Source organism: Chitinophaga chungangae, from assembly GCF_017742215.1.
In the GTDB taxonomy this organism is placed as follows: domain Bacteria; phylum Bacteroidota; class Bacteroidia; order Chitinophagales; family Chitinophagaceae; genus Chitinophaga; species Chitinophaga chungangae.
On record NZ_JAGHKP010000002.1, the window covers coordinates 458,064 to 515,734 of the forward strand.

General features: G+C 52.7%; 50 protein-coding genes, 1 tRNA gene and 1 riboswitch (2 of these 52 cut by a window edge). Of the genes, 33 read left to right on the top strand and 18 right to left on the bottom strand.

Translation table 11 applies throughout. The features are described 5' to 3' along the window. Positions 1 to 899, top strand: the 3' portion of a protein-coding gene (locus J7I43_RS09925; protein ID WP_209145516.1) for an asparaginase. Its footprint begins 136 nt before the window's first position; the window shows 899 of its 1,035 coding nt (coding positions 137-1,035); its start codon lies off the left edge, out of view; the stop codon is at positions 897 to 899. Here the strand turns inward: J7I43_RS09925 and J7I43_RS09930 are convergent, their stop codons facing one another. Then, a complete protein-coding gene (locus J7I43_RS09930; protein WP_209145517.1) occupies positions 900 to 1,832 on the bottom strand; it encodes a sugar phosphate isomerase/epimerase family protein in 933 nt (310 codons plus the stop codon). It abuts the gene before it with no gap. A 37-nt stretch (positions 1,833 to 1,869) separates the two neighbouring features. On the opposite strand from J7I43_RS09930, the gene J7I43_RS09935 reads away from it, so the two are divergent. From J7I43_RS09935 to ppsA, 6 genes are all read left to right on the top strand, one after another. Further along, positions 1,870 to 2,115, top strand: coding sequence for a YdeI/OmpD-associated family protein (locus J7I43_RS09935; protein ID WP_209145518.1), 246 nt, complete (start codon positions 1,870 to 1,872; stop codon positions 2,113 to 2,115). Between the two features lie 72 nt (positions 2,116 to 2,187). Continuing rightward, positions 2,188 to 2,274, top strand: a tRNA-Ser gene (locus tag J7I43_RS09940). Between the two features lie 384 nt (positions 2,275 to 2,658). Beyond that, entirely contained in the window at positions 2,659 to 2,991 is a 333-nt protein-coding gene (locus tag J7I43_RS09945; protein ID WP_209145519.1) for a hypothetical protein, read from the top strand. A gap of 48 nt (positions 2,992 to 3,039) precedes the next feature. After that, on the top strand, positions 3,040 to 3,918 hold the full coding sequence (locus tag J7I43_RS09950; RefSeq protein WP_209145520.1) for a helix-turn-helix domain-containing protein: 879 nt from the start codon (positions 3,040 to 3,042) through the stop codon (positions 3,916 to 3,918). A gap of 85 nt (positions 3,919 to 4,003) precedes the next feature. Then, positions 4,004 to 4,864: an NAD-dependent epimerase/dehydratase family protein gene (locus J7I43_RS09955; protein ID WP_209145521.1), complete on the top strand. Its 861-nt coding sequence runs from the start codon at positions 4,004 to 4,006 to the stop codon at positions 4,862 to 4,864. A 229-nt stretch (positions 4,865 to 5,093) separates the two neighbouring features. Further along, positions 5,094 to 7,691, top strand: coding sequence for a phosphoenolpyruvate synthase (gene ppsA / locus J7I43_RS09960; RefSeq protein ID WP_209145522.1), 2,598 nt, complete (start codon positions 5,094 to 5,096; stop codon positions 7,689 to 7,691). 45 nt (positions 7,692 to 7,736) lie between these two features. Here the strand turns inward: ppsA and J7I43_RS09965 are convergent, their stop codons facing one another. Then, complete coding sequence (locus J7I43_RS09965; protein ID WP_209145523.1) at positions 7,737 to 8,108, bottom strand: hypothetical protein; 372 nt, start codon at positions 8,106 to 8,108, stop codon at positions 7,737 to 7,739. A 108-nt stretch (positions 8,109 to 8,216) separates the two neighbouring features. Here J7I43_RS09965 and J7I43_RS09970 point away from each other — a divergent pair, with 108 nt between their 5' ends. Beyond that, positions 8,217 to 8,855, top strand: a complete 639-nt coding sequence (locus J7I43_RS09970; protein WP_209145524.1) for an RNA polymerase sigma factor — start codon at positions 8,217 to 8,219, stop codon at positions 8,853 to 8,855. Here the strand turns inward: J7I43_RS09970 and J7I43_RS09975 are convergent, their stop codons facing one another. Continuing rightward, positions 8,856 to 10,364 (bottom strand): glycosyltransferase family 39 protein, encoded by a 1,509-nt coding sequence (locus J7I43_RS09975; RefSeq protein WP_209145525.1) that lies wholly within the window; start codon positions 10,362 to 10,364, stop codon positions 8,856 to 8,858. It lies immediately after the preceding gene. Positions 10,365 to 10,521: 157 nt separating this feature from the next. Between J7I43_RS09975 and J7I43_RS09980 the strand changes: the two genes are divergently transcribed. After that, the gene (locus J7I43_RS09980) at positions 10,522 to 11,991 is read left to right on the top strand and encodes an ArnT family glycosyltransferase (RefSeq protein WP_209145526.1); all 1,470 of its coding nucleotides are present in this window, start codon (positions 10,522 to 10,524) and stop codon (positions 11,989 to 11,991) included. Between the two features lie 13 nt (positions 11,992 to 12,004). Here J7I43_RS09980 and J7I43_RS09985 read toward each other — a convergent pair whose 3' ends face one another. Continuing rightward, positions 12,005 to 12,778 carry a DUF4350 domain-containing protein gene (locus J7I43_RS09985; RefSeq protein ID WP_209145527.1) on the bottom strand — a complete coding sequence of 258 codons (774 nt, stop codon included), beginning with the start codon at positions 12,776 to 12,778 and terminating at the stop codon, positions 12,005 to 12,007. Positions 12,779 to 13,041: 263 nt separating this feature from the next. Here J7I43_RS09985 and J7I43_RS09990 point away from each other — a divergent pair, with 263 nt between their 5' ends. The 5 genes from J7I43_RS09990 to J7I43_RS10010 all read left to right on the top strand — a co-directional run bounded on the left by J7I43_RS09990 (position 13,042) and on the right by J7I43_RS10010 (position 17,439). Further along, a complete protein-coding gene (locus J7I43_RS09990; RefSeq protein ID WP_209145528.1) occupies positions 13,042 to 14,631 on the top strand; it encodes a sensor histidine kinase in 1,590 nt (529 codons plus the stop codon). Beyond that, entirely contained in the window at positions 14,618 to 15,277 is a 660-nt protein-coding gene (locus J7I43_RS09995) for a response regulator (protein WP_209145529.1), read from the top strand. Before J7I43_RS09990 ends, J7I43_RS09995 begins: the two co-directional genes overlap by 14 nt. A gap of 84 nt (positions 15,278 to 15,361) precedes the next feature. Further along, positions 15,362 to 15,970, top strand: a complete 609-nt coding sequence (locus J7I43_RS10000; RefSeq protein WP_209145530.1) for a hypothetical protein — start codon at positions 15,362 to 15,364, stop codon at positions 15,968 to 15,970. A 118-nt stretch (positions 15,971 to 16,088) separates the two neighbouring features. Beyond that, complete coding sequence (aqpZ, locus tag J7I43_RS10005; RefSeq protein ID WP_209145531.1) at positions 16,089 to 16,796, top strand: aquaporin Z; 708 nt, start codon at positions 16,089 to 16,091, stop codon at positions 16,794 to 16,796. 70 nt (positions 16,797 to 16,866) lie between these two features. Beyond that, positions 16,867 to 17,439: a cupin domain-containing protein gene (locus J7I43_RS10010; protein ID WP_209145532.1), complete on the top strand. Its 573-nt coding sequence runs from the start codon at positions 16,867 to 16,869 to the stop codon at positions 17,437 to 17,439. A 143-nt stretch (positions 17,440 to 17,582) separates the two neighbouring features. Here J7I43_RS10010 and metE read toward each other — a convergent pair whose 3' ends face one another. Beyond that, positions 17,583 to 19,889, bottom strand: coding sequence for a 5-methyltetrahydropteroyltriglutamate--homocysteine S-methyltransferase (metE, locus tag J7I43_RS10015; protein ID WP_236023351.1), 2,307 nt, complete (start codon positions 19,887 to 19,889; stop codon positions 17,583 to 17,585). Positions 19,890 to 20,040: 151 nt separating this feature from the next. After that, positions 20,041 to 20,238, bottom strand: a riboswitch (cobalamin riboswitch). Between the two features lie 307 nt (positions 20,239 to 20,545). On the opposite strand from metE, the gene J7I43_RS10020 reads away from it, so the two are divergent. The 5 genes from J7I43_RS10020 (at position 20,546) to J7I43_RS10040 (ending at position 23,862) form a co-directional block, all read left to right on the top strand. Continuing rightward, positions 20,546 to 20,914, top strand: coding sequence for a response regulator transcription factor (locus J7I43_RS10020; RefSeq protein WP_209145534.1), 369 nt, complete (start codon positions 20,546 to 20,548; stop codon positions 20,912 to 20,914). 73 nt (positions 20,915 to 20,987) lie between these two features. Next, positions 20,988 to 21,203 (top strand): hypothetical protein, encoded by a 216-nt coding sequence (locus tag J7I43_RS10025; RefSeq protein ID WP_209145535.1) that lies wholly within the window; start codon positions 20,988 to 20,990, stop codon positions 21,201 to 21,203. Between the two features lie 43 nt (positions 21,204 to 21,246). After that, complete coding sequence (locus J7I43_RS10030) at positions 21,247 to 22,506, top strand: Y-family DNA polymerase (protein ID WP_209145536.1); 1,260 nt, start codon at positions 21,247 to 21,249, stop codon at positions 22,504 to 22,506. 118 nt (positions 22,507 to 22,624) lie between these two features. Next, positions 22,625 to 23,107, top strand: a complete 483-nt coding sequence (locus J7I43_RS10035) for a hypothetical protein (RefSeq protein ID WP_209145537.1) — start codon at positions 22,625 to 22,627, stop codon at positions 23,105 to 23,107. Positions 23,108 to 23,112: 5 nt separating this feature from the next. Continuing rightward, entirely contained in the window at positions 23,113 to 23,862 is a 750-nt protein-coding gene (locus tag J7I43_RS10040; protein ID WP_209145538.1) for an SOS response-associated peptidase, read from the top strand. A 19-nt stretch (positions 23,863 to 23,881) separates the two neighbouring features. On the opposite strand, the gene J7I43_RS10045 is transcribed toward J7I43_RS10040, so the two are convergent. Then, positions 23,882 to 25,939, bottom strand: coding sequence for an ATP-binding protein (locus tag J7I43_RS10045; protein WP_209145539.1), 2,058 nt, complete (start codon positions 25,937 to 25,939; stop codon positions 23,882 to 23,884). 534 nt (positions 25,940 to 26,473) lie between these two features. Here J7I43_RS10045 and J7I43_RS10050 point away from each other — a divergent pair. The 4 genes from J7I43_RS10050 (at position 26,474) to J7I43_RS10065 (ending at position 30,820) form a co-directional block, all read left to right on the top strand. Beyond that, entirely contained in the window at positions 26,474 to 27,871 is a 1,398-nt protein-coding gene (locus J7I43_RS10050; protein ID WP_209145540.1) for a cytochrome ubiquinol oxidase subunit I, read from the top strand. A 15-nt stretch (positions 27,872 to 27,886) separates the two neighbouring features. Then, on the top strand, positions 27,887 to 28,921 hold the full coding sequence (gene cydB, locus J7I43_RS10055; RefSeq protein WP_209145541.1) for a cytochrome d ubiquinol oxidase subunit II: 1,035 nt from the start codon (positions 27,887 to 27,889) through the stop codon (positions 28,919 to 28,921). 281 nt (positions 28,922 to 29,202) lie between these two features. Continuing rightward, positions 29,203 to 30,162, top strand: a complete 960-nt coding sequence (locus J7I43_RS10060; RefSeq protein ID WP_209145542.1) for a helix-turn-helix transcriptional regulator — start codon at positions 29,203 to 29,205, stop codon at positions 30,160 to 30,162. A gap of 49 nt (positions 30,163 to 30,211) precedes the next feature. Then, positions 30,212 to 30,820, top strand: coding sequence for a GyrI-like domain-containing protein (locus J7I43_RS10065; RefSeq protein WP_209145543.1), 609 nt, complete (start codon positions 30,212 to 30,214; stop codon positions 30,818 to 30,820). Positions 30,821 to 30,852: 32 nt separating this feature from the next. Here the strand turns inward: J7I43_RS10065 and rnc are convergent, their stop codons facing one another. From rnc to J7I43_RS10080, 3 genes are read right to left on the bottom strand one after another with little or no spacing between them, the layout of a single operon-like run. Next, positions 30,853 to 31,581: a ribonuclease III gene (gene rnc / locus J7I43_RS10070; protein WP_209145544.1), complete on the bottom strand. Its 729-nt coding sequence runs from the start codon at positions 31,579 to 31,581 to the stop codon at positions 30,853 to 30,855. Positions 31,582 to 31,585: 4 nt separating this feature from the next. Continuing rightward, on the bottom strand, positions 31,586 to 32,839 hold the full coding sequence (fabF, locus tag J7I43_RS10075) for a beta-ketoacyl-ACP synthase II (RefSeq protein ID WP_209145545.1): 1,254 nt from the start codon (positions 32,837 to 32,839) through the stop codon (positions 31,586 to 31,588). A 22-nt stretch (positions 32,840 to 32,861) separates the two neighbouring features. Further along, positions 32,862 to 33,098 (bottom strand): acyl carrier protein, encoded by a 237-nt coding sequence (locus J7I43_RS10080; protein WP_012788038.1) that lies wholly within the window; start codon positions 33,096 to 33,098, stop codon positions 32,862 to 32,864. A gap of 528 nt (positions 33,099 to 33,626) precedes the next feature. Here J7I43_RS10080 and J7I43_RS10085 point away from each other — a divergent pair. The 3 genes from J7I43_RS10085 to J7I43_RS10095 are packed head-to-tail and all read left to right on the top strand — an operon-like array spanning position 33,627 to position 39,292. Further along, positions 33,627 to 34,733 (top strand): efflux RND transporter periplasmic adaptor subunit, encoded by a 1,107-nt coding sequence (locus J7I43_RS10085; RefSeq protein WP_209145546.1) that lies wholly within the window; start codon positions 33,627 to 33,629, stop codon positions 34,731 to 34,733. A gap of 52 nt (positions 34,734 to 34,785) precedes the next feature. After that, entirely contained in the window at positions 34,786 to 37,923 is a 3,138-nt protein-coding gene (locus tag J7I43_RS10090) for an efflux RND transporter permease subunit (protein ID WP_209145547.1), read from the top strand. A 43-nt stretch (positions 37,924 to 37,966) separates the two neighbouring features. Further along, positions 37,967 to 39,292, top strand: a complete 1,326-nt coding sequence (locus J7I43_RS10095) for a TolC family protein (protein WP_209145548.1) — start codon at positions 37,967 to 37,969, stop codon at positions 39,290 to 39,292. Between the two features lie 49 nt (positions 39,293 to 39,341). Here the strand turns inward: J7I43_RS10095 and J7I43_RS10100 are convergent, their stop codons facing one another. After that, a complete protein-coding gene (locus J7I43_RS10100) occupies positions 39,342 to 40,091 on the bottom strand; it encodes a carboxypeptidase-like regulatory domain-containing protein (protein WP_209145549.1) in 750 nt (249 codons plus the stop codon). 119 nt (positions 40,092 to 40,210) lie between these two features. On the opposite strand from J7I43_RS10100, the gene prs reads away from it, so the two are divergent. Both prs and J7I43_RS10110 read left to right on the top strand, forming a co-directional pair. Then, positions 40,211 to 41,146: a ribose-phosphate diphosphokinase gene (gene prs / locus J7I43_RS10105; protein WP_209145550.1), complete on the top strand. Its 936-nt coding sequence runs from the start codon at positions 40,211 to 40,213 to the stop codon at positions 41,144 to 41,146. A 21-nt stretch (positions 41,147 to 41,167) separates the two neighbouring features. After that, positions 41,168 to 41,599, top strand: a complete 432-nt coding sequence (locus J7I43_RS10110) for a GNAT family N-acetyltransferase (RefSeq protein ID WP_209145551.1) — start codon at positions 41,168 to 41,170, stop codon at positions 41,597 to 41,599. On the opposite strand, the gene J7I43_RS10115 is transcribed toward J7I43_RS10110, so the two are convergent. From J7I43_RS10115 to J7I43_RS10125, 3 genes are all read right to left on the bottom strand, one after another. Beyond that, on the bottom strand, positions 41,575 to 42,075 hold the full coding sequence (locus tag J7I43_RS10115) for a YcxB family protein (RefSeq protein ID WP_209145552.1): 501 nt from the start codon (positions 42,073 to 42,075) through the stop codon (positions 41,575 to 41,577). The two genes, J7I43_RS10110 and J7I43_RS10115, sit on opposite strands and share 25 nt — an antisense overlap. A gap of 17 nt (positions 42,076 to 42,092) precedes the next feature. Continuing rightward, entirely contained in the window at positions 42,093 to 42,578 is a 486-nt protein-coding gene (locus J7I43_RS10120) for a hypothetical protein (protein WP_209145553.1), read from the bottom strand. A 167-nt stretch (positions 42,579 to 42,745) separates the two neighbouring features. Further along, positions 42,746 to 44,089: an alkaline phosphatase D family protein gene (locus J7I43_RS10125; protein WP_209145554.1), complete on the bottom strand. Its 1,344-nt coding sequence runs from the start codon at positions 44,087 to 44,089 to the stop codon at positions 42,746 to 42,748. 72 nt (positions 44,090 to 44,161) lie between these two features. On the opposite strand from J7I43_RS10125, the gene J7I43_RS10130 reads away from it, so the two are divergent. Continuing rightward, positions 44,162 to 44,899 (top strand): adenine nucleotide alpha hydrolase, encoded by a 738-nt coding sequence (locus J7I43_RS10130; protein ID WP_209145555.1) that lies wholly within the window; start codon positions 44,162 to 44,164, stop codon positions 44,897 to 44,899. Positions 44,900 to 45,944: 1,045 nt separating this feature from the next. Here the strand turns inward: J7I43_RS10130 and J7I43_RS10135 are convergent. After that, positions 45,945 to 49,268 carry a vitamin B12-dependent ribonucleotide reductase gene (locus J7I43_RS10135; RefSeq protein WP_209145556.1) on the bottom strand — a complete coding sequence of 1,108 codons (3,324 nt, stop codon included), beginning with the start codon at positions 49,266 to 49,268 and terminating at the stop codon, positions 45,945 to 45,947. A gap of 275 nt (positions 49,269 to 49,543) precedes the next feature. Between J7I43_RS10135 and J7I43_RS10140 the strand changes: the two genes are divergently transcribed. Beyond that, a complete protein-coding gene (locus J7I43_RS10140; RefSeq protein WP_209145557.1) occupies positions 49,544 to 50,302 on the top strand; it encodes a geranylgeranylglyceryl/heptaprenylglyceryl phosphate synthase in 759 nt (252 codons plus the stop codon). A gap of 460 nt (positions 50,303 to 50,762) precedes the next feature. On the opposite strand, the gene J7I43_RS10145 is transcribed toward J7I43_RS10140, so the two are convergent. Together J7I43_RS10145 and J7I43_RS10150 are read right to left on the bottom strand one after the other, a co-directional pair. Continuing rightward, a complete protein-coding gene (locus J7I43_RS10145) occupies positions 50,763 to 51,491 on the bottom strand; it encodes a LytR/AlgR family response regulator transcription factor (RefSeq protein ID WP_209145558.1) in 729 nt (242 codons plus the stop codon). 78 nt (positions 51,492 to 51,569) lie between these two features. After that, complete coding sequence (locus J7I43_RS10150) at positions 51,570 to 52,601, bottom strand: sensor histidine kinase (RefSeq protein ID WP_209145559.1); 1,032 nt, start codon at positions 52,599 to 52,601, stop codon at positions 51,570 to 51,572. Positions 52,602 to 52,770: 169 nt separating this feature from the next. Here J7I43_RS10150 and dxs point away from each other — a divergent pair, with 169 nt between their 5' ends. From dxs to J7I43_RS10165, 3 genes are all read left to right on the top strand, one after another. Further along, a complete protein-coding gene (gene dxs, locus J7I43_RS10155; protein ID WP_209145560.1) occupies positions 52,771 to 54,702 on the top strand; it encodes a 1-deoxy-D-xylulose-5-phosphate synthase in 1,932 nt (643 codons plus the stop codon). A 43-nt stretch (positions 54,703 to 54,745) separates the two neighbouring features. Further along, entirely contained in the window at positions 54,746 to 55,801 is a 1,056-nt protein-coding gene (locus J7I43_RS10160; protein ID WP_209145561.1) for a ferredoxin--NADP reductase, read from the top strand. 104 nt (positions 55,802 to 55,905) lie between these two features. Continuing rightward, on the top strand, positions 55,906 to 57,111 hold the full coding sequence (locus J7I43_RS10165) for a PAS domain-containing sensor histidine kinase (RefSeq protein ID WP_209145562.1): 1,206 nt from the start codon (positions 55,906 to 55,908) through the stop codon (positions 57,109 to 57,111). A gap of 14 nt (positions 57,112 to 57,125) precedes the next feature. On the opposite strand, the gene J7I43_RS10170 is transcribed toward J7I43_RS10165, so the two are convergent. Together J7I43_RS10170 and J7I43_RS10175 are read right to left on the bottom strand one after the other, a co-directional pair. Continuing rightward, entirely contained in the window at positions 57,126 to 57,503 is a 378-nt protein-coding gene (locus J7I43_RS10170; RefSeq protein WP_209145563.1) for a hypothetical protein, read from the bottom strand. Between the two features lie 155 nt (positions 57,504 to 57,658). Beyond that, positions 57,659 to 57,671: the 3' portion of a pirin family protein gene (locus J7I43_RS10175; RefSeq protein WP_209145564.1), read on the bottom strand. Its footprint extends 701 nt past the window's final position; only the last 13 of its 714 coding nucleotides appear in the window; its start codon lies beyond the right edge, outside the window; it ends in the stop codon at positions 57,659 to 57,661.

The window sequence follows — 57,671 nt, forward strand, 5'->3', positions numbered from 1 at the left end:
TTTACGTTTATGCCTTTAATCCTCCCATGGATTCCTCCGACATGCATCCCGAGATCTGGTCTGAGCTCGCGGGCATTATTGAAGACCGTTACGACCGTTATGACGGGTTTGTGATCCTTCACGGGTCGGACACCATGGCTTTCACCGCTTCGGCGCTCAGTTTCATGCTGGAAAATTTATCCAAGCCCGTGATCCTTACCGGCAGCCAGCTTCCCATCGGCAAGATCAGGACGGACGCGAAGGAAAACATCATCACGGCCATGGAGATCGCTTCCACCAAAAGCAACGGTCATTGTATGGTGCCGGAGGTCTGCATTTATTTCGACTTCATGCTTTTCCGCGGCAATCGCGCCAAGAAGTACAATGCGGAGAAGTTCGAAGCGTTTTATTCCATGAACTACCCCGCCCTTGCCGAAGCCGGCATCGACATCAAATACAAAAGCAATTACATGCTGCCCGCGCCTGAAAAAGGCCTGGTAGTGCATAAAAACATGGACGCCAACATCGGCGTGCTGAAGATATTCCCCGGCATCACCCGCAAAGCCGTGGAAGCGATCGTGAACACGCCCGGCATGCGCGGCCTGCTGCTCGAAACTTTCGGCAGCGGCAACGCCACCACGCAGGCCTGGTTCACCGAATGCCTGCAGAAAGCGGCGGACAAAGGGATCATCATGGTAGACATCACACAGTGCGACGGCGGTTCCGTGGAGCTTGGCAAGTATGAAACCAGCCAGCAATTGCAAAAGATCGGCGTGGTAAGCGGTCATGATATGACCTTTGAAGCCGCCACTACCAAGCTGATGTTCCTGCTCGGGCAAGACCTTCCGCCGGCGGAGATTAAGCGGCTGATAGAGGAGCCGATGCGGGGCGAGCTTACGCCCACTGCGCCGGAGCTTTGATCACATGGCGGCGAGCCAGCCTTTCAGCGTATCTACATCTTTTTTCAGTTTCGCCTGTACGATCTGCTGTTTTTGAGGATCGGGCAGCAGTGTTTCCTGCTGGTTCAGCAGCGGGTATTCCAGATGGAGCGAGATAGGCGCTTTGAGGCCCAGTTCTTTTATCTTTTTGAAATAAGCTTTAAAATCCACCATTCCTTCGCCGAGCGGCACGTTTTCCAGTACGTATTTCCCCTTTTCCAGCTTCCAGCGCACGTCTTTGATCACGATGGTATTAATGTGCGGGCTGATGAGCTGCAGGCCCAGCGGCCAGCTGGCGGCGCCTTCCACGGTTGCGTGGCGGATGTCGTACTGCACGCCCGTCCAGGCGGGGTCTGCGTCTTTGATCATTTCATAAAGGTCCCACACGGCCGCGCCCATTCTCAGGCCGGAATGGTTCTGGTAAGCCGCTTTTATGTTGAGTTTTTTATTGAGTTCTCCCAGCGCCTTCAGCTGGCCGGCGCGTTTGCGGATGCTTTCCTGCAAAGGTTTTCCTTTTTCATAATCATACCATCCCATGCGGTAATATTGGATGCCTTCTTTGGCCGCTGCCCGTAGAACCGCTTCCGTGGCGGGGTCGGAGGCATCCTGGATGGCGGTGGTCATCAGTTTAGCGGAAATGCCCGCATTTTTCGCGGCGGCTACTGCTTTGGGAAGGTCTTCCGCCACCCGCTCCGGCGTAACGTGCCCTTCGGGCCTGACGGTATAGTCTACCCCCTGAAGCCCCGCCGCGGCGAAGGTTTGGCACAGCATGCCGAAATCCATCCATTTGAACTGGAAAGGTTTGGAGAAACCGTGGATCTCCCAATCGTTGGCCGCGAAGGCAAAAGACCGGAGGGGGATGGCGGCGCCAGCCATGGCAAGGGTTTGCAGGAATGTACGGCGGTTGTATGGCATGATCTTGGGTTTCCAGTAAAATATTAATTTTAATCGTATGAAAAAAGAATTCAGTAATCTGAAACGGCCGAAATATCCGATGCCGGACTTCATCGCGGAAGCCCTTACCCGGCATGGGCTGTTCGAAAAATATGAAAGACGGCCGGCATATCAGCAAAACGATTATATCTTTTGGATCAGCAATGCCAAGCGTGAGGAAACGCGGCGGAAACGGCTGGACCAGATGCTGGACGAACTGAAAAAAGGCGGGAAATACATGAATATGGCCTGGAACGGCAAATAAAAAACTGAAATTCTTGGATTTTTTACCCAAAACCTTATCTTTGCAGCCCTGAATTGGACAATTCAACCGTACGGAGGAGTGCAGGAGTGGTTGAACTGGCACGCCTGGAAAGTGTGTATAGGAGAAATCCTATCAAGGGTTCGAATCCCTTCTCCTCCGCAGAAAAATTTAGAAAAGCCTTCAAGTCGAAAGACCTGAAGGCTTTTTTAATTCGAAACTCCACCGGCTTCTCGCACTGCTTTTCAACAGGGAGTTAAATTCGTTAACTTCAGTACCAGGTCTTTCCATTCATTCCCCTTTCACCACAAATTCCTCCCGGTATGCAACGAAGAAAATTTGTTAAGGATTCCGGTGTTCTGGCAATAGGGTTCGGCATATTTGGAAAATATTCGATGGAATGGTAACGGGTTTATTGGTGATACGCCAACCACCATTGATTACTTGGCCCGTTTTACCGGCCCGGAGCTCCGCTGAAAGTTAATATCAATCCTCCCGGTTTTCCGGGAGAGATCCTTCACCTGTCAGGCACCGTTTTCAAAGAGGATGGTAAAAACTCCGTTTAAAAATTGCCTGATCGAAGTCTGGCAATGTGATCATACCCTGGAATATGACACTGCCTCCGACAACTCTGTCATTGAATTTTATCCGGATGGCGACCTGTTATTTATGAAATGGAACGGGCAGATCAGGGAAGCGTTATGGTATAAAGGAAATAATGAATTTGCGGGCGGCGTCGACAACCGGACCGCAAAATTTAATCTTCAACCCGGCGGAAAAGTAAAGGTGACCTTTCAATTTTTTACAGCGATGAAAAAAGAATACAAAGAATATAAAGAGTATCATCTTGAAGGGATAAAAACGTTTAAATACAAATAATAAGAAATCCCGCGCGAAAGAAAGGTTTGATTTCATTAATTTTACACCATGTCTGTCAACACCGTACCCGGCATTCCGGGATTAAATATTGAAGACCTGAAGCTGAGCGGTTTTAAAGTGCACAAACTGCCCTCATCCATAGGCGCCCCGGGTTCGCGCGGCAGGCGGGATTTTTATAAAATGGGACTGGTAACGGGCGATATGACCGTTTATTATGGCGATCAGATTGCGAAAATAAACGATACCTTTCTCTTCTTCATCAATCCCAATGTACCGCATTCTGTTGCTCACCGGGGAAAGATAAAGGGATATGCCTGCATTTTTACCGAAACTTTTATTTCAGGCAGGGAACGTACCGGGATATTAAAACACTCCCCGTTATTTCATACCGGCGACACGCCCGTAATTCCTCTCAACAACGAACAGGCCGCATTTATCACCGGCATTTTTCAAAAGATGCTGGCCGTACACAGCGAAGATTATCATTATAAAGGCGAACTGATCAGAAGCTGCATAGAACTGATCATTCACGAGGCATTGAGGATACAGCCCGCGCAAAACATACTGCAATTCAAAAACGCAGCGGCCAGGATCGCCCATTTGTTCGCCGACCTGCTGGAAAGGCAATTCCCCGTTGAGCGCGCCAGCGAGCCTCTCAGGCTAAGAACCGCGCAGGACTTTGCCACGGCGCTCTCCGTGCATGTAAACTATCTTAACCGCTCCGTAAAAGAAATTACCGGCAAAACCACGTCCGTGCATATCGCGGAGCGCATAACCGCCGAAGCAAAAGCCCTTTTGCAGCACACCGACTGGAGCGTGGCGGATATTGCTTATGCCCTCGGATTTGAATATCCTACCTATTTTAACAACTACTTCAAACGGATAACCGGCATCACCCCTAAAATCCTCAGGAAAGAAAAGGTTTGAAAATCATACTTATTGGTTTGATTATCGTTAGCGGCATACATCGTTCCAACCGGAACTTTGTATCATAATTTAAAACGATAACAGTATGAAAATTTTAGTCACAGGCGCCACGGGAAAGGTAGGCAGCAGGTTCGTTCCCCGCTTGTTAGCAAAGGGACATCACGTTCGCATTCTTGTGCGCGATGCGGCGAAAGCATCTGCATTGGCCCAGCTCGGCGCCGAGGTTGTTACAGGCGATTTGAGTAATGCGGAAACACTGCCGCCCGCGGTAAAAGATATGGACGCGGTTATACACATCGCCGCGTTCTTCCGTAGTTTCACCGATAATGAAGGGATTATAAAAACAAACCATGCAGGGACCGTTGCCCTGGCCAATGCAGCCATCGCAGCAGGGGTAAGGCGGTTCATCTTTACCAGCACCAGCAATGTGTATGGTTCGGGATACCGGCATCCCGCCAGGGAAGATGACCCGGTTGACATCCATGATCCCCGTGCATATTCTTCCAGCAAAATTGCGGCCGAGCAGGAACTGATCTCTCTGCATAAAAACAAAGGCCTGGATGTACGTGTGCTGCGGTTAGGTTTTGTGTATGGAGATAAAGATCCGCATATCCAAGAGATCATACCGCTGCTGAAAAAAATGAAACGTCATTCAGGATCGAGAATGCACATGATACATCACCTGGATGTGGCGCAGGCGTTAATTTTGCTGCTTCAGACCGACGGGCTGAACGGGGAGATATTCAACCTGGCGGATGATGCGCCGGTTACCATGTATGAACTCGCCGATTCCTTTGGACAGGCCGCCGATGCTTTTGATCCGGCTGAAGGGCCGTTAACCGACCCGTTCGAAGGTGTTCTGGATATTTCAAAACTCAGGAATGCCGCCGGCTTCAGGCCGCTTGTACCGAGTTATTATGTGGCGCGCGACCTGGATATTCTGTAACCGCGCCATCGGTCATTCTTTGCACAGCATTCAAAAGCCGCTACTGTAGCGGCTTTTGTTATTCTGATGCGTTTCTTTTTGTTTGGGATTGTTTGTAAGGTAAACGTCACGGTCACAGCGATTATTGCATGAAAAAAATATAGGCCGGAAACAACGTTTTGCTTCGCCAGACCTTCTATTTTTGATCTTCCATATCCCGATTTTCACACCGATAAAAGGAGGAAACAACATGAACAAGTATGTACTTTTTTTCCGGGAAACCGACAGGTCAAAGTTGATGATAACAGGCGGCAAAGGCGCGAATCTCGGCGAACTGTCCGGGATAGCAGGGATACAGGTGCCGGAAGGTTTTTGTGTGACTACCGAAGCCTATAAAAAAATAACCGCAAACAACCCGGAGCTTGCCCGCCTGCTGGATGAATTAACGCACGTGGAGGTAGAAGAACGGGAAAAGATCAGCCAGCTCACAGCGAAGATTCGCACGGTCATCGAAAACATATCCATTCCCAAAGACATATCGGAAGAGATCGCAGGCGCGCTTGCAAAGTCTGGCGAAAAAGAAGCTTTCGCCGTACGTTCCAGCGCCACGGCGGAAGACCTGCCGACGGCATCTTTTGCCGGCCAGCAGGATACCTATCTGAACATCATCGGGCTTCCATCCATTCTCGAACATATCAGCAAATGCTGGGCTTCGCTGTTTACCGAACGCGCAGTGACCTACCGCATTCAAAACGGTTTCGATCACCGGAAAATTCAGTTGTCCGTGATAATTCAGAAAATGATCTTCCCGCAGGTGGCGGGAATTTTATTCACCGCCGACCCCGTTTCCTCCAACAGGAAAGTATTGTCCATCGATGCGAGTTTTGGGCTGGGCGAAGCGCTGGTGGCCGGTTTGGTGAATGCCGACAATTACAAGGTACGCGACGGGAAAATCACCGGTATAAAAATACCCGCTAAAAAACTGGCAATCCATGCCATGAAAGACGGCGGCACGAAAGAAGTGCAGATCGCACCGGAACAACAGGAAACGCAGGCGCTGACACACGATCAGATCCTGGAGCTCGCGCGCACCGGCAGAAAGATCGAAGCGCATTTCGGCTGTCCGCAAGACATTGAATGGTGTTTGGCGGATGATACATTTTATATCGTTCAAAGCCGGCCCATCACTACTTTATTCCCCATTCCCGAAATAAACGACGGGGAAAATCACATTTATTTATCCGTCGGGCACCAACAAATGATGACAGACGCCATGAAACCCCTGGGACTGTCGCTGTGGCGGCTAACCGCCGCGCGCCCGATGTACCCCGCCGGCGGAAGATTATTTGTCGACATCGCGAAAGAACTGGCTTCCCCCGCAAGAGAAGTCATTATCGACGTGGCGGGCAAAAACGACCCGCTGATAAAAGACGCGTTGCTGACCGTCGTAGAACGGGGCGATTTTTCAAGCCCCGCACCGGGTGAAAACCAAACGCCCGGCGGCAAAAAACTCCCTGATTTCAAGGTGCAGATCGAATACGACCCCACGATCGTTGCCGAACTGATCGGCAACGCCCGGGCGGCGCTGGAGGAGCTAAAACAATCCATTCAAACAAAATCGGGCGTGGAGCTGATCGATTTTATCCTCGAAGACATCCGGCAATTAACCAACCGGAATATTTCCGAACCAAGAAGTTTCGGCGTGTTCATGACGGCCATGAACGCTTCCTACTGGATCAACGAAAAGATGGAAGAATGGCTGGGCGAGAAAAACGCGGCGGACAAGCTGTCCCAATCCGTTCCCAACAACGTGACTTCTGAAATGGGCCTCGAACTGCTGGATGTGGCGGATGCCATCCGCCCTTACCCGGCCGTGACCGATTATTTACAGCATACCAAAGACGACGGCTTCCTGGACAAACTCCCTCAATTCGAAGGCGGGCAAAAGATCCGCGATGTTATCCTCGCTTATCTCGACAAATACGGCATGCGTTGCCCGGGCGAGATCGACATTACAAGAACCCGCTGGAGCGAAAAACCGCTTACGCTCCTACCCTTGATACTCAGCAATATCAAAAACCATGAGCCTGGCGCCAGCAAACGAAAATTCGAACAGGGGCTGCAGGAAGCATGGCAAAAAGAACAGGATCTGCTGACCCGCCTGCAACAATTACCGGGCGGAGAAGAAAAAGCAGCTGAAACAAAACGGATGATCGGGCTTGTCCGGAATTACATCGGGTTCCGCGAATACCCGAAATACGCCATCATCGGCCGCTATTTCGTTCATAAACAAGCCTTGCTGAAAGAAGCCGAAAAACTTGTACAGGCCCGCGTGATCCGCGAAAAAGAAGATATTTATTATCTCTATTTCGAAGAGCTCCGCGAAGTGATACGCACCCGTCAGCTGGATGAACGGATCATCCGAAAACGGAAAGAAGAACAAAAATCATTTGAAAAACTGCACCCGCCGCGCGTGATCACGTCCGACGGTGAAATTATTGCAGGCGCCTACAAACGGAAAGATCTCCCTGCCGGCGCCATCGTTGGGCTGGCCGTTTCTTCCGGCTTGGTTGAAGGACGTGCACGCGTTATCCTGAACATGGAAAACGCCCGCCTGGAAGACGGCGATATATTGGTCACCGCCTTCACCGACCCCAGCTGGACGCCGCTGTTCGTATCCGTTAAAGGACTGGTTACCGAAGTGGGCGGACTGATGAGCCACGGTACCGTTGTGGCACGGGAATATGGCCTGCCGGCGGTTGCTGGCGTGGAAAACGCAACCAGGCTGATCAAAGACGGCCAGCGCATCCGGGTGAATGGTACGGACGGATATGTGGAAATATTGTAACGGCGATCGAAAAAGAGCACCCGCTGCGGGCGCTCTTTTTTTTATTTATAACTTTTCTCCCTTCAATTTCGTAAGCTGCGCCAGGGTATACGCGCCAACGGCCATCACCAGGTCGCGCACCGCCACATCGAAATAATTCCCGCCGATCAGCAGTTGTAAAGCGATACAAATAAGCCAGATCATCACGATATATGCCCCGATGAGCGGGCGGGCCAATACGATAATGCCCGCAATGATCTCGATCACGCCGACTATTTTCATAAAAATCAGCGCGTCAAACGGGATCAGATCGGCATTTTTGCCAAGATAGTCGGCCCAATTGGTCAGCAGATTGGTAAATTTGTCTAAACCCGCCACAATCGGCACGACACCGAACGTGAATTTGAGAGTTTGCTGAAGTTGACTGATCGTTGCCATGATTTTATAGTTTTTGATACACTAAATAGAGAAACGACCTTTGAAAAGGTTACAAAATTTCCCCGGGAAGATCTGTAACCTTTTCCCGGTAACTGCATCTAAACTGATATGAGCATCCCAACCGATACGATCCCGAACATCTCCGACCAGGACCTCATCGCCAGGATACTGGCGGGAGAACGACGGTTATTCGAACTGCTGATCCGGAAATACAATCAGCGGCTGTACCGGATCGGCATGTCCGTTCTAAAAAACGAAGCGGAGGCGGAAGACGCCATGCAAACGGCTTATATCAACGCTTACGAGCATCTTCCCCGTTTCGAGCGCCGCTCCTCCTTTGGTACCTGGATCACAAGAATTATGCTGAATCAATGTTTTGAGCAGAAACGGAAAAACAGCTATATCCTTTTTAATTCCGAACAACCAGACAATCTCATGCATATGAAAACGCCGGCAAATGAATTGGCCAATAAAGAACTGAGCAGCCTGCTGGAAAATGCTATTGCAAAGCTCCCGGAAAAGTACCGTCTCGTGTTTGTAATGCGGGAAATAGAAGACATGTCTGTACGGGAAACATCCGCCGCGCTAAGCATCGGCGAGCCAAATGTGAAGGTGCGGCTGAACCGGGCCAAGACCATGTTGCGCGAAAACCTCGGCAGTTATATGAAAGATCATGTGTACAGTTTCCATCTCACCCGTTGCGACCGGATCGCGGGACATGTGATGCGGCGATTGGGGCTTGCGTGATCATTTCCCCGTCAACCCCGGCCGGCCCGGCAGATAATATTCACAGCGGTACACCAGGAATTTCCTGACCAGCCGCGGCCCTCTTTTTACTTCGATCGGCTTCAGCGGGTATACCTCGCGGAAATACCTCCGCAACGAATCCGCGAACTGTTTTTCGAGCTGCTCGTCGCCGATGTGGCGGACGGAATTGATGAACAAAGCGTTCTTTCCTTTCAGCGACGTCAGCCGAGTGCCCACGTAATCGAATTGCAGCGCGGGTTTACGGATGATGTTTTGGCCGTACACCATTTCTTCCATATAAAAATTTAACACCGCGCTGGTCTTGTAATCGTCTGCGGAAAAAACAAAATCTGAAGGATAACTCCGTTTCAAATTCTTCACGGCGCTTGCCATACGGCCCCAGCCCACCCACACATCGTCTGACCGGATGGGTACCGGGTACCAGCGCAATTCCACCGCCAGCACGATGTGGATCGCAACCGCAAAGATCTGCTGCCATTTGATCGTCTTCTGTGAAAGATATTTGCTGACCCATATCACGCCGGTGACGTAAGCGGGCATCATCCAGTTGAGCTTTACCCAATAGACCACGGAAATGGAAAGAAAAGAGAGAAATACGGGCAGGAAAAAACAAAGCAGGAACAAAGTATGATCGGGCACCGTCCACAATTTGCCTTTGTATTTCCGGGTCATTTTATACAACACCACCAGCAGGCTGAAAAACATCACCGGCGCCAGGATGGCCGACTGGTGGGCGATCACGCCCAGAAGATCGGTGATGCGGAAATCGATGCCGCCCGTTCGTCCCGTGGACTGGAAACGGAACGACGCAAAATCGTGCTGCACGTTCCACCACAACACCGGGCTGAAAGCCAGCACCATCAGTACGAACGATAACCAGGGCCATACCGTGCCGAGCCATTTACGGTGCGTGGCAGAAAGCGCCAAGTACAGCAGCAACCCCGCGGGCAGGAACACCGCCGTGTATTTGCTGTCAAACGCAAGCCCCATCATAATTCCCGCCAGCAACCAGTATACCTTCTTTTCGAGGAACAGCGCTTTATAAAGGCACAGCAGGCTGAGCGTCCAGCAGAGCAGCAGCGGTACGTCCGGCGTGGAAACCAGCGAAAGGATCGTGACCATCAGCGTAGAGCTGAAAAGCATCAGCGCATTGGCGGCGCGACGCCTGCTGAGGAAACGAAGCGAAAAACGATAGAAAAAGATCAGCGTGAACAAGGTCACGGCCGTATCCGCCAGTTTTACGGCGTATACTTTCTTCCCCAAAACTGCCGTAAAACTCTTCAATATCCACGCAATGCCCGGTGGATGATCGAAGTACGAAGCAGCAGGGTGCTCGGTGTAAAACGTGTAATACGCATCCTGCGGCATCAGTCCCATGAAACCAATAAAAGTCAGTCTTAACAGCAGGATGAACAACGCAGACAATACGAGCCACCGGTTTTCAGTGTAAGCAGCGTGCAGGTCATCCCGGAAACTTTTTATCTTCATATCCGGATGTAACAGTTATCTCGACAATTTTATATCACCAGAATCGTTCCGGAAATTTCCCGGCGGGCATAGATCTGCAACGTACAACCTGCTATTTTTCATATATTTATCTGTACATCCAAAGTCAATTTAACATCGCTGTAACACTTCCCGGATCATGAAAAGATACCTGCCCCTCATTTTTGCGTTGTGCCTTGTGAAACTGGCCGTGCATCTGGCCGGCAACCCCCATTACGATTTTATGAGAGATGAATTGCTGCATCTCAGCGCCGGTTATCACCCGGCCTGGGGTTATTTTGAATTTCCGCCTTTCATTGGCTGGGTCGCGAAAGTATCGTTATCGTTGTTCGGCCATTCGCTGGCGGGCATGCGGTTTTTTGCCACGCTGGCCGGCTTGGTGATACTCGTGGTATGTTGCCTGATGGCGGTGGAACTGGGCGGGAAGAAATGGGCGGTATTTCTGGCGGGCGTTTGCGCGCTGGCATTCCTGCCTTATTACCGCAATCATTTTTTGTTCCAGCCCGTTGCGTTCGACCAGTTTTTTTGGGCGCTGGGTTTTTATTTCGTGTTGAAGTATGTGAATACGGAGCGAAACGAGTATCTCGTGTACACCGCCATCGCGGCGGGTTTGGGGCTGATGAACAAATACACCTTCGTGATCTGGATCGCCGGAATATTGATCGCTTTGCTGTTTCATGAAAAAGCGCGCGTGTACCGGAACAAATGGCTGTACATCGCGGGCGGCATCGTGTTGCTGATATTTTTGCCGAACATTATCTGGCAGTATCAGCACGGCATTCCGTTCCTGCTGCATTTGCAGCAGCTGAGTAAAACACAGCTGGAGAAAAACAGCGTGTTCGAATTTGCGTTGAACCAGGTGCTTTCGCCGCTCACGCTGATCGTCAGTCTCGGCGGATTGTATTTCCTGCTGCGGCGGCCGCGCTGGCGGTTCCTCGGCATTGCATTCATCACGATGTTTATTTTGATGTGGGCGTTGCAATCCAAGGCCTATTATTTTTATGCCGCTTACCCGCCGCTGTTTGCCGCGGGAGGCGTTTGGCTGGAAAAACTTTTCAGCAAAAGACCCTGGTGGAGCCTCGTACCAGCCACGCTGATGCTGGGTTTCGCCGCCTACTGGATGCCTTATCTCATCCCCGTGCTGCCCGTCGAAAAGTTCATCGTGTATTCAAATGAAAAACCGGATGCGGAAGGGCGTTATCATTTCACCAGCGATTATGCGGACATGTTCGGCTGGCGCGACCAGGTGCGGGTGGCAGACAGCATTTACCGTTCGTTGCCTCCGGAAGACCAGCAGCGGTGCATCTTTTGGGCGGAGAATTATGGCGAGGCCGGCGCCATCCGCATCATCGGCAACCGCGAGCCCGTATGCCGCCACGGCAGCTTCTGGACCTGGGGGCCAGGCCCGTTGCCCGGCGAAGTGGCCATCAGTATCGGCAACGAAGCGGATGTGGTGGACAGGTTGTATGAAGAACATCAGCTCATACGGGTGCTCAAACATCCCTACGCGATCGATGAAGAGAACAATATCCCCGTGTACCTCTGCCGCAAACCGAAGGTTAAATTGGAAGAGATATGGCCTTCGCTGGAAAAACGCGTGTTCGAATAGATTTCTTTTTCCCTTATTTCGAAGCCTGTTTTAGCAGCCAGTTCACGAGGTCTGCCGCCGCGCCCGCATTTTCGTATTCCGCGGGAATACGCGTGCCGTCTGTGTATTCGTTGTACAGCCAGGGATCGCCCACCGCGAACACGGCGCCTTTGCCAACATGGGCCACGGCCATGATCACGTCGCTGCCTTCGGTAACCAGCGCTTTGGCGGGACTTTTCACTTCAAGAATGCTCACTTCCTTGAGATATGCCTTTTTGATGGAAGGGAACACTTCGTTGCCCGCGGGAATGTGAACGGCGCCGGTGGCAAATTCTTTTCCTTTCACCATGTTGCGGCTGCGTGTGGTGAAGGTGATGCCGAAACGTTGCGAGAGCTTGCTGAAATGAGACAGTTCCGCGTTGGCGCTGTCGTTGCCCATCAGCACCAGCACGCCACCTTTTTTCACCCATTGTTCGATGGCGGAAATATGTTCGGGAAGGATGAAACGGGGAGAAAGATTTTCTTTTTCATTGTCTGCGTCCACGATAATGTATACGGCGGCGCCGGCAAGGCTGGCGGCAGTGGGAGCGGCGTAAAGCGTGGCGGTGTCTGCTCCGTTGCGGAGAAACTGCTGCCCGAGTATCGAGAAGCCAGACATGGCCGTTTCTTCCCATTTATAATGCCAGGAATGCATTTGACCTGAAGCGTCTTTTTTCTGTTCGTTGTTGAAATAGCTGTCCAGCAGCACTTTTTGTGCGGATGCCGCGAAAGAAACGGGCAAAAGGAGGGCGAGGAGAATAGCTTTCATTCCAACAAATTACAACAGCCCGCCCGGATTTGCAAACGTTTGCATAACATGGAGGCGTGGATTAGGATCTTCACGCCTCCGGGGATAAAAAATGTGTAACACCTACATATAATCCGTACAATAGAACCAACCGCCGCTACCCGCTTCCCCGCCAGTTACCACAAGATTTTAGCCGGTCAGCCCTTTTCAGTTTGAAGAAAGGAACAGACGATCTACTTTTGCGTAAGTAGTTACATAAATTACCCCTTATCCCCGGACGATACATGAAAAACTTCGTTTTTCTTATAACGCTATACCTCTTCCTTCCGCTCATGCAAGCGCGGGGCACGCTGGTATCGGCCAAGGCTCCCTCCTGCACCCTCAGTCATCCGCTTTTGCTGCAGGATGCCGGCGGCCGCCCTGCCACCACCAGTACTGCTGCCCTGCGCGTGCAATTCACGCCTTCGCTGCTGTCCATAATAGCGCCCGGCCACACATCCGCCGCCAGCTATTTACCGCGCCTTCCGATAAAAGCGGTCACCACGGGCAGCGTATACGAAAGCAATCGCCGCGATTTTGTGAACGGTCTTTTTTACGGCCTGCTCGCCGCGCTGATGATCTACAACCTGTTCATCTTCGTCTCTCTCCGCGATGCCACGTACCTTTTTTATGTGGCTTACATCCTGTTTTCCGGCCTCCACCAGCTCGTGCGGGACGGTTACCTGGCGGATTTCCCTCCCATCGCCAGCTGGCTCGATCATGGCAGCATCACACTTCCGCCGGCGATGATATTCGGCGTGTTTTTCACCAACGCTTTTCTCCAGACCGCGCGCAACGCGCAGCGCATCCACAGGCTCCGCGGCGGGCTTATTCTTTACCTTGCCGCATTACCTTTCCTTTACCGGTCCGGCAACAGCGCCGCAGGCCGCTTTCTGCTGGAAGCGGGCATGTACGGCACCTGGATGTACTGGATCGCTGCGGGCATCGTCAGCTACCGCAACGGTTTTAAACCTGCGCTCTATTACATCGCGGGTTTCGGGATGCTTATCGTTTTCAGCATGCTGTTTAACCTGGAAGAGCACGGCCTGGTAAACGATACGCCTTTCATCGCGCTGACTTCCCAAACCGGCGCGGCGCTGCAGGCGGTGATACTTTCTTTTGCATTGGCGGGCAAGATCAATTTTTATAAACGGGAAAAAGAATTGCTCCAGCACGAGGCCCTCCGCCAAGCCAGCGCGTTTTCGCGCGAGCTGATCAAAATGCAGGAGCATGAAAGAAAAAGGATCGCGTCTGAACTGCACGACAGCGTGGGCCAGCAGCTTATTCTCGTAAAAAACAAAGCGCTGCTGCTGCGCAATAAAACCGGCGATCCCGGCCTGCAGCATATGGCCGGCGGCATTTCCGGGAATGTGGCAGACACGATCCAGGAGATCCGCAACATCTCCTATTCTTTACGCCCCTACCAGATGGACATGCTGGGTCTCTCCCAATCCATCCAGAGCCTGGCGGACGAAACCGGCGACAGTGCCAACGTGGTGATGGAAACCGGCATCGACAACATCGACGGCCTTTTTTCAAAAGAACATGAAATGAATATTTACCGCATCGTGCAGGAACTGCTGAACAATATGGTGAAACATTCCGGCGCCACGCTTTGCACGGTGCGCGTGCATCGCGCGGTATGGGTCATGAAAGTGATCGTGACGGACAACGGGAAAGGCATTCAGCACAACGCGGGCAATCCCGGTTTCGGATTGTTCGGCATCCGCGAAAGAGCCCAGCTGATGGGAGGCCACGTCACCATTCACCAGCCTGCGGGGCACGGCACGGCCATTTCAGTGGACATCCCAATTTCTTATTATGAATCCAATTAACATCCTCATTGCAGACGATCACCCGATATTTCTCAAAGGCCTCCGCGAAGTGATCGAAAGCACGGGCGGATACAAGGTTATATACCAGGCTGTGAACGGTACGGACGCATTGGATGGCATTTTTTCCAAACAGCCCGATGTTGTGGTCCTCGATATAGACATGCCCGTTAAAAACGGCCTGCAGGCCGCGCAGGAAGCCCTCGCCGCCAAACCGGAGCTGCCGGTGATCCTGCTGACCATGCATAAAGCGAAGGACGCGTTTATGAAGGCACTCGAAACCGGCGTGATGGGGTATGTGCTGAAAGAAAATGCCGTAGTGGACATTATCCATGCCATCCAAAGTGTGTCCGCCGGCAATGCGTACATCAGCCCCGAGATGTCCGCCTTCCTCCTGCGTCAAAAACATAAACCGCCGGACGCCGCCACCGCAGACCTTTCCAGTCTGCTCACGCCTTCCGAGATGAAGATCCTCCGCGCCGTAGCCGCTTACAAAAGCAGCCGCGATATTGCGGAAGAACTTTGCATCAGCGAAAAAACCGTTTCCAACCACCGGATGAACATTACACGCAAACTTTCGCTTACGGGCAAAAACAGCCTGCTGCGTTTTGCGATCGAAGCCGTTTCGGCGCCGGCCGGCCGTTTCTAGGCAGTATTACCCAGGAAAAATGAAGCGTTTTGCCTATTTACGCACATAGCGTGCAGGCTAACTTTGCCGCCACAATCCAACACCATGCAACACTTTATGCTGCGGCTCCTGGCAGCCGCCATCATGCTCACCGCCGCTTCCTGCTCCAAAGAAGGCCCCAAAGGAGATAAAGGCGACCCTGGCCCGCAGGGCCAGCAGGGGCCGCAAGGCACGCCCGGCGGCAACGGCTCCGCCAACGCCTGGAGTTATATCTACTCCAACCAGACCATGAGCGGCGTATCGCACCGTGAAATCGACCCCTTCACCGGTAATTTTATTTTTACGTCATCGCGCAATCTCACGCCCGACCGTTATGCCGCCATCGCGCCGAACGGGCTGGTACTGGTGTATATCCGCAAGGCAGGCGCTGCCAACGACTGGAAACTCTCCCAGCTCCCGCAGCTCCGCAGCGAACAGGACGGCAACCAGTCTTACCTGCTTTTCGACGCCCGCACCGCGCCCGACCGCGTGCAGATCGTCGGTATTCTCGACACCCCGGTAGACGACCGCACCTGGCTCATGAACGATGTGTTCGACGTAAAGATCATTCTCGTAGAACCTTTATCCACGGCCAATTACAGGACCACCTACCAACTACCCGCAGACATTCGCGACGTTGCCGCGGTTGAAAAATATCTCAACATCAGATACTGATCATTCTTCCATTTTACCCCATCAGCACGAAGGCCGGTTTACCCGGCCTTTTTCTATTTTTTCCCGGGAAACAACAATAACGGCTTCCCGGTTGTTTATAGCAAAAAAACTGAACCTTATGGAAGTGAAATCATCCACCAAGTATTTTGCAGAGCTCGTCGGAACCTTTGCTCTCGTGTTATTCGGCTGCGGCGCCGCGGTTGTATCCGGCGTTTCGCTCACCGGGCCGGCCGGTATCGGCATTCTCGGTATCGCGTTTGCATTCGGGCTGGCGGTACTGGTCATGTGTTATGCCATCGGCGGCATATCGGGCTGCCACATCAATCCCGCTATTACCATCGCCATGTTGGTAGCCGGCAAGATCAACGGCAAGGATGCGGTTGGTTACATCATTGCGCAGCTCATCGGCGCGGTGATTGGCGCGGCCGTGCTGTATTGCATACAAAATGGCCTGAACGGCTGGATACCCGGTGAATGGGCTTTAGGCTCCAACGGGTGGGGCGAAGGTTACGGCGCGGGATACAATATGACTTCCGCGTTCATCGCCGAAGCGGTGCTTACTTTTCTTTTCCTTTTCGTGATCTTCGGCAGCACCGGTAAATGGGGCAACGGCGCCATGGCCGGCATGGCCATCGGGTTAACGCTTACGCTCATTCACATGGTAGCGATCCCAATCACCGGCACATCTGTAAATCCCGCGCGCAGCTTCGGCCCCGCTATTTTTGCCGGCGGCAAGGCCATGGCGCAGCTCTGGCTTTTCGTGGTAGCGCCTGTCGTGGGCGGCATTGCGGCGGCGCTCGTATGGCGCGCGGTAGAGAAAAAATAGGTATCACTGCCTATAAAAATGAGCATTATCCCCTCTTTTAACGGAACCGGGCCTGCACGACCTTTACGGTATGATCAGGCCCGGTTCTGTTTTCTACAATCCTCACAACAGGGAACAAATCACTTTCCTTCACACGCATGCCAGCAGCAACGGCGCATACCTGCGCATCGCGGCGGTAGTGGGCGCCGGCGGGGAACAGGCGGGCGGCGCGCTCCGGCATTTTCATCCCCTGCAGGAAGAAAAATTCATCGTGCATTCGGGTTTGCTGTGCATGTACGTTAAAGGCGGGAAAAAGATCTTCAAAGCCGGCGACACCGTGGTGATACCAGCCGGCGTGCCGCACCGGTGGCGGAATTGCAGCTACACCGAGCCTTTGCATTTTACGTACGAAATTGCGCCGGCCATGCAATGGGAAATGGTGATAGAAACATTGTGGGCGCTGGCGCAGAAAGGCGCCGTTCGGGAAAATGGCAGCGCCTCATTTTTGCAGCTTGCCGTTACGCTCGATCATTTCAGGGAGCATTTTTATTTCGCGGGTCTGCCCGTGCCGCTGCAGCGCGTAATATTCAGGCTCGGCGCCGTAATCGGCAGAAAGCTGGGACTGAAGCCACATCATAAATATCGTGGCGTGGACGGGCTATAATGCCTGATGGCGCTGGGGGAGATTTCTTCCTAAGTGCAATGAGCTTTCGGGGAAAAAACAGTCATAGGTTTAACAGTTATATACCTCCGGGGTAGGTTATTTCAGAAAAAAAGCCGCACAGTTCCCTGTGCGGCTTCCCTGTTTTATGCGGGCACGTTCAAAACGATCTTTTCCCTCGCAGCCCTGGCGGCGAGCACCATGTTCTCCAGCGCGGCGCGCGTTTCCGGCCATTTGCGGGTTTTGAGGCCGCAATCCGGGTTTACCCAAAGGTTTCGCAGCGGCAGCAGCTCCGCTGCCTTTTCCAGCAACCGCACCATCTCTTCCACACCCGGCACGCGCGGCGAGTGAATGTCGTACACGCCCGGCCCGATCTCGTTGGGATATTTAAAATCCGCAAACGCTTCCAGCAGCTCCATTTGCGAGCGCGACGTTTCTATCGTGATCACATCGGCGTCCATCGCGGCAATGTGCGCGATAATATCGTTGAACTCGCTGTAGCACATATGCGTATGCACCTGCGTATCGTCTCTCACGCCGGAAGCCGCTACCCTGAAGGATCTTACGGCCCATTGCAGGTATGCGTCCCGGTCTGCTTTCCGCAGCGGCAGCCCTTCGCGGATAGCCGGTTCATCTATCTGGATGATGCCGATGCCCGCGTTTTCCAGCGCCACCGCTTCATCGCGTATCGCCAGCGCTATCTGGTCCGTGGTAAGGGAACGCGGCTGGTCGTTGCGCACAAAAGACCATTGCAAAATAGTAACCGGCCCGGTAAGCATCGCTTTCATGGGCCGCTTCGTACACGATTGCGCGAACTTCGTCCAGCGGAGCGTCATGTCCGCGGGGCGGCTCACGTCGCCGTAGATCACGGGCGGTTTTACGCAGCGGCTGCCGTAGCTCTGCACCCAGCCGTTTTTGGTGAACGCAAAACCTTCGAGCATTTCCCCGAAATATTCCACCATGTCGTTTCGCTCGAATTCGCCGTGCACGAGCACGTCCAGCCCAAGTTCCTCCTGCAGCCGGATCGTTTTTTCGGTAGCCTGTTCCAGCGCGGATTCATATTGTTCGTTGGTGACCTGGCCTTTGCGCCATTGCGCGCGCAGTTGCCGGATGTCGTCCGTTTGGGGGAACGAGCCGATGGTGGTGGTGGGGAACAGCGGCAGGTTAAAACGCGCTGACTGTAGTTGCTGCCGGTGCGGGAATGCGCTTTCCCGTTGCGCGTCTTTTTCCGTAATGCCCGCTGTACGGGCTTTTACGGCCGGCTTATGAATCCGGTCAGACGCCGCTCGTGCCGCAATGGCCTGGCGGTTCAGTTCAAGCGGGCTGTTGTTGCCCTGGAAAATTTCGTTGAGCGCGTTCACTTCTTCGAGTTTCTGTTTGGCAAAAGCCATCCAGGATCTCATTTCGTCATCCAGCTCCGTTTCGAGGCTGAGATCGGCGGGCGTGTGCAGCAGCGAGCACGACGGCGCGATCATCACCCGGTCTTCTCCCAATACTTCTACCGCTTTTCGTATGTACTTCAGCGATAGTTCGTAGTCATTTTTCCAAATGTTCCTTCCATCCACCACTCCCAACGACAAAGAGGTTTTCGGCGGCAGCAGGGGCAGCAGTTCGTCCAGCTGCAGCGGCGCGCGCACCAGGTCGATATGCAGGCAACAAACTGGCAGATTGGCAGCCAGCGCGGCATTGTCCTGCAGCCCTTCAAAATAGATGGCCAGCATCAACTTGAGGCCTTTGCATCGTTTGGCGATCTCCGCATAGGCGTGGCGATACGCTTCTTTTTCCGCTTCGCTGAGGTCCATGGCCAGGAAAGGCTCGTCCAGCTGCACCCAAACAGCGCCCTGTTCCTGCAATTTTTGCAGCGCGCTGATGTATACGGGCAGCAAATTTTTCAGCAGCTCGATACGACGAAAGCCGGTTTCTTTTTCCTTGCCAAGCAGCAAATAAGAGACGGGGCCGATCAACACCGGCTTGGGAGTGACGCCGAGCGTGTGTTTGGCGGCGTCAAAGGCGTTGAACACCTTGTTGCTCAGCAGGCGGAACTGCTGGTCTTTTTTAAACTCTGGAACGATGTAGTGGTAATTGGTGTCAAACCACTTTGTCATTTCCATGGCGGTAATGTCCAGCCCCCGCTGCTGGTAACCGCGCGCCATGGCGAAATACAGATCGATCTCGGCATTTTCCGCCACGTCTGTTACCACGGGCGCATACCGGTCGGGCACGGCGCCGAAGAGCAGGGTGGCGTCGAGCACCTGGTCGTAAAAACTGAAATCGTTGCAGGGGATAAGGTCCATGCCGGCGGCCTGTTGCAATTGCCAGTGTTCTTCCTGCAGCCGTTTGGCGGTCACGAATAGCTCACTGCGGCCAATGCGGCCCTGCCAGTAGCTTTCACAGGCTTTTTTAAGCTGTCTTTGGGCTCCCATGCGCGGGTAGCCGAGGTTGTGTTTAAGCATACGCATCAAACTTTTTGGTTAAAACATTAATGTGCATTAATGCTCCTTACAGTTTCCGGTACGCTTTCAGGAATTGTGTAGAAGATAAGGAATGAAGAGGCACGACGGGACATGCCCATCCGTTCCCGACTACTGCTTCAAATCGCGAAAGCATTTGTCTTCACAGCGGGCAAGTATCCTGGCTTGTAACATTACTACCGTCCTTCTCACCCCGTTCAGGTCGGGGGCAATGGACATTACCGGCAATAATTCAGGTACGTTACTTACAGTTGCGCGACAGCCCGTGATTTGCACACGGTTCCTTATTAAAGGCGGTTTTCACCGCCTGCCACGCTGTGGAAAGAATGAATAAAAGTAAAGAACTCGGCAACAAAGATAGGAAGGTGAGCGTTCAATTCCTACTGACACAAACGCATGAACGTTAATGCCCATTAACCAAAACCGATTTTGGCACAGTATGTGCAAATGTCATTTTATACCGTTTAACCGTATACGCCCTGCACCTGTGGCCTGGCCATGAAAGCAACAGTATACCTGTATACACGTCTCGAATTAATCAATAATCCATTTAGCAGCATAAGAAAAAGCCGGAAAACCGGCCTGGGAGAATTATGTCAAAATAAGATATGCTGCTTGGATGAACCATGTTTTTGTATATGAAAAGGATATTGGTAATCGTGGATGATCTACTGATGATTCATGTGATAGAACTGCTTTTACATAAGGAGGGACACGACGCGGACCTTGCCTATAACGGAAAAGAAGCCGCTCTTTTGCTCAGTGTGCGCGAGTACGATCTCGTGATCGCAGACCTGAAGCTCCCCTTTCCGCATTTGCAGGAAATGACCGCCATGTTGCAATCCCGGCAGCAACTGCGCCCGTTCCCCGTGCTCGCCATTATTCCCGCGGCTTTCCTGACCGGCACCGTCAGCAGCTGGTTCGGCATCGAAGCGGATGAAACTGTTGTCCGGCCTTTCTGCCCATTCGAGTTAACCGACACGATCAACCGCCTTTTGGGGCGTTGACCGCTGGCAGGCCCGGTTTTCCGGGCCTGCGTTTTTTACCGCAAAACCGCTCCGGAATCCCGATATTAGCAACATGGAACCTTTTTCCGTTACCCTTGGCGACCAGGTTTACGAGATCACCCCCTATGTAAAGGGTTATTCCGTTTCCTTTCATATCGACCTCCCCGCCAGCCGCATTTCTTTTGAGCTCGACGAGGAAGATAACCTCCGCGCCGTTACCAGCGGCGAACCTGTTGCCCCCTCCCTGATCGGACAGCTCGCCGATGCGATTGTACGGCACTTTGCCTGAAATGCCAATATTTTTAGCTAAATTTGCTAATAATACTAGCATTATGATAGCCCTGGTGGATTGTAATAATTTTTACGTCAGCTGCGAAAGGCTTTTTAACCTCGACGTGCTCACCCGCCCCGTGGTGGTGCTCGGTAACAACGACGGCTGTGTGGTGGCGCGGTCCGAAGAGGCCAAAGCACTTGGCATCGCGATGGGCGAGCCTGCTTTTAAGGTCAGGGAGCTGCTGGAAAAACACCACGGCGCCATGTTTTCCTCCAATTATACGCTATATGGAAGCCTCAGCGACCGGGTCATGCGCATCCTGTCCAGGTATACGCCCAACATGGAAGTGTACAGCATAGACGAAGCTTTTCTCGACCTTTCCGGCATGAAAGACCTGGCGGGCATTGCTGCGCGCATTCGCAAAAATATTTTCGACGAACTGGGCCTGCCCGTGTCGGTAGGCGTAGCGCCCACCAAAACGCTGGCCAAAATGGCGAACCGTTATGCCAAAAAACATCACCGGCAATCCGGTGTTTGGGTGCTGGACAACGAGGAAAAGACCCGGGACGTGATGGCCATTACCCCAGTGGAAGACATCTGGGGCATCGGCACGCAATATGCGGCAAAGCTGCGCAAAAACGGGTTCAATACCGCGCTGGAATTGTCCAAAGCGCCGGACGACTGGATCAGGAAAGAATTTACCGTGGTGGGCCTTCGGCTGGTGCATGAATTGCGCGGCGTTCGGTGCATTGTTTTGCAGGAAGAAGAAGCCAGGAAAAAAGGTTTCTGCGTCGCCCGTTCCTTCGGGCAGCTGCTGACGGAAAAAGACGATATCCGTCAAGTGCTGGCCGGTTACACGTCGATCTGCGCCCGGAAGCTGCGACAGCAGCAGAGTTGCACCGCCGCTATCCAGGTTTTCCTTTCCACGGATCATTTCAGGAGCCAGGACAAACAATACCATAAATCCGTCACGCTGCACCTTCCCGTGCCGGGCAATAGCACACCGGCGCTGCTGGGGCCGGCAATGGACGGGCTGGACAGGATCTTCCGGCCGGGATATAATTATAAAAGGGTCGGTATCCTTACTTTCGATCTCGTGCCTGAAAATTCCGTACAGCAGCATCTTTTTTCCGAAACCGACAGCGCACGCGAATCAAAGCTGATGAAAGCGCTCGACAGCATTCAGCGTCACTATCGCGGCAATCAGCCCGTGAAATTCGCGGTGCAGGGCCAAAGCACAAAAGGAAGCCTGAAGCAGGGAAAATTATCGAAACGTTTTACGACGCGGTTGCTGGAAATACTGCGGATTAAAATATAGATGCACAGCCCGATTGATGATTGTATGTATGTGCCGGAAAAAGAAACGTCGATGAATGCGGCGCCGCGAACCGAACCGTACACAAAAGGAAGTTGAAACAGAAATCAAATGTCAAACAATGCACAACCCGCTCTACATATTGGATATCAAAATCCTGGACGCGCTCATTCTGGCGGGGTATTCGTATTTCGTGCGCCAGTCGTACCCGCGCGGCATGCAGCGGGACATAAAAGAATCCTTCGTGATCACGCATTACCGGTCTGCAGCCGAAGCCCGTACGCATTATGAAACGATACTGACAGACCAGCGCAGGTATATTTATGACATTCGTAATCCGGCCGGCAAAGAAAAACTGTATCATGCCGCTACGCAGCCCGGCGGGTATCGCGTTTATATCGCTTTGCTGAAAGACCAGGAATGGAAGCCCGGGCCTATGTTCAAAGCGGAGATCAAACGTTTTATGCGGCTGCACTGCAGGCTGCCTGAAGGTCGTGAGAAAGGTACCGTGGTGCTTCACATGCAGTTTGGAGAACTTTTGCTTACATTGCCATTTCTTAAAGACGGATCACCGGTTCCCCTTTCCCAAATAGAAAAAATATAACGAACATGTGTTACGACCTTGCCTTTGCCAGCACCATCGAATCAGTATATCAATACCTGCCCGACCTGAAAGACATGGGCCCGTTCGATTTCCACTTCGAGCCCACTTTTCATAAAGTAGGGCAAGCCTATCCCAAATGGCCGGTGGTGGTAAATACCAACGGCGCGGTCAAACTCATGAAGTTCGAATGGGGCGTGATTGCCAATTACATGAAAACGCCGGAAGAGATCAAAAAAGGCCGCAAATGGATGGTGAACGCACGCTCCGAAAAGGTGCTGGATACAAAAGCGTACTGGAGCCGCATCCGCCGAACGCGTTGCCTCGTGCCCGCCACGGGGTTTTTCGAGCACCGCGAAATTCCCGGCTGGAAAAACAAGGTGCCGTATTACATACATCTCAAAAACCGGGAAATATTTTTTATCGCCGGGCTGTATACCTATTCACATCTTCCCAACCCAGAAACCGGCGAGCTGCCCGGCACTTTCACCCTGCTCACCCGCGATGCCAACGACTTGATGAGCCGCATCCACAACGGCGGCGACAATGCCGGCCGCATGCCGCTGATCCTGCCCGTGGAATATGAAAAAGAATGGCTCAACCCCACGCTGTCCGACGAAGGCATCCAGCGCATCCTCAATTATTCTCTCCCGTCTGACGAAATGGAATACTGGACGGTCAATTCCGTACGCAAAGCAAAACCCGACGATGAAGGAGTGATCGAAAAAGTGGAGTACGCCGGGCTGCCGGCGTTGTAATTACGTATAACCGGCTACGTTATGACGCCCTGATGATCCGCAGCGGGTAAGGCGTTTCTTTGCTGAGATATTTGTCCATCACGGAATACAACCGGTCGAACTCTACGGGTTTGATCAGGTATTCGTTCACGCCCGCGTCCAGCGCTTCTTTCTGCTGTTCACGGAATGCGTCCGCCGAAATCGCGATCACGGGAATGGGCCGCAGTTCGGGATCTTCGCGGAGGATGCGGATCACTTCGTTGCCAGTGAGTTTCGGCATATGCATGTCCATAATGATCAGATCGGGATGATGTTCGCGCGCCATGCGCAAGCCTTCTTCGCCATTGCCCGCCACCAGCAGATGAATGCCGAGATGCGAGAAAAACCGCTCCATGATCATCTGGTTGATCTCGCTGTCTTCCATCAGCAGCACGGTTCTGTCTGAAGGGAAAGACGCGTATTCCTTGCGGTCGTCTGGCTGTTCTTCTGCCGGCGCTGTTTCTGTTTTTGCTTTTGTTTCCAGCGGCAGCGTAACGGTAAATGCCGCGCCCTGCCCCGGTTCGCTCCACACTTCAATGGTACCGCCCATCAGTTCTGTGATGCGGCGTGAAATGGTGAGCCCCAGGCCTGTGCCGCCGAATTGCTGGTGAATGGATTCATCGGCCTGTTCGTAGGGCTGGAAGATGAGTTTCTGTTTTTCTTTCGGGATGCCCACGCCTTCGTCTGCCACGCGGATGCACCAGTGCGCCGTTTCCTGCTGGTAAATATTGAGCGTTACTTTTTTGCCGGCCGGCGTGAATTTGAGCGCGTTGCCCAAAAGGTTGTTCAGAATTTGTGTGAGGTGCAGCTTGTCGCCCACCACTTCGCCCGGCAGTTTGTGATCTACCTGCAGCTGCAGCGCCACGCCTTTTACTTTAGATGCGTCCTGGTAAATGTTCACCACGCTGCGCACCCATTCGCGCAACGCAAACGGTTCGGGATGCAGTTCATCGGTTTTGCCGGCTTCGATGCGCGCCAGCTCCAGCACGTTGTTGATGATCTCGAGCAGGTTGCGGCTGCTATTGTGGATATTGTCGATCAGGTGAACGATGGTACGGGGGATCTTGTTGCGGTTGGCCTGTTCGTTGAGCAGCAGGAAACTGATGCCGATGATCGCGTTGAGCGGGTTGCGTATTTCGTGGCTGATCTCGCGGAGGAAGGCGGATTTTGCGGAATTGGCGTGCTGCGCTTCGTCGCGGGCGCGCATCAGGTCTTGTTTGAGCGATTCCAGCTCGGCCACGTAACCTTTTAACTGCTGGTCCTGGTCGCGCAGCTGTGCGTTGTTGTCCTTCAGGCTCAACAGCATGGATTCCAGCGCCATATTGCTTTTGCGAAGCTGCATGGTGCGGTTGCGCACTTCTGTTTCGAGCTTGGCGTTGTAATCTTCCAGTTTCGTATAGGCGACGGCCAGTTCGGCTTCCGTGCTCATTACCAGCGCGTTTTTCTTTTTCAGCGAATCGTTCCTTTTATTGAGCCGCTTCACCAGCCCGCTGATATTGATCTGGTAAAAACTGATCACGATACCGTTCAACAGCAATACGATGGACATGATCAGCCAGCGGAACATGAAGGTCATGTCGCGGCTCATTTCCATCGGTTCTATCACCATAAAATAATAATTTGTTTCCAGCAGCACAAGACAGGTGAGAATGAGCACCAGGCACATGAACTTCAGTTCTTTTTCCTGGGGAGAGCAAATGAGCAGCGGCACGCCGATAAGAAAAAGACCGAGGAAATGCACCTGCGTGCTTTCGCCGAAGGTGACGCCGTAATACAGCATCACCATGCAGAACACGAACATGAGGCCGAACTTGGCGGCGGAGTATCTTTTCCTGCGGTTGAGCAGTAAAATGGTAAGGAAGCCGCACACGAATCCCATCGCGGTATAAAGGATCGTATAGTCGCCGGAGAGAGCCGCGAGGGTCACGCCGCAGAAAGTGCATAACAGGGCGGTCAGGAAGCTGAACGAATTAACGACCATGATCTTTCTGCCATCGCCGTCTTTCATGTCCGCTGAAAGACCTGTTTTTTTGATAATGTTAAACCATTGGCTGATCATTTCACGCAATAATTGCCTGACAGAAGGTACGCATTTTTTCACAGTTGATCAACAATCCTTCCCAGGCGGTTTGATTGGTATTATACTGATTTTCAATAAACTAAAATATTTTATAATTCCCGGGCAGCTCACCTGGCAACAACCGGTTAACAAAATAGCTCCCGGAATTTTTGCTGTAAACCGATCTTGCCGGCTCCGGCTGAAATTAATAACATGGAACCGGAATAATTGTTAATGGGTAGTTAATAAAAACGGGCCCGGGGAGAGCCCCAGACCCGATAAATACGCTCCATATTTGGCGCATAGAAGGCATTACCACTTGTAAGTCACCTCCCATGCAGGCCAAAGGTAAAATGCGGCCTATGCCGGAAGTGTTAAAAACTTGTTATTGAAAAAATGTGCGGTCTTTCCCCGCAAAACTTTCCGCGTACGGGGTTTGTTTCTTAAATTGATGAAGGTCAGTTCCCGGTTATGACAGCCATCAGGACATGACACCGGCGGGCGGGCTAATTTTGCGTTTATAAACTCCAGTATATGCCCTCCGTAGAAATACTTTCCCGCATACAGTTCGCCTTCACCATCGCCTTTCACTATATCTATCCCCCGCTCAGCATTGGCCTCGGCGTATGCCTCGTGATCATGGAAGGCATGTACCTGCGCACGGGCAACAAGATGTACGAAGACATCACCCGTTTCTGGATCAAGATCTTCGCCCTCATTTTCGGTATCGGCGTGGCAACGGGCATCGTGATGGAATTTGAGTTCGGCACCAATTGGGCCACCTATTCCCGCTACGTTGGCGATGTGTTCGGCAGCGCGCTTGCCGCGGAAGGTATTTTCGCATTCGCGCTGGAATCGGGTTTTCTCGGCATTCTTATTTTCGGCTGGAACCGCGTAAGCAAAGGCGTTCATTTCTTTTCGACCGTCATGGTGGCCCTGGGCTCCATCTTCTCCGCCATCTGGATCGTAGTGGCCAACAGCTGGCAGCAAACGCCCACCGGCTACGTTATCGAAGGCGAAGGGCTGGAAGCGCGCGCCGTGATCACGGATTTCTGGGAAATGGTGTTTAATCCCTCTTCGGTAGACCGTTTGTCGCATGTATTGATCGGCGCTTTCCTCGCCGGTTCTTTCCTGGTGATGAGCGTGGCCGCCTGGTACATTCTTAAGAACAGGTTCGTGACCGCCGCCAAAGCGATGTTCCGGGTAGGACTGGCCGTAGCGGCTGTGAGTGCACTGCTGCAGCTTTTCACGGGGCACCGCTCCGCGGAATACGTGAGCGAATACCAACCCGCCAAACTCGCGGCCATGGAAGGCCACTTCGACAGCTCGGCCGTGGCGGACATGTACATCGTGGGCTGGGTAGACAAACAAACTGGTAAAACAGCGGGCATCCGCATCCCGGGCGGGCTTTCGTTTCTTACCCACGGCAGTTTCAACGCGCCCGTTACCGGGCTGAACGCTTTCCCGGAAAACGAGCGGCCCGGGGCGGTCAACTTCGTATTCCAAACCTACCACCTGATGGTGGCCATCGGCGTTACCCTCATCGGGCTTACGCTGCTGGCGCTGTTCCTGCTGTGGAAGAAAAAACTGTTCGACCAGCGTTGGCTCATGAGCATTTTCGTGTGGGCGGTGTTGTTGCCCCAGATTGCCAACCAGGTAGGCTGGTATGCGGCGGAAGTGGGTCGTCAGCCCTGGGTGGTGTACGGCTTGCTGCGCACGTCCGACGCGCTTAGTAAAGACGTGAAGGCCAACCAGGTAGTGTTTTCGCTGGTGCTGTTCACCCTGGTGTACACGCTTCTTTTTGTCCTGTTCCTTTATTTGCTGAACAAAAAGATCCAGCACGGGCCGGCGCTTACGCTGAACGAAGAAGAAGAAAGCGACGAATTTTCAAAACGTAATATCAAACAGCTGCAGGCGCCTGAACAGTCCTGATAAAACACACAAACAATGGAAACAATTCTCGGATTAGACCTTCCTACTTTATGGTTCCTCGTGATCGGCGGGCTGATCACCGGCTACGGCGTGCTCGACGGGTTCGACCTTGGCGCGGGAAGCCTTCACCTCTTCTTCAACAAGGAAGAAAGCCGGCGTATCGCGCTCAACGCCATCGGGCCGGTGTGGGACGGCAACGAAGTATGGCTCGTGATCGCGGGAGGCGCGCTGTTCGCGGGTTTCCCACTGGTATATGGCACCATCCTGTCCACCTTCTACATTCCTTTTATGCTGTTTCTCGTGGCGCTCATCTTCCGCGCCATTTCGATAGAATTCCGGAGCAAAGAGCCGATGGCCTGGTGGCGCAAACTGTGGGACGTGAGCTACATGGCTTCCAGCACCCTTATCACCCTGCTGCTCGGGCTGGTGCTGGGCAATCTCATTCACGGCATACCCATCAATGAAAAACACGAGTTCACAGGCGATCTCTTCACTTTTTTCAACCCCTATTCCATCCTTATCTCCTTCACCACCCTTTCGCTGTTCATGCTGCATGGCGCGATTTATCTTGTGATGAAGACCGAAAACCGTTTGTATGCGAAGCTCACCGTGCTGGTGAACAACTGCAGCAAGTTTTTCATCCTTTGTTTTATTCTCTCCAGCATGTCTACCCTTATTTACATCCCGCACATGACGGACGAGTTCAAACGAAACCCCTGGCTGTTTGCCCTGCCGCTGCTGGCGGTGCTTACGGTATTGAATATCAAAAGGAACATCGACGGGCGCAAATATTTCACGGCCTTCATCTTTTCAAGCTGCATCACGGCCATCCTCCTCATCCTGTTCGCCATCGGGCTGTACCCGAACATCGTCATTTCCACGACGGACCCGGCTTACAGCATCAGCATCTATAAAGCCGCATCCTCCGCCAAATCGTTGAAGATCATGCTGTTGATGGCTGCTATCGGTACGCCGCTCGTGCTTTCCTATACCATATTCGTATTTTGGACGTTCAGGGGAAAAGTGAAGCTGAATGAAATGAGTTATTAGGTTAACTGATTGATAAAGAGGCAAAAAAGAAGCCCCGGCAAGGAATTGCCAGGGCTTTACCATTTAACCTAACTATATGCTGTAACAGCAACTAGTATTGTAAAAATATCTTTAGTTGTGTCTTTCGAATAGTTAGACGTCCTTATTTTCTAAAACATGTGCGTTGAAACACGTTTTTTTCGGAGGTCATATTATTTGACCATTTAAACGGCAAATGGTTTAAATACGTCAAAAAGATTTCCGGGGTTTCCCTTGAAAAGGGGAAAATGTAAATTTACCGTATGAACCGCATCGACCGTTTAACCGCCATACTTGTACAGCTCCAGGGGAAAAAGATCGTCAAGGCCCAGGAAATAGCCGACCGTTACAACCTGAGCCTCCGTACCGTGTACCGCGACGTAAAAGCCCTCATGGAAGCCGGGGTGCCCATCGGTTCCGAAGCCGGTACGGGGTACTATATCGTTGACGGGTACCATCTTCCCCCCGTTATGTTCAACCGCAGCGAAGCCGCCGCCCTGCTTACCGGTGAAAAACTGATGGAAAAACACAGCGACCGCTCCAATCAACAGCAGTTCAGCAACGCCATGCAAAAGATCAGGGCGGTGCTGCGCGGCAGCGACAAGGATTTCCTCGAATCGCTGGACGATAACATAGCCGTGTTGCGTAGCCCGCGCGTGTCTACAGACGAACAGTTCCCCAACCGTTTCCTGACGGATATCCAGGACGGCGTTGCGCGGCAGCGCGTGTTGTCTATGGAATATTATTCCTTCCACAGCGACTCCGTGAGCCGCCGCGAGATCGAGCCCATCGGCATTTTCCATATGAACAGCAGCTGGCATCTCATCGGGTATTGCAGGCTGAGGAACGATTACCGCGATTTCAGGGCGGACCGTATCAAAAACCTTCATCTTACCGACCAAAGTTTCGATAAAAGCAAACGGATGAGCCTGCAGGAATACATTGCGCAGGAGTTCCGGGCGGAGACAGACAAACCTTCGCTGGTGAAGATCCGTTTTTCGCACGATACCGTTCGTTACATCCGCGAGCAGAAATATTATTACGGCGTGGTGCTGGAAAAAAACGAGCCGGAGCACGTGGAAATGCATTTTATGAACAACCATCTCCACTATTTCGCGCGCTGGCTGCTGATGCTGGGCACGGGCGCCACCATCGTGGAGCCGCTGGAGCTGAAAGAAATGGTGCGTGAGCAGATCGTTGCGCTGGACCGGCATCACTCCTGACATAAGGCTGTCACTCCCCATGGTTTTCTTTGCATAAACTTCACGGCTTATGCAAAAAACTGACCTTTCCAAAGAACAGAAACAATACTACCGCGCCAAAACCTCCCCTGAACTGGTGGCCATTGCCGCGGCGAACTTCATTACCGTAGAAGGCTCCGGCGATCCGGACAGCAGCGGGTTCCACGCGAAAACCAAAGCGTTGTACGCCACGGCTTACAACATCAAAAAGATCAACAAGCTGCAGAACCAGGATTTTAGGGTCGCTCCGCTGGAAGGTTTCTGGTGGACGGAAGCGGGCGAGCCCGTGGGAGAGCGGCCCCGCGACGAATGGCATTGGAAGCTGCAGATCCAGCTGCCGGCCTTTGTAGTAAAGAACGATTTCAAACAGGCAGCCGCGTTAGCCGGCAATAAAAATCTCCGGTATCTCGGCGAACTGCAGTGGGAAACGCAGTCCCCTTCGCTGGCCGTGCAGGTCCTTCATACCGGCTCGTACAAAGACGAAACGGCCTCCGTCAAAAAACTCCGCGATTACATCGAACAACATCATCTCGAAATAACCGGCGCGCATCATGAGATCTATCTCAGCGACCCGAATAAGACGGCGCCGGAAAAGCTGAACACTATTTTACGGCTGGAAGTGAAGTCCGCAAAGATCTGAAACATTCGCGGCGGCATGTGGCATTGCTGAGATTATTTATCATCACCACCGATACCGAGCAGTTCGATGGCCTGGGAGGCGGCGATCTGGCTGGCGTCTTTTTTATTGAAGGCTTTGCCGGTGCAGATCAGTTCGCCGTTGAGCATGGCGCCTACGGTGAAAATGCGGCGGCCGTTGTCCATTTGTTCTTCGATCAGTTCAAACTCCAGCGTTTTGCCGTTTTTGTTGGCCCAGCCGTAGAGTTTGTTTTTGTGGTTCATTTCCACAGTTTCGAGGGCTTCGAGGTCGATGTACGGAACGAGGATGCGTTTGTGGACGAACTGTTTGGTTTTGTTGTACCCGCGGTCCAGGTACACGGCGCCCACGAGCGCTTCGAGGGTATTGCCGAAGATCTGGCTGATCTTGAGGAAGGAGTTGTATTTGTCGTAGATGGTGAGCTTTCGCAGGCCCATTTTGATGGCGATATCGTTGAGCTGCTGTCGGTTCACGATCTTCGAGCGCATTTCGGTGAGATAACCTTCCGTTTTGTAGGGGTATTTTTTGAAGAGATAGTCGCCGATAATAGCTCCCAGGATAGCATCACCGAGGTATTCCAGTCGCTCGTTGCTTTCGAGGAATTTCTCTTTGCTGGAGCGGTGGCTGAGGGCTACCTCGTACAAGGACAGGTTACCCGGGTGGAACCCGAGTAAATTATAGAGGTCTTTGTACAGGCGCTTTTTCCCGTAGATGATCTTATGTAAGAAACCTGGAAGTATTTTCACACAGTCAAGGAACAAATGTTTTGAAAATAACAGAGGCATTGTGCCCGCCGAACCCGAAGGTATTGCTGAGGGCTGCCCTTACTTGTCTTTTTTGTGCTACGTTAAAGGTAAAGTTCAACCTGGCGTCCAGCTGGGGATCGTCTGTGAAGTGGTTGATGGTGGGGGGCACAAGGCCTTCCAAAATGCTTTTGATAATGGTAATGCTCTCCACAGCACCGGCCGCTCCGAGCAGATGCCCGGTCATGGATTTGGTGGAGCTGATATTCAGTTGATAGGCAGCTTCACCGAATACTTGCTGGATGGCCTTCACCTCCGCGATGTCGCCAAGGGGGGTGGAGGTTCCGTGAACGTTGATATAGTCTATGTCTTCCGGTTGGAGGTTGGCATCTTTCAGGGCTGCTTTCATTACGTTCAGCGCGCCCAGCCCCTCGGGGTGGGGTGCGGTGATGTGATGTGCGTCTGCTGTAGCGCCGCCTCCGGCAAGCTCGACATAGATTTTTGCGCCGCGGGCCATGGCATGTTCATAACTTTCCAGCACCAGGGCGCCGGCGCCCTCTCCCATTACGAACCCGTCGCGGTCCAGGTCGAACGGCCTGGATGCGGTTTTTGGATCGTCGTTGCGTTCGCTCAATGCTTTCATGGCATTAAACCCGCCCACACAAGGTTCGTTGATGATATTTTCCGACCCGCCGGTAATGATCATGTCCGCCTTACCGTAGCGGATCGTGTACATGGCTTCAAGAATGGCGTTGGTTGCGGAGGCGCAGGCCGATACAACCGAAAAGTTAGGGCCTCTGAAACCATGCCGCATGGATATATGCCCTGCGGCTATATCCAGGATAAGACGGGTGATCAGGAAAGGGCTGAAGCGGGGCGTACCGTCTCCCGCATGAAATTCCTTTAACTCGTTCGTGAAGTTGATCATCCCACCAACACCGGTCCCCCAGATCACGCCTACCCTGTCCACATCCACGGAATTCCGGTCAACTTTGGCGTCTGCCACTGCCTGGTCGGCCGCAATTACCGCTGTTTGGGTGAAAGGGTCCATTTTGCGCGCGTCTTTCTTGTCCATATACTGGGCAGGATCGAAATCTTTCAGTTCGCAGGCAAAACGGGTCTTGAACTTGGAGGCATCAAACTGCTTGATAAAATCAGCGCCGGATACACCGTTCGCCAATCCCTGCCAGAAGGCATCAACGGAATTGCCGAGCGGTGTCAGCGCGCCTAAACCTGTAACGACTACTCGTCTTGGTTGCATTAAAACAGTTCTGATTGTTGGATTATTTTACGTGTTCTTCCAGGTAAGCTACTGCCTGGCCAACAGTGGTGATTGTTTCTGCTTGTTCGTCAGGAATGGAGATGTTGAATTCTTTTTCGAATTCCATGATCAGTTCTACCGTATCCAAAGAGTCAGCGCCTAAGTCGTTGGTGAAGCTGGCTTCAGGAGTTACCTCGGCCTCGTCAACGCCTAATTTGTCAATAATGATCTTTTTAACTCTTGATGCAATGTCTGACATAATTTTAAGTGTTTTTGGTTTAAAACTTGACTGCAAAAATATAATTTTTATTCAATTGCCAAGGATATCGCGCAATTTTAACCCAGAATTTCCATTTTACGAACACCGCCAACTACCTTGAAATCCCTGCATTTACAAGCCCTTCGCAGGTTCCGGCCGATTCCATATGTACGAAATTGCTCATGTCTTTTTACGTTTTAGCACACTTTTATCCCTTCTTTCAGCTCCTTTCTTCCCCCCGCACACCATTATATATAATACATTCCTCCCCCATCCCCCCTCACCCGCTCCCCGCATGCCATTTATGTGTTATGACATATAAGTTGACCATTCAACCTTTTATACCGCCACTTAACCATATTTAAAACCGGATCGCCGAAGGCTTAACGTCCAACTATTATATTTGTCCGGTTATGAAATCCCGTAACTTGCAGCAGGGGCTCACCAGAACATATTTTAACCCGGACAGGCAAGGTATCTGAACGTCGTAAACCAGCAACAGTAAAACATATTATACTCATTTGAAACATGCGAAATAAGACCACTAGAATCGTTCTGTTATTCCTCGTACTGGCAGTGGCCGGCTTCTTTATTTATAAGCTGACGGCAAAAAGCAACAATCCTAAAGAACCGGAAACAGCTTCCCGCGGAGGTAATGCCGGCAGCGCGGCAGCCGCCAGGGGCGGAGCAGGCAGGCCCATCATGGTCGATGCCTATGTGATCGCTCCCGTGAAACTCGACGAAAACATCGAAGCCAGCGGTACCCTCCAGAGCAACGAAGAAGTGGAGCTTAAACCGGAGATCACCGGCCGCATCACCAAAATTTTCTTCAAAGAAGGCGCGAAAGTGAGCAAAGGCACCCTGCTGATCAAATTATACGACGGCGACATCCTCGCGCAGATCCATAAGCTGGAACTGCAGCGGCAGCTGGCTAAAACCACCCTTTCCCGCCAGCAACAGCTGTTGAAGATCAACGGTATCAGCCAGCAGGACGTAGACGTGACCGCCAACCAGGTGAGCGCTTACGGGGCCGACATCGAATTCAACCGCGCCCAGCTGCAGAAAACCGAGATCCGTGCGCCCTTCAGCGGCACGCTCGGCCTGCGCAACGTGAGCGAAGGCGCTATTGTAAGCCCTACCACGATCATGACCACCCTCCAGCAGCTGGACCCCTTAAAAATTGATTTTGCATCCCCGGAGAAATACCGCAACGCCATCCGTAAAGGCGACCCCGTTACCTTTACTGTAGCCGGCGATACGGTTAAATACCGTGGCAACATTTATGCAATAGATCCCAAGATAGACCTGGCCACCCGCAGCGTGAAGATCCGCGCCATCGTGCCGAACCCTTCAGGCAGGCTGTTCCCGGGCTCTTTCGCCAAAACGACCATCCAGCTGAAAGATAACCCGAACGCCATTATGATACCTTCCCAGGCGGTGATCCCCGGCACCCGCTTCAAAACCGTGATCGTGGCAGACAGCGGGAAAGCAAAGATCGTAAACGTAGAGACCGGCATCAGGGACGAAAACAGGGTGCAGATCACAAACGGCCTGCAGGTAGGCGACACCGTGATCACCACCGGTATATTGCAGCTTAAACCGGGTATGCCGTTCAAATATAACAAGGTGCAGTAGAATGCGCTGACATGGTGCAACGATCAATTGATGAACGCTAACAGACATTATCATGAGTTTACCTTCCATATCCCTCAAACGGCCCGTATTAGCCATTGTGATGAACATCATCATAGTGATCTTCGGCCTCGTGGGCTTTACTTTCCTGGGCGTGCGCGACTTTCCCGCCATCGACCCGCCCGTTGTGAACGTGCGCACCTCTTACCCGGGCGCCAACTCCGATATTATCGAGACACAGATCACCGAGGTGCTCGAAAAGGCCATCAACGGCGTGGCCGGTATCAAAAACATTTCTTCCCTCAGCAGCCAGGGCAGCAGCAACATTACCGTGGAATTTGAACTGGGCGAAGACCTCGAAGCCGCCACCAACGACGTGCGCGACAAAGTGAGCCAGGCCCAGCGCAATCTTCCCAAAGACCTTGAAGCGCCGCCCGTTGTATCTAAAGCAGACGCCAACTCAGACGCCATCATCTCCATGACCGTGCAGAGCAACACGCACAACCAGCTGGAGATCACCGAATATGCGACGAACGTATTGTTGGAAAGACTGCAGACCATTCCCGGCGTTTCCGCCATCCAGATCTGGGGCGAGAAAAAATTCGCCATGCGCATATGGCTCGATCCTTCGCGCCTTTCCGCTTACAGTCTTACCCCCGGCGACGTGCAGGACGCACTGAACCGCGAGAACGTAGAGCTGCCTTCCGGCAAGATCGCCGGCAACGCCACCGAGCTTACCGTGCGCACGTTCGGCAGGCTCGATACGGAAGAAGAGTTCAACGACCTGATCATTAAAAACGTGAACGGCGCCGAGATCCATCTGCGCGACATAGGCCAGGCCGTGCTGGGCCCCGAGAACGAAGAAACGCAGCTGAAAGAATCCAATATCCCGCAGATCGCGCTGGCATTGATCCCGCAGCCGGGCTCCAACTACGTGGCCATTTCGGAAGAGTTCTACAAAAGGTACGAACAACTGAAAAAAGAAGTGCCGGCCGATTATACGCTCAACATCGCGATGGACAACACCCGGTTCATCACAAAAAGTATCCACGAAGTGCAGGAAACGCTCATTATCGCGCTTACGCTCGTGATCCTGATCGTATACCTGTTCTTCCGCGACTGGCTCATGGCGCTCCGCCCGATCGTAGACATTCCCGTGTCGCTCATCGGCGCGTTCTTCATCATGTACGCCTGCGGTTTCACCATCAACATCCTCACCCTGCTGGCGATCGTACTGGCAACAGGGCTGGTGGTGGACGACGGTATCGTGGTGACGGAAAATATCTATAAAAAGATCGAAGCGGGCGTGCCCAAAATGCGCGCCGCAAAAGAAGGTTCGGAAGAAATTTTCTTCGCGGTGATCGCCACGTCCATTACGCTCGCATTCGTGTTCCTGCCCATCATCTTCCTGCAGGGCTTCGTGGGAAGCCTTTTCCGGGAATTCGGCATCGTGGTGGCGGGCGCCGTACTGATCTCCGCTTTCGTATCGCTTACGCTTACGCCCGTGCTCAACGTGAAGCTCGCGCGTAAAACGCATAAACATTCCTGGTTCTACGAAAAAACGGAACCGTTCTTCAGGGGAATGGAAAACGGTTACAAACGTTCGCTCGAAGCATTCATGCGCGTGCGCTGGATGGCGTTCGTAGTGATCGCGGGCTGCCTGGTCATGATCTATTTCCTCTTCAGCAACCTGCAGTCGGAACTGGCGCCGGTGGAAGACCGCAGCACTTTCCGCCTTTCCGTTACCGCGCCCGAAGGCACGGCCTACGATGCGATGGACAGCTATGTGACCAACCTGGTGGACTTCATGATCGATTCCATCCCCGAAAAAGAAGTGATCCTTTCCGTAACCGCTCCCGGCTTCTCCGGCGGCGGCTCCGTGAACACCGCCTTCGCTTTCGTTACGCTGCCCGAACCGCAGGAAAGAACGCGTTCGCAGAACGACATCGTGAACATGGTGAACCGCAACATGTACAAATTCCCCCAGGGCAAGGTGTTCGCCATCGAGCAGCAAACCATCCAGGTGGGGCGCCGCGGCGGTTTGCCGGTGGCTTTTGTATTGCAGAACGTCAACTTCGATAAACTGGCCGCCGTTGTTCCCAGGTTCCTCGACGAAGCGAACGCCAACCCGACATTCCAGGCGGTGGACATTGATCTGAAATTCAACAAACCCGAGCTCCGCGTGTCTATCAACCGCGCAAAAGCAAGCGAGCTGGGCGTTTCCGTAGCCGATATTTCTTCCACCCTTCAGCTGGCCCTCAGCAACCGCAACTTCGGGTACTTCATCCGCAACGGTAAACAATACCAGGTAATGGGCCAGGTGTTCCGCGCAGACCGCGACGACCCGGTGGACCTTCAAAGCATTTACGTGCGCAACACCCGCGGCGAAGCCATCCAGCTGGATAACCTGGTGACCATCGAAGAAGAGACCAGCCCGCCGGTGATCTATCACTTCAACCGTATGAAGTCCGCCACCATTTCCGCTTCGCTGGCCGCCGGCAAAACCATCGGCGACGGCATCAACGCCATGAACGGCATCTATACCAAACTGCAGAAAGAGGGCGTGATCGACGAATCATTCGCCACCGCGCTCAGCGGCTCCAGCCGCGACTATGCGGAGAGCGGCTCCAACACGATGTTTGCGCTGGGTCTGGCGCTGGTGCTGATCTATCTCGTACTGGCCGCGCAGTTTGAAAGCTGGGTAGATCCCTTCATCATCATGCTTACCGTGCCCATGGCGTTTGCCGGCGCATTCCTGTCGCTGAAACTGTTCGGGCAAACCTGGAACATCTTCTCGCAGATCGGTGTGATCATGTTGATAGGCCTTGTGACGAAGAACGGTATTTTGATCGTGGAGTTCGCCAACCACATGCGCGACGCGGGCAAAAAGAAAAATGTCGCCGCCGTAGACGGTTCCGTGATGCGCCTCCGCCCGATCCTGATGACGAGCCTCGCCATGGCCCTGGGCGCGCTGCCCATCGCGATGAGCCTGGGCGCGGCTTCCACCAGCCGCATCCCGCTGGGCATCGTGATCGTGGGCGGCATCATGTTCTCCCTCGTGCTTACGCTCTACGTGATCCCCGCGATCTACACGTTCCTGAGCCGCAGGGGCAAACACAAACCGGAAGAAGGAGAAGAAGGGACCAATCACCAGGAATCACCCGAAGCAGCAGCCGCTGCATCGCACGCATAAGAATCCATCGCTCCCGGAAACGGGAAACGGTAAATCGAAAAAAATGAAATTGAACAGAAAATTATTAACGGGGATATTCTTTCTTCAGCTGGCTGTAAGCGCCAAAGCGCAGCAGGTGCTTACGCTGGAGCAGGCGATAGACCTGGGCTTAAAGAATAACTTCGATATACGCCTCGCCCGCAACGATGCGGAAGTGGCCGCCAACGATAACGCATACGCCAACTTCGCTTTCGCGCCGCGCCTGAACGGCACCGCGTCTAACGTATGGAACAACACCGCCACCAAACAGGAATTCGGCAACGGCACCAAACGCGATACCAGCGGTATCAAGAACAGGCAGCTGCAGGCTTCCGTAAACCTCAACTGGACACTGTTCGACGGTCTTAAAATGTTCGCCACGCGCCAGCGCATCCAGGCTATCGAGATCCTTGGCGAATTGAGCGTAAAAAACCAGGTGGAAAATTCCATCGCCAACATCATCAACGGCTATTACAACATCGCCCAGCAAAAACAACAACTGCGCGCACTGGCCGAACAGATGAGCATTTCCGACGAACGCGTGAAACTCTCCGACGCCAAGTTCCAGACGGGCCTCGCGCCTAAAACGGACTGGCTGCAGGCCAAAGTGGACTACAACGCCCAACGCGCCAACTGGCTGCGCCAGCAAACCACCATCGAACAAAGCAAAGCGCTGCTCAATCAACTGATGGGCATTGCAGACGGCAATCTCAATTACGATGTGAACGACAGCATCCCGGTGGACCTTGCGCTTTCTTACGGCGAGATCCTGGAGAACCTCAACAACACGAACCCGCAGCTGAAAGTTGCCCGCCAGAACCTCGAAATATCGAAACTGGTTTTAAAAGAAAGAAAAGGCGATTTTTATCCTGTCATTTCTTTCAACTCCGCCTATAACTTCAACCAGTCCAACGCCAGCGCGGCCATCAACCAGTTCAGCCCGGTATTTAACCAAAACAGGGGCTTCAACTACGGCTTCTCCGCTACCGTTCCGATCTTCAACGGCCTCAACGCGCACCGCGCGCTGAAAGCCGCGAAGCTGGACATCCAGTACCAGCAGCTGTCTGTCGAGAATACGCAGTCGCAGGTGAACCTTGCGCTCACCAACGCTTTCAAGGACTATGAATATTACAAGATGTCGCTGACGCTGGAGCAGGAAAGCGTGGACCTTGCGCGCGAAAATACCATGGTGGCGCTGGAGCGTTTCAGGCAGGGCGTGTCTACCACGCTGGAAGTGAAAGAAGCCCAGCAAAGCCTTGAACTGGCCGCCTACAGGCTCATCCAGGCGAGGTACAACACCAAGGTGGCCGAAACGGAACTGCACCGTTTAAAAGGAACCTTGCTGAAATAAAAAGAGATTTCGATATAACGAAAAAGCGGCTTTAAAAGGCCGCTTTTTTTTATTGGGAAGGAGTAGTGTCTTTTGGTAAAATGCCTTGCTGTTTCTGGTATTTTTCAAACGCCTGTTTGATGAACAGCATCAGGTCGTAATCCGATGCGCTGAGCAGGAAATTATACGAAGGCCGGTAATGCAGCATAAAACTGTCCAGCTCCGGGCTTTCCAGTTTGGTCATTCGCTGCACCAGTTCCGGGTTGTAGCGGTAATCGATATGTTTTTCCTCTTCCCAGTATTTCAGCTGTTCGCCGAATGCTTCCTTGCGTTTGCGGGCTTTACTGGGGATGAGATAACTCAGCGCGGTAATGGGATTAGAGGGCAGCGTTTTCAGCACGTCCAATGCGCCGGGGCGTTTGTAGCCGAAATATTTTTCGTATTCGTCGCGGATCGCCATCGAATCGTTTTTATAGATGCGGCCGCGGATATTGACACCCTGCAGCCCAAAGATCTGCCGTTTCATTTCAACGTTCCTTGTGCCGGAAATGCCGGGAGCGGTGATCTGCGTGCGTACGTAACTGAGCATGGAAAATTCGATCGTATCGCCGGGCAATGCCTCGATGTAATAACGGCCGCTTTCGCTGCTCACAGTGCCCATGCCGGAACGTTTGTTCCAGATGCTGACAGAAGGAAGGCCCGTGCGTGTGTCCGCATCGGTCACCATGCCCGTCAGGCGTATCTGGGCGGAAGACTTCTGCCACCCCAAAACGACCAACAGTACCAGTGCAACAGCGTATCTAATCAGAACTTGCTTCATACGAATTCTATCAAAATTAGCGTTCCCGGATCAAATGAAACGTTAAAAATATTTATCACTTAAGCTACCCAATGCGCTTATTTGCCTAAATTCGGTTTATATCTACCAAATACTGCGCCATGGCCCGCAAAATACTTTTTTCCACCCAACGTTACCAGTACCTGAAAGAACGGATACGCAACATTGCGCCGGCAGACTGGGAAGACGGGCAAATGACCATCCGCGATTTCCCGGACGGGGAACATTACCATCGTATAACCAGCAACGTTAGTGGAAAAGAAGCGGTGCTTATCGGCGGGACAATAGACGACAAGGAAACACTTGAGCTCTTCGACATTGCCAATGGCTGTATCCAGAACGGGGCGCTGTGCATCAGCCTCGTGATCCCCTATTTCGGCTACTCCACCATGGAAAGGGCTGTAAAATACGGCGAAATTGTGAAAGCCAAGAACCGCGCGATCCTTTTCTCCGCCCTGCCCACCACCTCCATGGGGGCCAAAGTGGTGCTGATCGACCTGCATGTGGATGGCATCTCTTATTATTTCGAAAGCAACATCCGCCCGGTACACCTGTACGGCAAAACCATCGTGCGCAACGCCGCACTGGAAATCGCGCAGGGCAGGGAGTTCGTAATGGCGAGCACGGACGCGGGCCGGGCCAAATGGGTGGAGTCGCTTGCCAACGACCTCCATGTTTCCGCGGCATTCGTTTTCAAAAAACGCCTATCCGGCGAAGAAACGGACATTACCGGCATCAGCGCCAATGTGCAGGACAAACTGGTCATTATTTACGACGATATGATCCGCACGGGCGGCTCGCTGCTGCAGGCCGCCGGGGCTTACAGGGATGCGGGCGCCGCCAGCATCGCGGTGATCACCACGCACGGCATTTTCGCCGGCGACGGTTTCGAAAAGATCCGGAACAGCGGGCTGGTAGAAAAACTGGTGTGTACAGACACGCATCCCAATGCGCTGCAGATCGCCGATCCTTTCCTGGAAGTGAAATCCGTTGCCCCGCTGATCCTCGGTTATTTCCAGGATACCGCCGGGGCCTGACACTTTCCTTAACTTTGCCGCATGTTAACGATACGCACGATAGAATATGGCAGTTGCGATTACCACGATATGGTTGCGCTGCGCGACAAGATCCTGCGCCGCCCGCTGGGGCTCACTTTTTCGCAGGAATATCTTCAGCAGGAGATCAACGACGTGCTGATCGGCGGATTTGAAGGCGCCACCCTCGCCGGATGCTGCATTCTCAGCCCGGTGAACGAACAAACCGTACAGCTGCGGCAAATGGCGGTAGACGATTCCCTGCAAAAAACCGGCGCGGGCAGCCGCATTCTTGTTTTCGCGGAGGAACAGGCGCGCGGCAACGGGTTCTCCGAATTAATGATGCACGCCCGCAAGGAAGCAGTGCCGTTTTACCTGAAAAATGGATATGAAATTCGCGGGGAAGAATTTACGGAAGTGAATATCCCGCATTATGAAATGTTCAAACGGCTGTAATCCTGGAAAGTGGATTGCATCAGTGCGCTGAAACCATTGCGCGCTTCTTCGTTCTCGAAAGCGCTGGTGGGAATAAGAAAAAACGTGCGTTTGTCGCGGTAAATAAAAAAGAAATTCCTCGTTTCGATGATCTCCGAGAATATTTTCCAGGGCATGCTGCGCTCTCCCTGCCCGGTGGAAATGGCCATGCCTTCTTCGTTATAACGCAAACGGATATTGTCTTTAAAAGTAGCGGCCTTATTGTAAGTGGAAACGGGCAGCAAATACCAGAAAGCCCAGCCAACAACTACCATCATGGCGCAGATGCCGAGCAGGGCGTTAAAATTCACCACCTTGAACAGGAAACCCGTAATGGTGGCGATCAGTAAGATGATGAGAGTAATGCGAAATACCTTGATTTCGCCCCGGCGGAGAAAGTGAAATCGTAATGCATTAATAACCTCTTCCTTATTATAAGTGAACTGTAGCAAATGCATTCAACGAACTTACGAAATTATTTTGAAGCAGTCAAAGACATTGGCGTATCCAGGTCGTCGCAGGTGGATACAGGCGCATTGTTTTTACGCACGGAAGATGTAACGGCGCGTTTATCGCTCAGATCGTCCTCATTGAGGCCGGGGAAGTTCTTTTTGATGAATTTCAGGTACTGCTGCAGCACTTTCGGGTCTACCTTGAACGGCGCCACCAGGTCCTGCCCGTCGTCTCCTTTGATGGAATTATTATTATTCACACGGGTTTCGTTCTGCAAATACCATTTATAGAGATCTACGATCGCTTTCTGCATTTCAGCTTCTTCCACCTTTTCCACTTTGGACGATTGCGGCAGGCCCCAAATAAATTCCTCTACCCTCGTAGTGGCTTTGGCCTTGGCGCCCTTGTCCGGCTTGTCACCGTTGTTGTTTGTTTTATCGCCATTATGGGCGAACGCTGCAGCGGTTGTAACTGTACCCAGTACCAACATGAACAACAGCTTTTTCATACGGGTAAGATTTAATGACCTAAAAATACAAAATAACTGAGATATTTTACGGCGAATTGACGAATCGGTACTTCTACGGTACAAACTGCACTTATCCGGGTACAAATTGCTAAAGCCTACACTTAATAGACGACTATTCTTCCCAAAAGTTGCGCGTTTTTCGAAAATTATTTCATCAGGTCCTGCTGGCTCACCTCAAAGCCGCCCAACACCTTCTTCCCTTTGTCCATAAATTCCAGCTTCAGCCTGCGGCCGCCTTTCGGGCCTGAAACGCTTATCCGTGCGAAGTTCTGGGTCACCACCAGGGTGCCGGGAACGCGGTAGGGATTGTCTTTTTCGTTGCCCCAAAGTACCCCTCCCACCCCCGAAGTGAGCGGCGAACTGGTAATGTCGTACAACGGATAATTTCCTTTCCGCGGCAGCTTAACCACCTCGGAATGGTGCCGGTCGCCGGTGAGGAACAGGATGCCGGGGATGGAATGCCGCTCCAGGAAATCCATAAACGACTGGTATTCAACAGGAAAATGATGAAAACTATCATAAATGGAGATCGGGTTCAGCGCCTGGCTGCCCGTCACGATGATCTTGAAGCTGGCATTGCTGGTGAGCAGGGCGTTTTTCAGCCACTCCATCTGCTCGTCCCCGTACATCTTTTTATCAGGGTTGGGTTGGCCATTGATACTGTCCGGCAGTTCGCCGGCGCTGGACCAATACCTCCCGTCGAGCATAAAAAAGTCCACGTCGCTGTAGCTGTAACGGGTATAAATGCCCCTGCCGCCCTCACCAAACGTGGGATTGGCCCAGTAATCCGAGAACACGCGACGGCTTTCGTCGCGGAAAATGTAGGATTTATTGGCGTTGTTGGGACCGAAGTCATGATCGTCCCAGACCGCGTAATGCGGCATGGCCTGCAGGAAACGCTGCAGCACGGGCAGCGAGCGGTCGCGGTGGGCCCGGTATTCCAGGCCGGGAACGGAAGAATAGTCCGCTTCGCGGGTATACCAGTTGTCGCCCAACCACATCATAAAATCGGCCGGCACATCTGCCATCGTCTCGAAGATGGAAGAATCGTTGCCATAAGGTTTGCCCGGCCGGTCGTACGCCGGCTCGTTAAAATAGGCGCAAGAACCGGTGAGAAAAGTGAAATCCGGCGCCGGCCGGCGGAAATGCCAGAAGGTTTTGGTGGTAAAGGCCGATCTTTTCACCACTTTCCCGTCCAGCAGCACTTCATATTCGTACCGCGTGCCCGGTTCCAGGTTCACGAGCTGTATTTTGATGGGATTATATCTTTTGCCGAGCTTCCCGGTGTACCGCTCCGTTCTGGCGGACGCGGGTTTCCCTTTTTCATAGTACCGGATAGCGGCCTGCTTAACGGCAGGAGCGGCTTCCAACCAAACGATCGCGTCGCGCAGCTCCACCGAGCCGGTCATAGGACCGGCTACAAGGGCTTTTTGCTGGGCGGCGGCGGGAAATATCCAGAGAAGCAGGCATAAAAAAGGGACCATTCGCATGGGATAGTGTTTTCTCAAATATATCATATCCCTTCCCGGTGTAAAGGGGGAATTTGAATAATTTTACGTTAAATGGATGCATATCTCAACTGGAGCGGCGGGAAAGACGCCGCATTCGCCCTCTGGCAGCTGCGGCAAACGGGCGGTTACCAAATACGCTCGCTGTTCACCACTTTCAGCGGGGCTTTCCGCCGGGTATCTATGCACGGGGTGCGGGAAGAATTGCTGGACGAGCAGGCCCGGCTGGCGGGACTGCCCGTAAAAAAGGCGTTCCTGCCCGAGCACGCTTCGATGGAAGACTACAACCGCATTATGAAGGAAGCGCTGGAAGAATTCCAGGCTTCGGGTGTCCGGCACGCGGTGTTTGGGGATATTTTCCTGGAAGACCTGCGGGCTTACCGGGAAATCCAGCTGGAGCAGGCCGGCATGAAAGGGGTATTCCCGCTCTGGAAACGCGACAGCGCCGCCCTGGCGCGGGAATTTATCGCGGCCGGGTTTAAAGCGGTGATCGTTTGTGTGAACGCAAAATACCTGCCTGCGTCTTTCGCCGGTCGGCTGATAGACGAATCGTTCCTGGCCGATCTCCCGCCGGGGGTAGATCCCTGCGGCGAAAACGGTGAGTATCACAGTTTTGTGTTCGACGGCCCGTTGTTTTCCGAGGCAGTTCCGTTCACCATCGGTGAAACGGTGGAGCGAACGTATACCCCGGCGGGCGACCAGGGCGACAATTGTTATAAAGATGACAAAAAGGAAAAGGAGACGGTTAACTGGGACACGCGGTTTTATTTCTGCGATCTTCTGCCCGCTTAACATATCCATAAAAAGAACAAAAGCAATGGATTAATCCATTGCTTTCGAGAGTCATTTACTGTGCAAGAAGATTCTCGCGGTGTAGGAATATTTGGTTTTTCATAGGACAGTAACCATATAAAAAATTAATACTTTAACAAATATAAAATAAATTAAATAACTACAAACGCTTTCATTTGAATATTCAAATTCCGCAAAAATTGCCTTGAAAAATGAAGAATTTAAAATTGAAAGCCCCTTTTTTGAACAAAATTGAATAAATTTTGAAGCGCCACGTAGAATGGAGTTTTCCGCAGCGGCCCGATTTGTTAATGAAAACCGGTTTTTTTGTTAATCCCCGGAGGATCTGGCTGCAAAATTTAACAGATGAGAGATTTGGCGGGAAGATTTTGCGCGGGTCTTCTACCCATTTGTAGGATTTTTTCTACCTGCGTTGTAAAAATTAATGCGCTGCAGATCCTCTTTCCTGCTTTTTTGATTGCACTTTTTATACGCGGTTACGGAATATTGTTTTGATGCGGCGCTCAGGAACGAATTGAAAACAAACAAAGGCAAAAGATACTATTCTCCCTGTAAGTGATATTTTTTTAAGGAGCCCGATATGTCCGAAACGCAGCAGCGACGCGGAAAAGCGCATGCGTAGCTCTACGCGATCGTGTTGATACGTACATTCCTGAAAATGAAAAGAAAAAAGGAAAAACCGTTTTGTAGTGAGGCCACACACAAATGGCGCAGCATACCGGAGAAAAACAGGGCGCCGCTGAAACCCTTTATGGGAGCGGGTTAAAAAGAAAAAGGGCACTTAGAAAAGCGCCCTCAATTTGTTACTATCCTATGAAAACCCTATTTGTATACAAAGGTATATCTATGTTAACTTTATTTGAAATTTTTAACGGTGAATAACAAATAATTAACAAAGTTTTTAATAGGTCCGATCGCTACAAACCCAATACCATCGTACATTTCAGCGGACGCATCGTTTCCGCTCCTTTCGCCCGGCTTGTTAAAAACTTATAAAGACGGGCGCGTTTCTCCTTTCTTCCTCTCAGCTGCAACCCATGCTGTTGCCGCAGTTCAGGCATTTGTAACAGGTGCCGGAACGCACGGTGATGTGCCCGCAGGTGTTACAGGCGGGCGCATCGCTTTGCATGCTGCGCATGTAATCCTGCGTGCTGCTCTCCCCGCTGGAAGCCGCTACCGGATGGGGTTTCGCAGCTTTCGGACTGGCCGTGCCGGAGGCGTTTCCGACCACACGCACATCAGACAACTGGGGTTTTACCACGGGCTCGTCCCACTCGTCTTCCCCTGTATTGCCCGGCGCGTCGAGAATATGCACCAGGTCTGTTCTGCCGAGATATTCATACCCCAGCACCCTGAAAATATAATCGATCAGCGATGTGGAAGATTTGATGTTCGGATGATCTACCATGCCTGCCGGCTCAAACCGCGTGAACACGAACTTGTCTACAAACTCTTCCAGCGGCACGCCGTATTGCAGGCCTACAGACACTGCGATGGCGAAGCAGTTCATCAAACTGCGCAGCGTGGAGCCTTCTTTCGCAAGGTCGATGAAGATCTCGCCGAGCGTGCCGTCTGTGTATTCGCCGGTGCGCACAAAGATCGGCTGGCCGCCTACTTTTGCTTTCTGCGTGAAACCGCGGCGTTTCGCGGGCAGGGTTTTTCTCTCCACAATGCGCGACAGCGCGCGTTTCAGCGAAGTGTCGGAACTGGCGATCATACGTTTGTTCAGCTCTTCCAGCAGTTCGTCGATGGTGAGCTTGTTCATTTCGATGATCTGTCCGGCTGCTTCAGGCGCGGTTTCCGTGGCCTCCGCGGATTTTTTCTTTTTGTCGCTTTTGTTGCTCAGCGGCTGGCTCAGCTTGGAACCGTCGCGGTAGAGCGCGCAGGCTTTCAGCCCCAGTTCCCAGCTCAGGCGGTATGCATCGGCTATTTCTTCTACAGACGCCTCGTTGGGCAGGTTGATGGTTTTGGAGATCGCGCCGGAAATAAACGGCTGCGCGGCGCCCATCATGCGGATGTGGCCGTGCGCATGGATGAAACGTTCGCCTTTTTTCCCGCATTTGTTGGCGCAGTCGAACACCGGCAGGTGCGCGTCTTTCAGGTAGGGCGCGCCTTCCACGGTCATGGTGCCGCATACGTAATCGTTGGCGGCTTCCATCTGTTCGTCTGTAAAACCCAGCTCGTGCAGCAGGCTGAACTCCATGCTGAAATATTGTTCCGGTTTGAATCCCAGTCTTTGCAGGCATTCTTCGCCGAGCGTATACACATTGAACACGAACGCGATATCGAAAGAAGAAGCCACGGCGGCGTCCAGCTTTTTGATCTCTTCGGCGATAAATCCTTTTTCGCTCAGGCTTTGCGGGTTGATGTAAGGCGCGCCGGCAAAGCTGCCCGTGCCTTTGGCGTAATCCACGATCGCCTTGATCTCGTTCTCTTTGTAACCGAGATGTTTCAGCGCGGAAGGAATGGACTGGTTGATGATCTTGAAATAACCGCCGCCGGAGAGTTTTTTAAATTTCACCAGCGCAAAATCGGGCTCCACGCCGGTCGTATCGCAATCCATCACCAGCCCGATAGTGCCGGTGGGCGCGATCACGGTGGATTGTGCGTTGCGGTAGCCGTGCCGCTCGCCCAGCTTCACCGCATCGTCCCAGGCTTTGGTGGCGGCTTTCAGCAGGTAATCGGGGCAATATTTCGCATTGATCCCCTGCGGTTTGATCTCAATACCTTCGTACGCTTCGGCGGCGTCGTACGCGGCGGCGCGGTGGTTGCGCATTACGCGCAGCATGTCTTCTTTATTTTCTTCGTATTTCGGGAAAGCGCCGAGATGCGCGGCGATCTCCGCGGAAGTTTTATAGGAAACGCCGGTCATGATCGCGGTGATGGCGCCGGCGATGCCGCGCGCTTCTTCACTGTCGTACGCGATGCCGCTCACCATCAGCATGCTGCCGAGGTTAGCGTAACCGAGGCCCAGCGTGCGGTAGTCGTAGCTGAGTTGCGCTACTTCCTTCGAGGGGAACTGCGCCATGAGCACGGAGATCTCAAGCACGGTGGTCCATAATCTTACCGTGTATTCAAACCCCGGCACGTCGAACAGGCTTTTTTCCTCGTCGAAGAAGCGGCGCAGGTTCACGGAAGCGAGGTTGCAGGCCGTATTGTCGAGGAACATGTATTCTGAACAGGGGTTAGACGCGTTGATGCGGCCGCCCTGCGGACAGGTATGCCATTCGTTGATGGTGGTGTCGTACTGGGTGCCGGGGTCCGCGCAGCGCCAGGCAGCGTAGGCGATCTGGTTCCAGAGGTCGGAGGCTTTGACGGTTTTCATCACCTTGCCGTTCATGCGGGCTTTCAGCTCCCAGTCCCCGTCTGCATCCAGGGCATGGAAGAAGCTGTTGGGGATGCGCACGGAGTTGTTGGAATTCTGGCCGGAAACGGTGCGGTAGGCATCTCCCTCGTAGTCGGAGGAGTAACCCGCGGCGATGAGCGCGCCTACTTTCTTTTCTTCCTCTACTTTCCAGTTGATGAATTCGAGCACTTCGGGGTGATCGAGGTCGAGGCAGACCATTTTAGCCGCCCTGCGGGTGGTGCCGCCTGATTTGATGGCGCCGGCGGCGCGGTCGCCGATCTTGAGGAAGCTCATCAGGCCGCTGGAGGTACCTCCGCCGCTGAGTTTTTCCCCTTCGCCGCGTATCTGGGAGAAGTTAGTGCCTACGCCGGAGCCGTATTTAAAGATGCGGGCTTCGCGCACCCAAAGGTCCATGATGCCGCCGTCGTTCACCAGGTCGTCGCTTACGCTGAGAATGAAACACGCGTGCGGCTGGGGCCTTTCGTATGCGGAGGTGGATTTTTCGAGTTTGCCTGTGTTTTGTTCCACATAATAATGGCCCTGGGGCTTGCCTTTGATGCCGTAGCTTTCGTGCAGGCCGGTATTGAACCATTGGGGGGAATTGGGCACGCAGGCCTGGTTGAGCATGCAATAAGCGAGCTCTTCGTAGAATACCTGGGCGTCTTTGGAAGACGCGAAGTAACCGTACTTTTCGCCCCATACGCGCCAGCAGTTCGCCATGCGGTGAACAACCTGCTTCACGGAGGTTTCGCGGCCGGCAGAGCCGTCCGGCTGCGGTACGCCCGCTTTGCGGAAGTATTTCTGCGCCAGGATGTCCGTCGCGATCTGCGACCACTCCTTGGGCACTTCCACGTTATTCATCTCGAACACCACGTCGCCACCCGGGTTGCGGATAACAGAGGTGCGCATATCATATTGAAACTGATCGTAGGGGCTAACACCTTCGCGGGTAAAGTGGCGGGAAAACGACAGGCCGCCAGCCTTATTAACTTGATTTTTCATGGCCCTGGAGATTTAACAGGATTAAACAAAATTGATTCCGAGTAACACTATGGGTGTGGGATTACTAAAATAATTTTTATACCTGTCCATACCAATTTGTCTTATCCACAGCCTGTGCATAAGGGCGCATTAACAAATTACGGTTGTTTGGGTGCCGGGCAGGCGATTTTTACCTTGTATCAATTGCAAAATCAATACCATGCATATTTATTTCACCTTGTGCCTTATTAGAAAAAAATTTATACATTTGCTTCAACCGGAACAATGTAAAATTAATGTACAGAAAAATATACAGTTCCTTTATCGAGAGAAAGGCAAAAGGTACAAAGTCATTCGCGGTTCTGATAGATCCTGACAAGGTTACACCTGCCGGGATCGCCGACCTTACTGCAAAATGCACGGAAGCAAAGGTTGATTATATTTTCCTCGGAGGAAGCCTTGTGATCACCAATCATCTCGACGAGGTGGTGCAGCAGATCAAGGCAACCTGTTCCATTCCGGTGATATTGTTTCCTGGAAGCCCTTCGCAGGTATCTAAGTACGCCGATGCCCTGTTGTACCTTTCGATGATCTCCGGCCGTAATGCAGACATGCTGATCGGCCAGCACGTCGTTTCCGCGGCCGCTGTAAAAAAGAGCGGGCTGGAAGTGATCTCCACCGGTTATATGGTGATCGATGGCGGCGCGCCCACTACCGTTTCTTACATCAGCAACGCAACGCCCATCCCCGCGGATAAAGACGATATTGCCATGTGCACGGCCATGGCGGGAGACATGCTCGGCCTCAAAGTGATCTATATGGACGCCGGCAGCGGCGCGCGCAAACCCATCACCGAATCCATGATCCACCGCGTGGCAAGCCAGGTGGAAGTGCCGGTGATCGTAGGCGGCGGCATCCGCGATGCGGAAAAAGCCTACCTGAACTGTAAAGCCGGCGCAGACATCATTGTGGTCGGCAACGCCATCGAAAAAGATACTTCGCTGATCAGCGAGATCGCGGAAGCCGTTCACAGCGCGCCTGTGAAAACACGTTAACCCGCTCCCTTTCCCTTATTTTATCCCTGCCTTTTTACCTTTCAAAAATTTTTATTGTCGAGCGACAAGAAATTGAAAAAATATTGAAGAGGTTCCATATCTTGTGCATGATTTAAACCAACCAGTATTTTACCGGCACCCCAGGTGCGGATGAGCAGACGTGAGTATAGACGTGGGAACCCGTGTATTTTAGCAGCATTTTCATCCCGTTGTTTTCGCAAAACCTTTCCATATTCCAGTATCTTATAATCGGGCTAGTAATATAAATGCACCGCCAGGTGGCAATAAAGGCATCGTGTGTCTTTATGGCCATTATGGCCTTTTTTCATAAGCATAATTTAACGGGCTGTTCTTTTCAGGACAGCTCTTTCTTTTTCAGCCATCGTAAAAAATTTCAGCAAAATAAAAATGGGGAACGACCATCGCCGCTCCCCATTCGCGTATGTTCAAACCTCTTTGATCAGAGGCTCATCATCTCTTTGAATTTCACCGCCTGCCTGCGGCTCACTTCGATCTTTTCGCCGCCGCGCATTTCCAGCAGCAGCCCGCCGTTGAAATACGTGTCGATCCTTTCGATCATGCGCAGGTTCACGATATGTTTGCGGTTGGCGCGGAAAAACACCCGTTCGTCGAGCCTTTCTTCCAGCGCGTTCAGCGATTTGAGAATAAGCGGCTTGTTGGTTTCGAAATACACCCGTGCATAGTTACCCACGCTTTCGAACAGGCGGATCTCCTGCAGTTTTACGAACCAGCAGCGGTCGCCGTCTTTAACAAACACCTGGTCGTTTTCCCCGAGAATGTTGCGGATGCCGGAAGCGGCCGCCAGGCGTTCTTTTTCGTCTACCTGGTGCAGTTTGTGAATCGCGTCGGCAAGGCGTTTCGGCTCGATCGGCTTCAGCAGGTAATCCAGCGCGTTGTATTCGAACGCCTTGAGGGCGTATTCGTCGTACGCGGTGGTAAAAATGACCTGCGGCGTTCTTTCCAGCTCGGCCAGCAGGTCGAACCCGGTTTTGTCCGGCATCTGGATGTCGAGGAACAGGAGGTCGGGCCGCAATGTCTCGATCTTCTCCATGCCGTCTTTTGCATTCACCGCTTCCCCGACCACCACGATCTCCGGGTGGTCTGCCAGCAGCTTTTTAAGTTCGCTCCTGGCCAATCGTTCATCGTCTATGATCAATGCTTTTTTCATGTTACAGTCAGTCTTTTTTTCGGTTGATGATGTGTTTTATCGTCCAAAAGACGCGTAAATATACTGAAATTCAAGTGGTTAGATAATTGGCATCTGTACTTTGGCCTCTACCATCACCGTGTCCAGGTTATAGATCTCGAAAGAGGCCCTTTTGCCGAACAGGATACCGAGGCGTTGCCGGGTGCTGGCGAGGCCGAAGCCGTTGCCGTTCAGGTCTTCCACGATCTGCCCAGTGTTCCGGATGGTGATCTCATGGCGCATATCGTGCACATGCGAGCCGATCAGGATCAATCCCCCGTTCACTTCGCGCGAAATACCGTGTTTGATGGCGTTTTCGACGAGGGTTTGCAGCATCAGCGGCGGCACGGGCAGTTCCAGCGTTTCCGGGTCTATGTCGTACTGCACCTTCAGCCTTTCCTCAAAACGTATATTCTCCAGCGCAAGATAATCTTTTACGATACTCAGTTCATTTTCCAGGCTCACGGTCTCCGCTTTGTCTGCCTGCATGGAATTGCGCAGGATGTTGCTCAGTTCGGTGATGGCGGTGCGGGCGCGGCGGGGATTTTCGTCTACCAGCGCGCGGATGCTGTTCAACGCATTGAAAATGAAGTGCGGATTGAGCTGGCTTTTGATGGTTTTCAGTTCCAGCGTGCGCACCGTGGCTTCGAGTTTCAGCTGGCCCACCTGGGAATTGCGGGTTTCTTCCACGTAATGCCAAAGGAAATAGATCACCGCCCACATGGCCATAAAAAGGCTCTGGGAAAAAAACGCCCTCATCCAGCTTTCCTGGAAATCCGTTTCAGGCGGGGCCGGCAGTACAAAATGCGAAATGCAGGCCAGCAGGAACGAATCGATGATCGAGCACACCAGGATGCCGAAAAAGAAGTAGATGGCCACATTCTCAAACGGCTTCTCGATCCACTTGTATTTGACGATAACCGTCCGGAAACCATGCGAGATGAGTATCCCCAACAATGAATAAGAGATGATATACTGTACCTGCGCGGCGTCTATGCTGTTAAAGAAAAAGCCGAAGAACAAGAAAAGAAAGGCATTAGCTCCCCACCCGAGTATCTGGCACCACCAATATTTTGAAATGCGCTTAAACATCCCTGAAAAGTTAGCGAAAGTCTTCTGAAACTCCGCATCCGTCCAAAAATACCGACTGCCCCACAGGCGGGGAACGCAATTTTTATCAATGGTAATACGGACGTTTAAATGGGAGCCTCGGAATAAGCGCAAAAACATGTATTTTTGGGCATTAAACCCTAATGGTGATATGGAAATTACGGCCGGTCAATTACTGAGCCAGATCGAATACCCGTCTGATCTGCGAAAATTGAGCAAGGAACAGCTGCACCAGGTGTGCGACGAGCTGCGCCAGTTCATTATCGACGTAGTGAGCGTGCATGGCGGCCACTTCGGCGCCAGCCTGGGAGTGGTGGAACTTACCGTAGCCCTGCATTATGCATTTAATACGCCTTACGACCAGCTGGTATGGGACGTAGGCCACCAGGCTTACGGCCATAAGATCCTCACGGGCCGGAAAAACGTGTTCCATACCAACCGTAAATACAAAGGCATCAGCGGTTTCCCGAACCGCGGCGAAAGTGAATATGATACTTTCGGCGTAGGCCACTCCAGCACCTCCATCGGCGCGGCGCTGGGCATGGCCATCGCTTCCAAAAACAAAGGCGAGCACGACCGGCAGCACATCGCCGTGATCGGCGACGGCGCCATGACCGCCGGGATGGCCTTCGAGGCGCTGAACCACGCGGGCGTGGCGAACGCGAACATCCTTATCATCCTGAACGATAACTGCATGTCCATCGACCCGAATGTGGGCGCGCTGAAAGAATATCTTACCGACATCACCACCTCCCACACTTACAACAAGTTCCGCGACGACGTATGGAACCTGCTGGGAAAACTGCCCGTCGGCAAAAAATTCACGCGGGACATGGCTTCAAAGCTCGAAGCCAGCGTAAAAGGCATGGTGTCCAAATCCAGCAACCTGTTCGAAAGCCTCAACCTGCGTTATTTCGGCGCAATAGACGGCCATAATATCACCAAACTGGTAGACACCCTGCAGGACCTCCGCAACATTCCCGGGCCTAAACTGCTGCATATCAATACTACCAAAGGAAAAGGATATGCCCTCGCGGAAAAGGACCAGACCAAATGGCATGCGCCCGGCCTGTTCGACAAGATCACCGGCGAGATCTTCAAAAAAGTGATCGAAAAACCGCAACCGCCTAAATACCAGGACGTTTTCGGCCATACCATCATCGAGCTGGCCGAACAGAATAAAACCATCATGGGCATTACGCCTGCCATGCCTTCCGGCTCTTCCCTCAAATGGATGATGGAACAGATGCCGGACCGCGCGATAGACGTAGGCATTTGCGAACAGCACGCCGTAACGCTTTCCGCCGGGCTCGCCACGCAGGGCATGACCGTTTTCTGCAACATCTATTCTTCGTTCATGCAACGGGCTTACGACCAGGTGGTGCACGATGTGGCCATCCAGAACCTGCCCGTGATATTCTGCCTGGACCGGGCCGGCCTGGTGGGGGAAGACGGCGCCACTCACCACGGCGTGTACGACATTCCCTACATGCGCTGCATCCCGAACATGATCGTGAGCGCGCCGATGAATGAAGAAGAGCTGCGCAACCTGATGTACACCGCGCAGCTGCCCTCCAACAAATCACCCTTCGTGATCCGCTACCCGCGCGGCGAAGGCGTGATGCCCGACTGGCGGAGGCCGTTCGCCGAGATCAAGGTAGGCACCGGCCGCAAGATCCAGGATGGCAGAGACGTTGCCATTCTTTCCATCGGCCACCCGGGCAACTTCGTGACCGAGGCCATGAAAGAACTGATGACCGACGGGCTGCAGCCCGCGCATTACGATATGCGTTTCGTGAAACCGCTCGATACCGACATGCTGCACGACATCTTCCAGCGTTACGACCGTGTGATCACCGTTGAAGACGGCGCCCTCCAGGGCGGCTTCGGCAGCGCGGTACTGGAATTTATGGCAGACAACGATTACAAGGCGGAGATCAAACGCCTGGGCATCCCCGACCGTTTGATCGAGCATGGAAAACCCGTGGAACTGCAACGCGAAGCAGGTTACGACGCCATCGCCATCGCATCGGCCGTGCGCGAAATGCTCGCCAGCAAAATAACCGTTCACTCCAGCTTATAAAGGCCGTATACCCCGGGGCTCCGGTCCCGGGGGCTACCCAACCATGCGCGACCTCTACATACAATTACGCATTACCCGCATCATCCAGGAAACGCCGGACGCCTTCACTTATCATCTCGAAAGTGCGGACGGCAAGGCGGTGAAATACCAGGCCGGGCAATTCCTCACCTTCATTTTACAACTGCACGGCGCGGAATACCGCCGCTCCTATTCACTCAGCTCCACGCCGGGCATAGACGGTTTTTTAGCCGTAACCGTAAAACGCATCGCCAACGGCGAAATTTCCCGCTACATCCTCCGCACCTGGATGGTGGGAGACGAAGTCACCTCCCTCCTGCCGTCCGGCCGTTTTACGCTGGAGCCCCTGGCAAATGCGCGGCGCGACATCGTGATGCTTGGCGCGGGCAGCGGCATCACGCCTTTGTTCGCCCTCCTGCAGCAGGCGCTGTACCTGGAAAAAGCTTCCCATATCACGCTGATTTACAGTAACCGCGACGAAAAAAACACCATCTTCCGCGAGCGGCTGATCGCGCTGCAAACCGTTTTCACGGAACGTTTTACCATTGTATGGCTGTACAGCGACCCGGCGGACGCCTCCGGCGTTTACCGCCGCATGAGCAACAGCCTGCTGGAAATAATCACGCCGCAACATTTGCATTACCCGCGCGAACAGGCCGAGTTCTACATCTGCGGCCCTGCCGAATACATGCGCATGGCACAGTTCACGCTTACTTTCATGGGTTTCCGGGAAGACCAGCTGCACAAGGAAAACTTCGTGGTGAATACCGAAGCGAAGATTGCGCGGGTGCAGGTGCCGCAGGATGCTTCGCTGAAGCGGGTACGGCTGAAACACGAAGGCGGCGAGCAGACGCTGGAAGTGCCCGGCAATGAAACCATACTGCAGGCGGCGCTCCGCCAGCACGTGCAATTGCCTTACAGCTGCAAAGGCGGCGTTTGCGGCTCCTGCATCGCGCGGTGCACCGGCGGGAAAGTGTGGATGTCTGTAAACGAAGTACTTACGGAGAAAGAACTTTCGCAAGGGCTGGTGCTCACCTGCACCGGTTACGCGCAAAGCGGCGAAGTAACGCTGGAATGGTAGGCCACTTTTCTCCCCCATCAAACAAATTTGAATGAAACCCGCTACCGGAAAGGAATTGGCAAGTTCTGCAAATTTCGCTACATTCAATTATTCAAATCCCAAAAATGAGCCATACCGCGCTGAAAACAGCTGGACTGTTCCTGATCTGCGGGCTTGTATGGCTGGCCGGCTATGATTATTTGCTGGTAAAGCTTACAGACATTTTCCCACGGGTCCGCCCCGGGTTGCTCTTGTATTTCATGCACGCGTTCTTCCTCTTTTTTTCCGCATCGCTCATCTACCTGCTGATCCGTTACGACTTCCGCCGCAACAACGCATATTTTTTCCAATACCGCGACCTCTTTTACGAGCACCCCGTACCGATGTGGATCTACCAGTGGGGCACTTTAAAATTCCTCGCAGTGAACAATGCCGCCACGGAAATATACGGTTACACGCGGGAAGAATTTGAATCGATGGATATCCTCGCCATCCGCGACCCTTCGTCTGTTCCCGCCGTGCTGGCGGATGTGGGCCGCACGAACAAAAATGTCGATTACCGGGGCATCTGGCAGCACCGGAAAAAAAATGGCGAATTATTTTACGTGGAATTGTATTCCCATACCACGCATTACAACGGCAAAGAAGCGCGCATCGTGATGGCGATAGATATCGATGCGGAAGTACGCAGCACTATTCACGCAAAAGATGCGGGCACGCGATATGAGCTGCTGGCGCAGGTTACGCAGGATTGTATCTATTACTGGGACCTGCATTCGGGCCGTGTTACACGCAATCACGGGCCGATGACGATGTTCGGTTTTAAGGAAGAAGAGATCGAGGACCATGTGGATTGGTGGAAAAAAAATGTGCACCCGGAAGATCTCGGCGGGGTGATGGCATCGTTTGAGGAAAGGCTTCGCGGCAAAACGCTGCACTGGCATACGGCGTACCGCTTCCGTTGTGCGGACGGGAGTTACAAATACGTGCTCGACCGGGCGCGCATTCTTTACAACGAACATGGTGAGGCCGTGCGCGTGATCGGCGCGATACAGGACGTGGACGAAGCGATGCGCCACGAAGAAGAGCGCAAACGGTTTACCGACCGCTTGCAGGAGCAGAATGAAGTACTGCAGGAAATCGCGCGGATCAATTCACATGAAATACGGAGACCCGTGAGCAACATCCTGGGCATTATGGCTATGCTGGACCCGCACAACAACGAGCCGGGCCTGAACGCGCAATTGCTGGGGCTGTTGCAGCAAAGCACTGCAGACCTGGACGCTACCCTTTTCAGGATACGGGACAAACTGCAGCAAATGAGAGAATAAAAAACAAACCCGGTCTATCGAAATGATTCAAACCGGGAAAAATCGCCTTTCAGCTCCTCGTGTAATTTGTGAAATACCTGCATCCGGTCGTTTATCCGGTCGTAATCGTCCACCGGCCTGTCGTGGTGGACAATTACCGGGCGGCCGTAACCCATAAATTTTGCGGATTGTTTGAGATCGTGGTACATTTCATCGGCCACTTCCAACTGGCGGATGAACTGGTTCTGGAAATGTTCGATCTCTACCATTCTTTCATGGTTGGCCTGGCGGGCGCCGGCCAATTCTTCCAACCTGCTGCGCATGGTACGCAGGCTGCCGCGTACATTGTCTACTTCGCCTTTCCAGGCGCTCAGCTGTGCCTGCAGGTCGGATGACTGTGTTGGTACTTCCATGATATATTGATTTAAGTTAAATGTTGACGAACGTAAAACCATCATTCATCCATTCTTATAAGTCAATATGCCATTCCCTTCACTTCTAATTTACGACACTTTTTAATTACGGGAAAAAGAAACCCGGGGAATTTATCCACCGGGTAAAAGCCCTTCTACACGGCCATC

What these genes read in the sequence shown, in the direction of transcription:
- J7I43_RS09930 (WP_209145517.1), bottom strand. Translation starts at nt 1,832, where the DNA reads ATGCCATACAACCGCCGTACATTCCTGCAAACCCTTGCCATGGCTGGC.
- J7I43_RS09935 (WP_209145518.1), top strand. Translation starts at nt 1,870, where the DNA reads ATGAAAAAAGAATTCAGTAATCTGAAACGGCCGAAATATCCGATGCCG.
- J7I43_RS09945 (WP_209145519.1), top strand. Translation starts at nt 2,659, where the DNA reads ATGGTAAAAACTCCGTTTAAAAATTGCCTGATCGAAGTCTGGCAATGT.
- J7I43_RS09950 (WP_209145520.1), top strand. Translation starts at nt 3,040, where the DNA reads ATGTCTGTCAACACCGTACCCGGCATTCCGGGATTAAATATTGAAGAC.
- J7I43_RS09955 (WP_209145521.1), top strand. Translation starts at nt 4,004, where the DNA reads ATGAAAATTTTAGTCACAGGCGCCACGGGAAAGGTAGGCAGCAGGTTC.
- ppsA (WP_209145522.1), top strand. Translation starts at nt 5,094, where the DNA reads ATGAACAAGTATGTACTTTTTTTCCGGGAAACCGACAGGTCAAAGTTG.
- J7I43_RS09965 (WP_209145523.1), bottom strand. Translation starts at nt 8,108, where the DNA reads ATGGCAACGATCAGTCAACTTCAGCAAACTCTCAAATTCACGTTCGGT.
- J7I43_RS09970 (WP_209145524.1), top strand. Translation starts at nt 8,217, where the DNA reads ATGAGCATCCCAACCGATACGATCCCGAACATCTCCGACCAGGACCTC.
- J7I43_RS09975 (WP_209145525.1), bottom strand. Translation starts at nt 10,364, where the DNA reads ATGAAGATAAAAAGTTTCCGGGATGACCTGCACGCTGCTTACACTGAA.
- J7I43_RS09980 (WP_209145526.1), top strand. Translation starts at nt 10,522, where the DNA reads ATGAAAAGATACCTGCCCCTCATTTTTGCGTTGTGCCTTGTGAAACTG.
- J7I43_RS09985 (WP_209145527.1), bottom strand. Translation starts at nt 12,778, where the DNA reads ATGAAAGCTATTCTCCTCGCCCTCCTTTTGCCCGTTTCTTTCGCGGCA.
- J7I43_RS09990 (WP_209145528.1), top strand. Translation starts at nt 13,042, where the DNA reads ATGAAAAACTTCGTTTTTCTTATAACGCTATACCTCTTCCTTCCGCTC.
- J7I43_RS09995 (WP_209145529.1), top strand. Translation starts at nt 14,618, where the DNA reads ATGAATCCAATTAACATCCTCATTGCAGACGATCACCCGATATTTCTC.
- J7I43_RS10000 (WP_209145530.1), top strand. Translation starts at nt 15,362, where the DNA reads ATGCAACACTTTATGCTGCGGCTCCTGGCAGCCGCCATCATGCTCACC.
- aqpZ (WP_209145531.1), top strand. Translation starts at nt 16,089, where the DNA reads ATGGAAGTGAAATCATCCACCAAGTATTTTGCAGAGCTCGTCGGAACC.
- J7I43_RS10010 (WP_209145532.1), top strand. Translation starts at nt 16,867, where the DNA reads ATGATCAGGCCCGGTTCTGTTTTCTACAATCCTCACAACAGGGAACAA.
- metE (WP_236023351.1), bottom strand. Translation starts at nt 19,889, where the DNA reads ATGCTTAAACACAACCTCGGCTACCCGCGCATGGGAGCCCAAAGACAG.
- J7I43_RS10020 (WP_209145534.1), top strand. Translation starts at nt 20,546, where the DNA reads ATGAAAAGGATATTGGTAATCGTGGATGATCTACTGATGATTCATGTG.
- J7I43_RS10025 (WP_209145535.1), top strand. Translation starts at nt 20,988, where the DNA reads ATGGAACCTTTTTCCGTTACCCTTGGCGACCAGGTTTACGAGATCACC.
- J7I43_RS10030 (WP_209145536.1), top strand. Translation starts at nt 21,247, where the DNA reads ATGATAGCCCTGGTGGATTGTAATAATTTTTACGTCAGCTGCGAAAGG.
- J7I43_RS10035 (WP_209145537.1), top strand. Translation starts at nt 22,625, where the DNA reads ATGCACAACCCGCTCTACATATTGGATATCAAAATCCTGGACGCGCTC.
- J7I43_RS10040 (WP_209145538.1), top strand. Translation starts at nt 23,113, where the DNA reads ATGTGTTACGACCTTGCCTTTGCCAGCACCATCGAATCAGTATATCAA.
- J7I43_RS10045 (WP_209145539.1), bottom strand. Translation starts at nt 25,939, where the DNA reads ATGATCAGCCAATGGTTTAACATTATCAAAAAAACAGGTCTTTCAGCG.
- J7I43_RS10050 (WP_209145540.1), top strand. Translation starts at nt 26,474, where the DNA reads ATGCCCTCCGTAGAAATACTTTCCCGCATACAGTTCGCCTTCACCATC.
- cydB (WP_209145541.1), top strand. Translation starts at nt 27,887, where the DNA reads ATGGAAACAATTCTCGGATTAGACCTTCCTACTTTATGGTTCCTCGTG.
- J7I43_RS10060 (WP_209145542.1), top strand. Translation starts at nt 29,203, where the DNA reads ATGAACCGCATCGACCGTTTAACCGCCATACTTGTACAGCTCCAGGGG.
- J7I43_RS10065 (WP_209145543.1), top strand. Translation starts at nt 30,212, where the DNA reads ATGCAAAAAACTGACCTTTCCAAAGAACAGAAACAATACTACCGCGCC.
- fabF (WP_209145545.1), bottom strand. Translation starts at nt 32,839, where the DNA reads ATGCAACCAAGACGAGTAGTCGTTACAGGTTTAGGCGCGCTGACACCG.
- J7I43_RS10080 (WP_012788038.1), bottom strand. Translation starts at nt 33,098, where the DNA reads ATGTCAGACATTGCATCAAGAGTTAAAAAGATCATTATTGACAAATTA.
- J7I43_RS10085 (WP_209145546.1), top strand. Translation starts at nt 33,627, where the DNA reads ATGCGAAATAAGACCACTAGAATCGTTCTGTTATTCCTCGTACTGGCA.
- J7I43_RS10090 (WP_209145547.1), top strand. Translation starts at nt 34,786, where the DNA reads ATGAGTTTACCTTCCATATCCCTCAAACGGCCCGTATTAGCCATTGTG.
- J7I43_RS10095 (WP_209145548.1), top strand. Translation starts at nt 37,967, where the DNA reads ATGAAATTGAACAGAAAATTATTAACGGGGATATTCTTTCTTCAGCTG.
- J7I43_RS10100 (WP_209145549.1), bottom strand. Translation starts at nt 40,091, where the DNA reads ATGAAGCAAGTTCTGATTAGATACGCTGTTGCACTGGTACTGTTGGTC.
- prs (WP_209145550.1), top strand. Translation starts at nt 40,211, where the DNA reads ATGGCCCGCAAAATACTTTTTTCCACCCAACGTTACCAGTACCTGAAA.
- J7I43_RS10110 (WP_209145551.1), top strand. Translation starts at nt 41,168, where the DNA reads ATGTTAACGATACGCACGATAGAATATGGCAGTTGCGATTACCACGAT.
- J7I43_RS10115 (WP_209145552.1), bottom strand. Translation starts at nt 42,075, where the DNA reads ATGCATTTGCTACAGTTCACTTATAATAAGGAAGAGGTTATTAATGCA.
- J7I43_RS10120 (WP_209145553.1), bottom strand. Translation starts at nt 42,578, where the DNA reads ATGAAAAAGCTGTTGTTCATGTTGGTACTGGGTACAGTTACAACCGCT.
- J7I43_RS10125 (WP_209145554.1), bottom strand. Translation starts at nt 44,089, where the DNA reads ATGCGAATGGTCCCTTTTTTATGCCTGCTTCTCTGGATATTTCCCGCC.
- J7I43_RS10130 (WP_209145555.1), top strand. Translation starts at nt 44,162, where the DNA reads ATGGATGCATATCTCAACTGGAGCGGCGGGAAAGACGCCGCATTCGCC.
- J7I43_RS10135 (WP_209145556.1), bottom strand. Translation starts at nt 49,268, where the DNA reads ATGAAAAATCAAGTTAATAAGGCTGGCGGCCTGTCGTTTTCCCGCCAC.
- J7I43_RS10140 (WP_209145557.1), top strand. Translation starts at nt 49,544, where the DNA reads ATGTACAGAAAAATATACAGTTCCTTTATCGAGAGAAAGGCAAAAGGT.
- J7I43_RS10145 (WP_209145558.1), bottom strand. Translation starts at nt 51,491, where the DNA reads ATGAAAAAAGCATTGATCATAGACGATGAACGATTGGCCAGGAGCGAA.
- J7I43_RS10150 (WP_209145559.1), bottom strand. Translation starts at nt 52,601, where the DNA reads ATGTTTAAGCGCATTTCAAAATATTGGTGGTGCCAGATACTCGGGTGG.
- dxs (WP_209145560.1), top strand. Translation starts at nt 52,771, where the DNA reads ATGGAAATTACGGCCGGTCAATTACTGAGCCAGATCGAATACCCGTCT.
- J7I43_RS10160 (WP_209145561.1), top strand. Translation starts at nt 54,746, where the DNA reads ATGCGCGACCTCTACATACAATTACGCATTACCCGCATCATCCAGGAA.
- J7I43_RS10165 (WP_209145562.1), top strand. Translation starts at nt 55,906, where the DNA reads ATGAGCCATACCGCGCTGAAAACAGCTGGACTGTTCCTGATCTGCGGG.
- J7I43_RS10170 (WP_209145563.1), bottom strand. Translation starts at nt 57,503, where the DNA reads ATGGAAGTACCAACACAGTCATCCGACCTGCAGGCACAGCTGAGCGCC.